The 51,861-nt window shown below is 35.2% G+C and carries 47 protein-coding genes and 1 tRNA gene (1 of these 48 cut by a window edge); 37 read left to right on the forward strand and 11 right to left on the reverse strand.

Annotation, left to right across the window (positions count from 1 at the left end; genetic code table 11):
- The 9 genes from secD to RCH13_RS10650 all read left to right on the forward strand — a co-directional run.
- Window positions 1–2,758 carry the 3' portion of a protein translocase subunit SecD gene (secD, locus tag RCH13_RS10610; protein ID WP_326987214.1) on the forward strand. 161 nt of this gene lie to the left of the window's left edge, so 2,758 of the gene's 2,919 nt are visible here — the last part of the coding sequence; the start codon falls outside the window, past its left edge; its stop codon occupies window positions 2,756–2,758.
- Between the two features lie 402 nt (window positions 2,759–3,160).
- Window positions 3,161–4,384 (forward strand): TCR/Tet family MFS transporter, encoded by a 1,224-nt coding sequence (locus RCH13_RS10615; RefSeq protein WP_326987215.1) that lies wholly within the window; start codon window positions 3,161–3,163, stop codon window positions 4,382–4,384.
- 177 nt (window positions 4,385–4,561) lie between these two features.
- On the forward strand, window positions 4,562–4,885 hold the full coding sequence (locus RCH13_RS10620) for a Sec-independent protein translocase subunit TatA/TatB (RefSeq protein ID WP_326987216.1): 324 nt from the start codon (window positions 4,562–4,564) through the stop codon (window positions 4,883–4,885).
- Window position 4,886: 1 nt separating this feature from the next.
- Window positions 4,887–5,471: a phosphatase PAP2 family protein gene (locus RCH13_RS10625; protein ID WP_326987217.1), complete on the forward strand. Its 585-nt coding sequence runs from the start codon at window positions 4,887–4,889 to the stop codon at window positions 5,469–5,471.
- 116 nt (window positions 5,472–5,587) lie between these two features.
- Window positions 5,588–8,416: a DNA polymerase I gene (gene polA, locus RCH13_RS10630; protein ID WP_326987218.1), complete on the forward strand. Its 2,829-nt coding sequence runs from the start codon at window positions 5,588–5,590 to the stop codon at window positions 8,414–8,416.
- A gap of 8 nt (window positions 8,417–8,424) precedes the next feature.
- Window positions 8,425–9,762, forward strand: coding sequence for an AbiH family protein (locus tag RCH13_RS10635; protein WP_326987219.1), 1,338 nt, complete (start codon window positions 8,425–8,427; stop codon window positions 9,760–9,762).
- Window positions 9,759–10,655 (forward strand): glycosyltransferase family 2 protein, encoded by an 897-nt coding sequence (locus RCH13_RS10640; protein ID WP_326987220.1) that lies wholly within the window; start codon window positions 9,759–9,761, stop codon window positions 10,653–10,655. The genes RCH13_RS10635 and RCH13_RS10640 overlap by 4 nt, the downstream gene beginning before the upstream one ends.
- Window positions 10,656–10,664: 9 nt before the next feature.
- Window positions 10,665–12,359 carry an amidohydrolase gene (locus tag RCH13_RS10645; RefSeq protein ID WP_326987221.1) on the forward strand — a complete coding sequence of 565 codons (1,695 nt, stop codon included), beginning with the start codon at window positions 10,665–10,667 and terminating at the stop codon, window positions 12,357–12,359.
- A 10-nt stretch (window positions 12,360–12,369) separates the two neighbouring features.
- A complete protein-coding gene (locus RCH13_RS10650) occupies window positions 12,370–13,425 on the forward strand; it encodes a hypothetical protein (RefSeq protein ID WP_326987222.1) in 1,056 nt (351 codons plus the stop codon).
- 3 nt (window positions 13,426–13,428) lie between these two features.
- On the opposite strand, the gene RCH13_RS10655 is transcribed toward RCH13_RS10650, so the two are convergent.
- The gene (locus RCH13_RS10655) at window positions 13,429–14,907 is read right to left on the reverse strand and encodes a lipopolysaccharide biosynthesis protein (RefSeq protein ID WP_326987223.1); all 1,479 of its coding nucleotides are present in this window, start codon (window positions 14,905–14,907) and stop codon (window positions 13,429–13,431) included.
- Window positions 14,904–15,716 carry an FkbM family methyltransferase gene (locus RCH13_RS10660; RefSeq protein WP_326987224.1) on the reverse strand — a complete coding sequence of 271 codons (813 nt, stop codon included), beginning with the start codon at window positions 15,714–15,716 and terminating at the stop codon, window positions 14,904–14,906. Before RCH13_RS10660 ends, RCH13_RS10655 begins: the two co-directional genes overlap by 4 nt.
- Before the next feature lie 126 nt (window positions 15,717–15,842).
- Here RCH13_RS10660 and RCH13_RS10665 point away from each other — a divergent pair, with 126 nt between their 5' ends.
- Window positions 15,843–17,468, forward strand: coding sequence for an alpha-amylase family glycosyl hydrolase (locus RCH13_RS10665; protein ID WP_326987225.1), 1,626 nt, complete (start codon window positions 15,843–15,845; stop codon window positions 17,466–17,468).
- 1 nt (window position 17,469) lies between these two features.
- Entirely contained in the window at window positions 17,470–17,994 is a 525-nt protein-coding gene (locus RCH13_RS10670; RefSeq protein WP_326987226.1) for a TlpA family protein disulfide reductase, read from the forward strand.
- On the opposite strand, the gene RCH13_RS10675 is transcribed toward RCH13_RS10670, so the two are convergent.
- Complete coding sequence (locus RCH13_RS10675; RefSeq protein WP_326987227.1) at window positions 17,991–18,665, reverse strand: DUF2461 domain-containing protein; 675 nt, start codon at window positions 18,663–18,665, stop codon at window positions 17,991–17,993. The two genes, RCH13_RS10670 and RCH13_RS10675, sit on opposite strands and share 4 nt — an antisense overlap.
- 158 nt (window positions 18,666–18,823) lie before the next feature.
- On the opposite strand from RCH13_RS10675, the gene RCH13_RS10680 reads away from it, so the two are divergent.
- The 6 genes from RCH13_RS10680 to RCH13_RS10705 all read left to right on the forward strand — a co-directional run bounded on the left by RCH13_RS10680 (window position 18,824) and on the right by RCH13_RS10705 (window position 25,659).
- Window positions 18,824–20,605, forward strand: a complete 1,782-nt coding sequence (locus RCH13_RS10680; protein ID WP_326987228.1) for a DEAD/DEAH box helicase — start codon at window positions 18,824–18,826, stop codon at window positions 20,603–20,605.
- A 159-nt stretch (window positions 20,606–20,764) separates the two neighbouring features.
- The gene (locus RCH13_RS10685) at window positions 20,765–21,403 is read left to right on the forward strand and encodes a DUF47 domain-containing protein (RefSeq protein ID WP_326987229.1); all 639 of its coding nucleotides are present in this window, start codon (window positions 20,765–20,767) and stop codon (window positions 21,401–21,403) included.
- Window positions 21,404–21,431: 28 nt separating this feature from the next.
- On the forward strand, window positions 21,432–22,574 hold the full coding sequence (locus tag RCH13_RS10690) for an inorganic phosphate transporter (RefSeq protein ID WP_326987230.1): 1,143 nt from the start codon (window positions 21,432–21,434) through the stop codon (window positions 22,572–22,574).
- A gap of 109 nt (window positions 22,575–22,683) precedes the next feature.
- Window positions 22,684–23,655, forward strand: a complete 972-nt coding sequence (locus tag RCH13_RS10695; protein WP_326987231.1) for a polyprenyl synthetase family protein — start codon at window positions 22,684–22,686, stop codon at window positions 23,653–23,655.
- Window positions 23,656–23,695: 40 nt separating this feature from the next.
- The gene (locus tag RCH13_RS10700) at window positions 23,696–24,646 is read left to right on the forward strand and encodes a GSCFA domain-containing protein (protein ID WP_326987232.1); all 951 of its coding nucleotides are present in this window, start codon (window positions 23,696–23,698) and stop codon (window positions 24,644–24,646) included.
- A gap of 248 nt (window positions 24,647–24,894) precedes the next feature.
- A complete protein-coding gene (locus tag RCH13_RS10705) occupies window positions 24,895–25,659 on the forward strand; it encodes a TatD family hydrolase (protein ID WP_326987233.1) in 765 nt (254 codons plus the stop codon).
- 80 nt (window positions 25,660–25,739) lie between these two features.
- Here the strand turns inward: RCH13_RS10705 and RCH13_RS10710 are convergent, their stop codons facing one another.
- Window positions 25,740–26,990, reverse strand: coding sequence for a DEAD/DEAH box helicase (locus RCH13_RS10710; protein ID WP_326987234.1), 1,251 nt, complete (start codon window positions 26,988–26,990; stop codon window positions 25,740–25,742).
- A 27-nt stretch (window positions 26,991–27,017) separates the two neighbouring features.
- On the opposite strand from RCH13_RS10710, the gene RCH13_RS10715 reads away from it, so the two are divergent.
- The gene (locus RCH13_RS10715) at window positions 27,018–27,206 is read left to right on the forward strand and encodes a hypothetical protein (protein ID WP_326987235.1); all 189 of its coding nucleotides are present in this window, start codon (window positions 27,018–27,020) and stop codon (window positions 27,204–27,206) included.
- A gap of 14 nt (window positions 27,207–27,220) precedes the next feature.
- Here the strand turns inward: RCH13_RS10715 and RCH13_RS10720 are convergent, their stop codons facing one another.
- From RCH13_RS10720 to hpt, 5 genes are all read right to left on the reverse strand, one after another.
- The gene (locus RCH13_RS10720; RefSeq protein WP_326987236.1) at window positions 27,221–28,501 is read right to left on the reverse strand and encodes a DUF389 domain-containing protein; all 1,281 of its coding nucleotides are present in this window, start codon (window positions 28,499–28,501) and stop codon (window positions 27,221–27,223) included.
- 121 nt (window positions 28,502–28,622) lie between these two features.
- Window positions 28,623–29,471 (reverse strand): mechanosensitive ion channel family protein, encoded by an 849-nt coding sequence (locus tag RCH13_RS10725; RefSeq protein ID WP_326987237.1) that lies wholly within the window; start codon window positions 29,469–29,471, stop codon window positions 28,623–28,625.
- Between the two features lie 249 nt (window positions 29,472–29,720).
- The gene (gene obgE / locus RCH13_RS10730; RefSeq protein ID WP_326987238.1) at window positions 29,721–30,704 is read right to left on the reverse strand and encodes a GTPase ObgE; all 984 of its coding nucleotides are present in this window, start codon (window positions 30,702–30,704) and stop codon (window positions 29,721–29,723) included.
- 85 nt (window positions 30,705–30,789) lie between these two features.
- Entirely contained in the window at window positions 30,790–31,368 is a 579-nt protein-coding gene (locus RCH13_RS10735; RefSeq protein WP_326987239.1) for an adenylate kinase, read from the reverse strand.
- Window positions 31,369–31,441: 73 nt separating this feature from the next.
- Window positions 31,442–32,002, reverse strand: coding sequence for a hypoxanthine phosphoribosyltransferase (gene hpt, locus RCH13_RS10740; protein WP_326987240.1), 561 nt, complete (start codon window positions 32,000–32,002; stop codon window positions 31,442–31,444).
- A 173-nt stretch (window positions 32,003–32,175) separates the two neighbouring features.
- Here hpt and RCH13_RS10745 point away from each other — a divergent pair, with 173 nt between their 5' ends.
- Entirely contained in the window at window positions 32,176–33,462 is a 1,287-nt protein-coding gene (locus RCH13_RS10745) for an adenylosuccinate synthase (protein WP_326987241.1), read from the forward strand.
- Between the two features lie 72 nt (window positions 33,463–33,534).
- Here RCH13_RS10745 and RCH13_RS10750 read toward each other — a convergent pair whose 3' ends face one another.
- Window positions 33,535–34,176, reverse strand: a complete 642-nt coding sequence (locus RCH13_RS10750) for a hypothetical protein (protein WP_326987242.1) — start codon at window positions 34,174–34,176, stop codon at window positions 33,535–33,537.
- A 171-nt stretch (window positions 34,177–34,347) separates the two neighbouring features.
- A complete protein-coding gene (locus RCH13_RS10755; RefSeq protein WP_326987243.1) occupies window positions 34,348–34,632 on the reverse strand; it encodes a hypothetical protein in 285 nt (94 codons plus the stop codon).
- 461 nt (window positions 34,633–35,093) lie between these two features.
- Here RCH13_RS10755 and RCH13_RS10760 point away from each other — a divergent pair, with 461 nt between their 5' ends.
- From RCH13_RS10760 to RCH13_RS10845, 18 genes are all read left to right on the forward strand, one after another.
- Window positions 35,094–35,909 carry an energy transducer TonB gene (locus RCH13_RS10760; RefSeq protein WP_326987244.1) on the forward strand — a complete coding sequence of 272 codons (816 nt, stop codon included), beginning with the start codon at window positions 35,094–35,096 and terminating at the stop codon, window positions 35,907–35,909.
- 167 nt (window positions 35,910–36,076) lie between these two features.
- Complete coding sequence (locus RCH13_RS10765; RefSeq protein WP_326987245.1) at window positions 36,077–36,850, forward strand: ParA family protein; 774 nt, start codon at window positions 36,077–36,079, stop codon at window positions 36,848–36,850.
- Between the two features lie 42 nt (window positions 36,851–36,892).
- Entirely contained in the window at window positions 36,893–37,780 is an 888-nt protein-coding gene (locus tag RCH13_RS10770; protein WP_326987246.1) for a ParB/RepB/Spo0J family partition protein, read from the forward strand.
- Window positions 37,781–38,410 (forward strand): DUF5683 domain-containing protein, encoded by a 630-nt coding sequence (locus RCH13_RS10775; RefSeq protein ID WP_326987247.1) that lies wholly within the window; start codon window positions 37,781–37,783, stop codon window positions 38,408–38,410. It begins immediately after the preceding gene.
- A 28-nt stretch (window positions 38,411–38,438) separates the two neighbouring features.
- Window positions 38,439–39,140, forward strand: coding sequence for a 4-hydroxy-tetrahydrodipicolinate reductase (gene dapB / locus RCH13_RS10780; protein WP_326987248.1), 702 nt, complete (start codon window positions 38,439–38,441; stop codon window positions 39,138–39,140).
- A gap of 71 nt (window positions 39,141–39,211) precedes the next feature.
- Window positions 39,212–40,861 (forward strand): signal peptidase I, encoded by a 1,650-nt coding sequence (gene lepB, locus RCH13_RS10785; protein ID WP_326987249.1) that lies wholly within the window; start codon window positions 39,212–39,214, stop codon window positions 40,859–40,861.
- A gap of 200 nt (window positions 40,862–41,061) precedes the next feature.
- Window positions 41,062–41,673 (forward strand): WbqC family protein, encoded by a 612-nt coding sequence (locus tag RCH13_RS10790; RefSeq protein ID WP_326987250.1) that lies wholly within the window; start codon window positions 41,062–41,064, stop codon window positions 41,671–41,673.
- An 8-nt stretch (window positions 41,674–41,681) separates the two neighbouring features.
- Window positions 41,682–43,412: a S8 family serine peptidase gene (locus RCH13_RS10795; protein WP_326987251.1), complete on the forward strand. Its 1,731-nt coding sequence runs from the start codon at window positions 41,682–41,684 to the stop codon at window positions 43,410–43,412.
- Window positions 43,413–43,517: 105 nt separating this feature from the next.
- Window positions 43,518–44,006 (forward strand): hypothetical protein, encoded by a 489-nt coding sequence (locus RCH13_RS10800; RefSeq protein WP_326987252.1) that lies wholly within the window; start codon window positions 43,518–43,520, stop codon window positions 44,004–44,006.
- Window positions 44,007–44,033: 27 nt separating this feature from the next.
- On the forward strand, window positions 44,034–44,726 hold the full coding sequence (locus RCH13_RS10805; RefSeq protein WP_326987253.1) for an OmpA family protein: 693 nt from the start codon (window positions 44,034–44,036) through the stop codon (window positions 44,724–44,726).
- A gap of 88 nt (window positions 44,727–44,814) precedes the next feature.
- Window positions 44,815–45,699 (forward strand): decaprenyl-phosphate phosphoribosyltransferase, encoded by an 885-nt coding sequence (locus RCH13_RS10810; RefSeq protein WP_326987254.1) that lies wholly within the window; start codon window positions 44,815–44,817, stop codon window positions 45,697–45,699.
- Window positions 45,699–47,015: an FAD-binding oxidoreductase gene (locus RCH13_RS10815; RefSeq protein WP_326987255.1), complete on the forward strand. Its 1,317-nt coding sequence runs from the start codon at window positions 45,699–45,701 to the stop codon at window positions 47,013–47,015. The genes RCH13_RS10810 and RCH13_RS10815 overlap by 1 nt, the downstream gene beginning before the upstream one ends.
- 50 nt (window positions 47,016–47,065) lie before the next feature.
- Window positions 47,066–47,791 (forward strand): SDR family NAD(P)-dependent oxidoreductase, encoded by a 726-nt coding sequence (locus tag RCH13_RS10820; RefSeq protein WP_326987256.1) that lies wholly within the window; start codon window positions 47,066–47,068, stop codon window positions 47,789–47,791.
- A 24-nt stretch (window positions 47,792–47,815) separates the two neighbouring features.
- The gene (locus tag RCH13_RS10825; RefSeq protein ID WP_326987257.1) at window positions 47,816–48,403 is read left to right on the forward strand and encodes an HAD-IB family hydrolase; all 588 of its coding nucleotides are present in this window, start codon (window positions 47,816–47,818) and stop codon (window positions 48,401–48,403) included.
- A gap of 39 nt (window positions 48,404–48,442) precedes the next feature.
- Complete coding sequence (locus RCH13_RS10830; RefSeq protein ID WP_326987258.1) at window positions 48,443–49,618, forward strand: cysteine desulfurase family protein; 1,176 nt, start codon at window positions 48,443–48,445, stop codon at window positions 49,616–49,618.
- 67 nt (window positions 49,619–49,685) lie between these two features.
- Window positions 49,686–50,003 (forward strand): thioredoxin, encoded by a 318-nt coding sequence (trxA, locus tag RCH13_RS10835; protein WP_326987259.1) that lies wholly within the window; start codon window positions 49,686–49,688, stop codon window positions 50,001–50,003.
- Window positions 50,004–50,128: 125 nt separating this feature from the next.
- A tRNA-Asp gene (locus RCH13_RS10840) sits at window positions 50,129–50,202 on the forward strand.
- Between the two features lie 247 nt (window positions 50,203–50,449).
- Window positions 50,450–51,700 (forward strand): site-specific integrase, encoded by a 1,251-nt coding sequence (locus RCH13_RS10845; RefSeq protein ID WP_326987260.1) that lies wholly within the window; start codon window positions 50,450–50,452, stop codon window positions 51,698–51,700.
- Window positions 51,701–51,861 lie beyond the last annotated feature (161 nt).

Consider the following 51,861-nt stretch of genomic DNA (forward strand, 5'->3'; position numbering starts at 1 on the left):
TGAAGACACCCTGAATTTGGGTTTTACTAAGCTTTATTATTCCAGAGCCAAAGAACGAGAAATGAAACTTGGTCTGGATTTAAGAGGTGGTATCAATGTTCTTTTGGAAATTAACCACAGAGATTTGGTGAATGATTTAACGAATTATTCGGTAAACCCAATTCTTTTGGAGACTTTAGACAAAACGGATGCTGCACAAAAAAATTCTACCGGCGCTTACATCGAGAATTTCTTTAGAATATTCGAAGAAGTAAATAGTGAAAAACAAGGCAACTTAAAATTGGCTGATCCAGAAATTTTTGGAAACACCAACTTAAGTGAAATTAAATATAATTCTACAGATGATGAAGTAAAAAACATCATCCGTGCGAAAATATCTGCCGCAGAAGGAACTGCTTATGAAGTAATCCGAACGCGTATTGACAAAATGGGAGTTACCCAACCAAACGTGCAGCGTGTGCCGGGAACAGGTAGAATTTCTGTGGAAATGCCCGGATCTACCAATAAAGATCGTGTTGTAAAAATGCTTCAAACTTCCGCGAAACTTCAGTTTTGGGAAGTGCAGCAAGTTCAAGAAATATTTCCTTATTTCGAGCAGCTTAATGCAGTGATTGCCGCCAAAGGTGATTCTATGGGTGTAGCTAAAAACACCAACTTCACCAATTTAATGCAGTTGACTTCTTTAAAATCTAATGGAATTGGAAACATTAAACTTTCCGATACTGCCATTGTAAATAAGGTTTTAAACTCCGATTTAGCGAAAAAACTTCGTCCAGCAAATATTAAGTACACTCAATTTATGTGGGGTTACAAACCAGAAGCTGGGGACGAAAATAATTTAGTTTTATATGCTGTTAGAAGTAACATCAATAAAAAAGCTCCCGTAGACGGTGCTGTAGAATCTGCACGGGTAAATTATGATGAACTCGGTAGAGTAGTTGTAGACATGCAAATGGATTCTAAAGGTTCTAAGGACTGGAAAGCAATGACGGGAAAAAACGTGAACAAGCCAGTTGCCGTGACTTTGGATGATGTGGTTTATACCGCGCCAAACGTAGTAAACGAAATTCCAAATGGTAGAACTCAAATTTCTGGAAACTTCTCTCAGCAAGAAGCCCAAGATTTAGTAGATGTTTTAGGTGCAGGTAAACTTCCGGCAAGTGCGAAAGTTGTTCAGGCAGATGTAGTAGGACCTTCTCTGGGTGCAGAATCAATTGATGCTGGAGTTTTATCCTTTATCATTGCCTTTTTGGTAATTATTGCCTATATCATTTTCTATTATGGTGGTGCAGGGGTTTTTGCGGTAATTGCAATGATCATCAACCTGTTCTATATTTTTGGAATTATGGATTCTGTGGATGCAACCTTGACACTTCCTGGTATCGCAGGTATTGTACTTTCCATGGCAATGGCGGTAGATACGAACGTAATTATTTATGAGCGAACAAAAGAAGAACTCTTCGCTGGGAAAAATATTTTAGAAGCCTACAAAGATGGTTTCAAGCATGCACTCTCTGCGATTATTGACGGTCACTCTACCACAATTCTTACGGCGGTAGTATTATACGTTTTCGGAACGGGTCCAATTAAAGGATTTGCAGTAACCTTAATTATCGGTATTCTAATGACTTTCTTTACGTCTGTATTATTATCCAGAGTAATGATTTTCGCGCGATTGAATAAAGGAAAAGGACTTTCTGTTTGGACGCCTTTAACTAAAAATCTTTTCAGAAATGTTTGGATAGATTTCATCGGAAAAAGAAAATACGCTTATATCGTTTCTGCAGTATTAACGGTTTTAAGTTTAATTTCCATTTTTACCAATGGCTTTAAATATGGAATTGATTTCACGGGTGGACGTAATTATGTGGTTCGTTTTGAAAATAACGTAGATGCAAGCAAAGTGGAAGCTGATTTAGTTGCCCTCTTTAAAACTGCAGATAATAAAAACTCTTCCGTTGAAGCCAAAACTTTTGGTAGAGACAATCAATTAAAAATCTCTACAGATTATTTAATTGATGATGAGTCACTAAAAGCTGATCAAACCATTGAGAAAAAACTCTATGATGGTTTAAAGAAGAACTTGCCTGCAAACATGACATTGCAGCAGTTTAAATCAGCAGAAAAAGCAAATGCAGGTATTGTTTCCTCCACGAAAGTTGGTCCTACCGTTGCAGATGACATTAAAACGGGGGGAACATTTGCAGTAATCTTAGCATTGGCAGGGATCTTCTTGTATATCTTGGTAAGATTTAGAAAATGGCAATTCTCCTTAGGAGCGGTTATCGGATTGGCTCACGATGCAATTATTATTTTGGGAGCTTACTCCTTATTGCATAAATATATGCCATTTAACATGGAGATCAACCAGGATTTTATTGCGGCAATTTTGACCGTTCTTGGATATTCCATTAATGATACGGTAATTGTATTTGATAGAATTCGAGAGTATCTGCGCGAGAAAAAATCCATCACCTTGGCGGGATTATTTGATGACTCTATTTCTAGTACGTTGGGTAGAACTTTTAATACCTCATTAACTACGATCTTGGTTATTTTAGCCATTTTCATTTTCGGTGGAGATAATCTAAGAGGATTTATGTTCGCCTTATTGCTCGGTATTGCCTTTGGAACATATTCTTCCATCTTTATTTCCTCAGCAATCGCTTATGATTTCTTGAAGGGTAGAGGTAAAGAAGAGGAAGTTACAGGCAGAAGTTCTACTGACAAAGAAGTACCGGTGAAAAGAGAAATCTAATCAATCCGTATAATTATATAATGTCCTTCGAAAGAGGGACATTTTTCGTGTAAGATTGTATAGTAAAGAATTGATTTTTTTTGGGCAACTTAATCCGTCTTCCATTCCCGCTATTTTTTGCCTTCGCTTTAACCAACGCAAAAAAATGAGCTTCATTCAAGCCGGGTTGCAGATTTGTTTCTAGATTGTAATTATGAATTTGTAAGCAGACCAGTTTTTCTTTTGAAACCTGTTCAAATGATTAAGTGACGGTAAATATTCTAGTTGAAAAAAATATAAATGATTAGAAATAAAGAAGTCAGATGTTTCTTAATGTTCTTGAATAAATTAACTACAAATATGCTTTTCAACTTTACGCAGCGGTAATTTTGGAGAAGGAAAATCATTACATTTACATCCGCAATGAAAAAAAATAAAAAATCGGCCGCAGTCGGGTTTATCTTTATCACTCTTCTCATCGATATTACGGGATGGGGAATTGTTATTCCAGTCGTTCCCAAATTGATTCAAGAACTCATCGGAAGTACCGATCTCAGTGTTGCTGCTCAATATGGTGGTTGGCTCAGTTTTGCTTACGCAGGAATGCAGTTTATTTTCGCCTCCGTTTTGGGAGGATTAAGTGACCGTTTTGGCCGAAGACCTATTATTCTTTTTTCCTTGCTGGGTTTCTCCATTAACTTTTTTATTCAAGCCATCGCACCTACTATTTTTTGGCTTTTTGTCGGGCGATTGTTTTCAGGAGTTACCGGAGCCAGCATCACTACAGCCAGTGCCTACATTGCAGATGTTTCCACCGATGAAGATCGCGCAAAAAATTTCGGGATGATTGGCGCTGCTTTTGGAGTCGGCTTTATTATTGGACCTGTTATTGGCGGAATTTTGGGTCAGTATGGCGCACGAGTTCCTTTCTTTGCTGCATCTGCTTTATGTTTGGTTAACTTTCTCTATGGCTTTTTTGTCTTGCCAGAAAGCTTAAGCAAAGAAAGCCGCAGACCATTTAATTGGCGCCGCGCAAATCCGGTGGGTTCCTTAATGCAGTTGCGAAAATATCCAGAGATATTAGGATTAATTGCGGCTTTGGTATTTGTTTATATTGCAGGACATGCCGTACAAACCAACTGGACTTTTTTCACCATGTACCAATTTAACTGGACAGAAAAAATTGTGGGAATTTCCTTAGGGGTTTCTGGATTTATGGCAGCTTTGGTTCAGGGTTATTTGATCAGATTTATTCAGCCCAAATTAGGAAATCAAAAAAGTATTTTTTATGGCTTAATTTTATACGCCACCGGAATGGTTTTATTTGCCTTCGCCAGTGAAAGTTGGATGATGTTTGCCTTCCTAATTCCCTATGGATTGGGGGGAATTGCAGGTCCCGCTTTACAATCTGTGATATCTGCTCAAGTTCCAAAGAATGAACAGGGAGAAATGCAGGGAGCTTTGGCAAGTTTAGTGAGCCTAACTGCGATTATCGGACCACCCATGATGACCAATGTTTTTTATTATTTCACCCATGATTCTGCGCCTTTTATTTTTCCAGGTGCTCCCTTTTTCCTTGGATTTGTTTTAATGTCCATCAGTGCGGTAATTGTATATTTTGTCTTTAAAAAAAGATCGCATCTATAAAATTTAGATAGAATAATTTTTAACTTTTAAATAATAATTCTGGTTGCAAACTTTTAAACCTTGGCAGTCGTATATTTTTAAAAATAAATAATTTCGTCATTTTTAATCTCGATTAGGATGTTGCAATTATTAATAATAATTTCCTTTCAAATTAATAATCTTTTGTAATTTTACGCCATGGAATTAAGTATAGGAGAAATGCTTTTAGTTGCCGTTTCAATCGTAGTATTGTTCGGTCCCGATAAATTGCCAAAAATCGCACGTGATTTAGGTCAAGGTGTTCGCAAAATGAAAGGCGCGATGGAAGACGTAAAGTCAGAAATTTTAAAAGAAACAGATAATCCCGTTTCCGAAATTAAAAAAGAAATTGAGCGCGTAAAACAAGCGGCTCAAGAGTATAACCCAGTTGGTGATTTAGAAAGAAAATCTTTGGAAGAAAGAGCGTTACCAAAACCAGATCTAGCTTCTAGTGAGGAGCATGAAGGTCCCGTAAGTCGTTAAGATGACCGAAATTATTCAGGGAGACAAAGAGGTTTTTCTCTACCTCAATAATTTAGGGAGTTCAAGTTTTGACCAGTTTTGGATTTTATTATCAGAAACTTGGATTTGGGTTCCTTTATACATGATTTTTCTCTATTTGCTTTTCCGCAGCTTTCCTCTTCGAAGCCTTATTTTTATTCTTATTTTCATTGCTTTAGGCGTTACCGTTTCCGATCAATTAGCAGGAATTTTTAAAACAGGAATCGCTAGATTTCGACCGTGTCACGATCCTACATTAGATGGACTCATGCGCGAAGTAAAATGTGGTGGGCAATTCGGTTTTTATTCCAGCCATGCCTCCAATACATTCTTTATCGCGACTTTCATGAGTTTACTCTTGAAAAATAAATTCAAAATTTTACCATACTTTCTTATGTTTTGGGCAGCAATAGTGTCCTATAGCCGTATTTATTTAGGTGTACATTTCCCGATGGACCTTATTATGGGTAGTTTGATGGGCTTTTTGCTCGGAGGATTATTTGCAACAATTACTCAAAATGTATTGAATAAACAGCGCAAAAGCAATCCATTTCCTTCTTCCAGATAATCTAAAATATTTGGAAGAATTGACGCTCGCTTCGCTCGCGCCCCTTCTCTAAAAACCCCGCAAAACTTCCAGCTCTTAAAACCACATTCCAAGGCAAAAATATTATCTTTGCTTTTATGACACCAGACAAAGACAAACGCCTTTATCTCATCGATGCTTACGCGATGATTTTCCGTGGTTACTATGCATTAATCAGAAGTCCGAGATTGACCAGCAGTGGAAAAGATACTTCCGCCATTTTCGGATTTACAAACTCTTTGATTGAATTAATTCGTCGGGAAAAACCTTCTCATTTAGCGGTCGTTTTTGACGTGGGTCAGGCAAGTGTGAGAACCAATGATTACGCAGATTACAAAGCGAACAGAAGTGAAACCCCTGAAGCCATAAAGATTGCCATTCCTTATATTCACAAAATTTTGGAAGCAATGCATGTTCCATGTTTGGGATTAGAAGGATATGAAGCAGATGACGTTATCGGAACCATCGCGTGCAAAGCAGAAAAGGAAGGATATATAACTTTCATGGTGACACCGGATAAAGATTTTGCGCAGTTGGTGACGGATAAAATTAAAATTTTAAAACCCGGTCTGAAGGGTGCTGAATTTGAAATTTTGGGTGTAGAAGAAGTTAACGCAAAATATGAAATCAAAGATCCAAAACAGGTGATTGATTTTCTTGCAATGATGGGTGATGCGGTGGATAATATTCCTGGATTAGAAGGAGTAGGAGAAAAAACGGCAAAAAAATTCCTGAAAGAATACGGAAGCATTGAAAAATTGCTTGAAAATACTGCAGATCTAAAAGGAAAACTCAAGGAAAAAGTAGAGAATTCTGCCGAGAGAGGAATTTTATCTAAGAAATTAGCCACCATTATTTGTGATGCACCAATCGAATTTCATCAGGAGCAATATGATCTGGAGGTGCCTGACTTCGAGAAAGTAAAAGAAGTTTTCGATGAATTAGAATTCCGCAGATTGTATGAAAATTTGTACCGTGCTTTCGCACCACCTTCGGAAAATGGAACAACTAATGGAAATTTCACTGCTGCAAAAGAGCAGGCTGGAAAAGACACTAATCAATCCATGCAATTGGATTTATTTGCGAATTTCGAAGAGTTGGAGCAGGCAACTACCACCAAAGAATCCGCTTTGGACAATGATCATCTTTACCAATTTATAGATTCGCCGAAAGCACAATATATTTTAGTCAAAAATTTAATGAGTCAAAATGCGTTTAGTTTTGAAACCCATATCTCTTCTGCAAATGAAATGGAAGCAGATCTCATTGGACTGAGCTTTTCCAGCAAGAAAGGTTTAGCCTATTATATTCCACTTTCGTCAATAAAGGAAGAAGCGCAAAAAACGTTAGAAATTTTTCGTCCACTCTTTGAGAAAAAGGAAATTGTAAAGATTTCTCACAGTTTAAAAGCTGACTATAAAATTCTAAAATTAGACGGAATTGAAATTGAAGGAGCAATTTTCGATACCATGATTGCACACTATCTTTTAAATCCAGACGGCAGACACGCTATGGAGTATCTGGCGGAAATGTACCTTAATTATAAACCCATTTCATTAGAAAGCTTAATTGGTAAAGGAAAAAATCAGGCAAAATTTGCTTCACTTTCCATAGAAGAGCAAACAAAATTTGCAGCGGAAGCGGCAGATCTCAGTTTCCAGTTGTATCAATTATTTGCACCGCAATTAAAGAAAGAAAATCTTGAAGATTTATTTTTTAAGGTAGAAATGCCTTTGATGAAAGTTTTGGCGAAAATGGAATTGACAGGAATTGCATTGGATAAAGCGTGGTTGGAACAGGAGAGCAAAGATTTGGAAAATGATTTGCGTACTCTGGAAAAAACCATTTTTGAGATTTCTGGCGAAGAATTTAATATGAATTCTCCAAAACAGTTGGGTGAAGTTTTATTCGAAAAAATGCAGCTGGATCCAAAAGCAAAAAAAACGAAATCTGGTCAATATGCGACGGGAGAAGATATTTTGCAAAAATTATCAAGCAAGCATGAAATTATTCAGCATATTTTAGAATACAGAACCTATCAGAAATTAAAATCGACTTACGTGGATGCTTTGCCCTTACAGATCGACAAAGATGATCAGCGTGTTCATACCAATTTTTCTCAAACTACAGCCGCAACAGGCAGACTTTCCAGTTTAAATCCTAATCTTCAAAATATTCCGATCAGAACCTTGCGGGGTCAACAAATTCGGGGCGCGTTTGTGGCTAATCCCGGACACAAAATTATTGCAGCGGATTATTCTCAAATTGAATTGCGTTTAATTGCAGCCATTTCAGAAGAAGAAAATATGATTCAGGCCTTTAAAAATGGAGAAGATATTCACGCTTCTACAGCTTCCAAATTATTTAATATTCCTTTAGAAGAAGTTACCAAAACCCAACGTTCACAAGCGAAAACGGTGAATTTTGGAATTTTATACGGACAAGGTGCTTTTGGTTTAGCAGAGCAAACGGGACTTTCAAGAAAAGAAGCCAAGGAAATGATTGAGTCTTATTTTGAAACCTATCCAAAGTTAAAAAAATACATGGCGGATCAAGTGATCAAAGCCCAGGAAATGGGATATGTGGAAACAATTTTACATCGTAAAAGGCATTTGAAAGATATTAATTCTGCTAATTTTGTGGTAAAAGCGCATGCAGAAAGAAACGCTGTGAATGCACCAATACAAGGAAGTGCCGCAGATGTTATCAAATTGGCGATGATTAAAATTGATGCGCAACTCACCGAACAAAATCTGAAAACGAAAATGCTTTTGCAGGTTCATGATGAATTAGTATTTGAAGCACCAGAAGAAGAGATCGAAGCAGTTTCTGCCTTAATCAAAAAAGAAATGGAATCTGCTTATGAAACCACAGTTCCTTTGTTGGTAGAAGTTGGAACAGGAAATAATTGGTTAGAGGCGCATTAAATATAATTATGGAAAAAATTGTAATTATTGGAAATGGCTTTGATTTAAGACATTATCTACCTACAAAATATAATCATCTTATTACAATTTTAAGAGAAATAGAAAATCTAAATTTTTCAAGTTTTGATGAAATTAAATTCGGTGATTTATTTGGAAATTTATTTAAAGAAAAAGATATATGGTTTCATAATAATATCTGTGAATACTATAATACAAATAATATATTATTTGATAAAACTTCTTTAGAAAGTATTCAAGTAAGAATAAAAAATAACAATTGGTTTAAATACTTAAAAACTGTAGAAGATTCAAAAATAGAAACTTGGATAGATTTTGAAACTGAAATTGAGAGAGTTTTAATTATTATTTTGGATTTTTTCACTCGGTATAATCTTGGAGAATTACAAAATGGATTAAAGAGAGATGGTAAAAAAGGTAATGTTGTCTTCTATGTTCATGGTCAAGAATATCAAAAAGTTTTTAAAAATAAGTTACAGAGTAATATTTTATTAAACTTTAATCTTTTTAAAATCGAAAATAATTTTAATGCAATAGCAGATAACACATTTTTACTTATAGTTGAAGATGAATTACAATATTTTAAAGAAAAAAAATTTTTCGATTCAGTTTATTATTCATTGGAAGAATTTATTGGAGTTTTCAATGATTATATAATTAATATAGTCAATGCTTTTTATTCTCAATTTAATGAAAATCTAAAAGAAAACTATGTGCATCGTGATGATAAATTTTTATTTGATGTAGTAAGTCAAGTTTTTTCCTTCAATTATACAAGTACTATTGGCCAACTTTATAAGCACAATGATCAGAACAAAAATGCTATTCGCATAATGCATAATTCGCTGGCTTCAAAAAAAACATCTGTAGATTATTTACACGGCGAAGCAATTAGTAATTTGGAAAAACTTGATGAATTGAAAATTGTTCTTGGTGTTGATGATATCAATAATAATCTGAAAAATCATAAACTATTTCAGTTTACAAAATATTTTCAAAAATTACATAAGAATACAGATTACTTATTTTTAGATCAAATCATTAGAGATTTAGATCAGGATTATAAAGGAAAGGAGGATAAGACATTTTATTTTTGGGGACATTCACTTGATATTTCCGATTCAGAATATATTAGAGATGTTTTTAAAGTTGTTCGGAAAAGTGACTGTCAAATTATAATTTTTTACCATTCGATTTCAGGAAAAGCTGATCAATTAAAAAATTTACTCAGTATTATCGATAAAAATATAATTGAAGATCTAATGAAAAATCAGAAATTAACTTTTATTGAATCCACTTTTGACAATTTATTTGAACAGTTATCATGAAATTCCTAATCATTATTCCCACGCACAACGAAGAGAAAAACATTCTTTTCACTTTGAAATCTTTGGTGCAGCAAACGTTTCAGAATTTTTTGTGTGTGGTAGTGAATGACGGTTCTACGGATAAAACCCAGGAAATTGTTGAAAATTATATTTCTAATTTTACGTTGAGCTCTGTCGAAACGTCAAAATTCAAAATTCAAAATTTAGCATTATCAGAACATGAACCGGGCGCAAAAGTAGTTCGAACTTTCAATAAAGGATTAGAAACAGTAGATTTAAAAGATTTTGATGTTATTTGTAAATTTGATGCAGACATTATTTTCCCAAAGAATTATTTGCAGAAAATAAAAACGGAATATGAAAGCAATCCAAAATCGGGAATGGTTTCTGGAATTGTGAAAATCAAAAAATCTGTTTTTGAGTATCATTTAGCTTTCGATTTTATTGATCAAAAAAAGCAGTGGAAATTCGAAAATATTTCCTCTCAAAATCATGTACGCGGCCCCATCAAATCTTATCGAAAAGAATGTTTTCAGGATATGAATGGTTTGCGACCTGTTTTAGGTTGGGACAATATTGATGTAATGTTAGCGCAGAAAAACGGATGGGAAGTGAAGACCATCAAAGATTTGTGGGTGAAACATTTGCGCCCAACAGCTTACCAATATAAAAGTCAGAAAGCAAAAAAGCTTGGCGAGTACTTTTATAATATTGGATTAAGCTTACCTTTAGCCGCAATCTCTTCAGCTAAATCATCCTTTAAAAACCGGTCGATTAGCGAGTTTTTTACCACATTAACAACATTTTTAAAACAGAAGGAAGAACGAAGATTATCCTCAGAAGAAATTAAATATATTAGAAATTTAAGGTGGGGCAAAATGCTGCGCAGATAATAGAAAACTATGAAAAAATTAATTGTCCTATTCACCCTTTGCAGTTCAGTTGCAATCATGGCACAGAAAACTGCCGAAATGATTATTACCAATGCAAAAATTTACACCGTAAATCAAAAATTTGACCTTGCAGAATCGATGGCAGTTTCTCAAGGAAAAATATTAGCGGTAGGTAAAACTTCGGAAATCCTTAAAAATTATACTTCAAAAAATATTCAAGATTTAAACGGAAAAACGGTCTATCCCGGATTAATCGATGCCCATTGTCACTTCACCCGATTCGCAACGGATCGCTGGAAATGTAATCTTTGGGGCACGAAATCTTGGGAAGAAATCGTAGCAAGAATGTCGGAATATGCCAAAAACGCACCGAAAGAATGGTTATATGGCAGAAGTTGGGATCAAAATGATTGGGCAATCAAAGAGTTTCCGAATAAAGAAAAGTTGGATCAATTGTTTCCTAATCGTCCGGTTTATTTAAAAAGAATCGACGGTCATGCCGCAGTTGCCAATCAAAAAGCTTTAGACATTGCGGGAATTACAAAAGATTCTAAAATATTGGGTGGAGAAATTGAAGTCAAAAATGGTAAGCTCACTGGGATTTTAATCGACAATGCCATGGAATTGGTAGAGAAACACATTCCAGAAATCGATGACAAAACTGCAATTGAATATTTTTCTGCTTTGCAAAAAGAGTGCTTTGCTGAAGGGCTAACTTCTCTGCATGATTGTGGAATTTCTGAGCATTTATTAGGTCTGTTGGAGAAATCTCAAGCGCAAAATTTATTGCAGATGAAGATATTTGTCCTTTTAGAAGACAATCCTAATTCGTATGATAAATGGTTAAAGAAGGGGAGAACCGTTAATAAAAATATTACAGTTGGTGGTTATAAAGTCTATGGTGATGGTGCTTTAGGTTCACGTGGTGCTTCTTTAATAAAAGAGTATTCTGATAAAAAAGGGTGGAAAGGTTTTCTTTTAAGTGAAAGAAGTCACTTTGAAGACTTGGCGCAAAAGTTAGTGAAAACCAATTTGCAAATGTGTACGCACGCAATTGGAGATTCAGCGAACAGAACAATTCTTCAGATTTATGGCGATGTTTTAGGAGTGAAAAATGATAGAAGGTGGAGAATTGAACACGCACAAATCGTTGATAAAAATGACTTTGATTTATTTGGTAAGTATTCGATTATTCCTTCTGTTCAGCCTACACACGCCACTTCTGACATGTATTGGGCAGAAGATCGTCTTGGCAAAGAACGTTTGAAATATTCTTACGCCTTCGAAGATTTATTAAAGCAAAACGGCTGGCTTCCTTTGGGTACAGACTTTCCGGTGGAAGAGATTAGCCCGTTAAAAACTTTTTATTCTGCTGTAGCTAGAAAAGATTCTAAACATTATCCAACCAACGGTTTCCAGATCGAAAATGCGCTCACTAGAGAACAGGCTTTGCGAGGAATGACAATTTGGGCAGCAAAAGCAGCTTTCCAGGAAAATGAAATTGGAAGTTTAGAAGTGGGGAAATCTGCAGATTTTATTATCGTTGATCAAGACATTATGACGGTTCCAGAGGTTAAAATTTTGGATACCAAAGTTTTGGAAACGTACTCCAGTGGTAAACAAGTTTTCTCTAATAAAGCGTACTATGATGATTTAGCAAAGAAATTATCTGGTCGTAGCTTTGGAAGTCTAAAGGCAAATTAACAGGCACAATTTGAAAAAAAACTTGAAGAAAATCGCCTACATAGAATTAGATACGCACGCTGAAATTGCACAAAATTTCAGGGATTTGATGCAAGATTCTAATCAATTCGATGTAGATTACTATTTTTCTGAAAAGATTTTCAAACTCGTCGGAGAAAAAGAATCGAATATTTATCTGAGTAACAGCACAACACTCTTAGATCAGTTGAATGCGCAAAATTATGATTTAATTATTCTCGGGACGGTTCATCGAAATTTCAACTTGTATCAATCAATTTCAAAGAACTTTAATGCAGCGATGATTGTACATAATGTAAACTTCACAAAAATAAAGAAGCTTCAGCTTTTTAAAAATATCTTTAAAAAAAATTTGATTTACAGGTTTAAATTGTGGTTGAAAGAAAATTTGCTTGCAGCTCCAGACCTCTTTAAAAGCGTAAAAAATAAACTTGTTTTGGATGAAAGTTTGGTCAATAATCAATTTAAATTTATGCCGATTTTCTTTTCTAAAAATGATGTTCAAAGCGTTCACTCTACCATAAATATTGTAATTCCAGGTTCTGTGGAGCAATCTAGAAGGGATTATAAAATGATCATCGAGAAAATAAAAGCGTTCAGAAGTACGACTCATTTGAAATTTATTTTTCTTGGCAAAGCAAAAGGTAAAGAGCTAATGTGGTTGCAGGGTTTAGAAGGGGAGAAACCTGAAACTATTGATATCCAATACTTCACAGAAAAAGTTCCGCAAGCTGAATTTGAGGTCATTATGGAAAATGCAGTCGTGCTTTGGTGCCCAATTCAGAGACAAACTGAATTCTTTAGTAATAAAGAATATTACGGAAAAACCAAAATGAGCGGCAACGTTGGTGACGCCATTAAATATAGAAAACCGGCTATATTTCCGAAGAATTATTCCTCAAAACATCCATTTCTAATTCCGCAAGAAGAAGATGTAGAAATGCAATTTTTAAATGGTCATAAAAATTTTGAATACGATTTTCAGAAAAGTTTTAACAAAGAAAAAATGCGGACGGAATTGGAAGGTGTTTTATTATCTTTAATTTAGATATTAGAATTTAAAAATGCTTTTGAGGAACTTGCTGTTCAGATAATCACCGATTGGAAATATTTTCATAAAATAATTGGCTCCAAAAATAATCGCTAAAACAAAAGCCGGCTTGTAAAAGAGATTGACGAAATTATTTGACGTTTCTGGAAGCATAATGGCTAAAGTTATTGCCAAGGTGCAGACGATCAAAACATACATCATTCCTATACTGAGCGGGAAAACATTAAATTTGACATAGTTGAAATAAATTTTAATAAGATTAAAAAGCGTTAATGAAATAGCGGTGGCAATGGCAATTCCAATTATTCCTAATTCCGTTTTCGTCAGAAATAAATAATTCAATACGATTGTAGCAACTGCTAAAAATAGCATCACCACAATATTAAATCGATAGTGTTTAGAGAGGGAAATAATATGACCATTAAATCCTGTTGCCAAGTCGAAAATCATGGCGACTCCCAAAATCCAAACTACAGGTTCTGCCTGTCTTAGCTGATCTCCGTTTTTAATAAAATTACTCAAATAAGGAAATCCCACCAAAATACAGGAGAAAAGAACGGCTCCTAAGAAGAACAAAGTGAGCGATGTTTTTTTATGAAAACGATCCAATTCTTCAAATTTTCCCGCAGCAATTGTTTTGTTGATGATTGGCGCGGAGATATTGAATAATCCCATCTGCGGAATTAAGATAAAAGATAGAATGGACAAAATAATACTGTACACTCCATTTTCTTCGAAATTTAAAAACTCCCCAATCATGAAATTATCAACGCGAAAAGCAATGTAATTACCAATGTTTCCTAGGAAACCATAAAAACTGTAATTTAAGATCTCTTTCCAAAGATTGTCTTTTTTTACATAATCGGTGCTAAAATCAGTTTTGATTTTTTCCAGTGAATTGGTGTAGAAGAGATAACCTAAAAAGGAGATGATAAACATTCCAAAGAAAAATCCATATGCTCCTTTTTCCGTAACTCCCAAAAAGAAAAACAAGGTAAAAGCACCCACATTTGCAATTTTTGGAATTAAATTTTCGAAGATATTGGGAACTACAATTCTTTTGAAATTAGAAATGTATTTGTTAAAAATAGCAGAAAGTGCCAAGATTAAAACGAGGGGTAAAATCAGACGTTTCATCTTCCAAAGTTCTAAACTTTTGAACTGTGGAAAAAAGTGAAAGAAGACGAAAAATAGGAGCAGAAAAGCTGTAAAATTAAAGAGAACGCCTATGAGTGAAAGGGAGAGTAAGTTTTGATTTTTGCCATCTTTCTGTGTTTGATGAAAGAATTTAACATTAGAAAAAGACAATCCGAAAACGACAATAGGTAAGATCATTTCCGCGGTGGGCATGATGTAGCGCAGCTTTCCGTAAAATTCCATGTCATACGGAAAAATAAAAATCGCAGAAAATGTTCCGAGTAAAAATCCAAAATATCCAATTAAAGAATACTTAAAACTCTGCCTTGCAACTACACTCATATATTTGCAGGTTTAGGGGAGTTCGGGACAAAAATTATATTGTTGATGTACACTTCTTTGTTCAGCAACCGGTTATGAATTTGTTCATTGATTAATTCTTTCGTCAACTTTTCGAGGTCAAAAGATTTTCGATTCAGATAAAAAGCGGTGTAATTCCAGTATTCAATTAATTTGATGAGATCTGAAAGCGTTTCGGAATGGTGCCGCTGTTCCATTTCTACCATTAAAGTAGGTTGATGCTTCTTAATAAGTTGTTCGCCACCGAATAACGTGCGCATCTCATTTCCTTCTACATCAATTTTAATGAAGTCTATTTTGTGAAGTGTTTTTCCAATTTCCCAATCGTCTAATTTAATGATTTGCACCTTTTGGATAGTGTGATTTTCTTCATCTTCTTCTCTGTAATCCAATTGCAATGTACCGCGGGAATCATAACTTTTTCCATTGACCACAGGTATTTTAAACTCTGCAGTGCCGTTTGCATCGGATAAAGCAAATGGATAAATGTTGACTCTTGGAAAGATTCTTTTTAAGCGGGAAAATAGTTTTTTGTTGGGTTCAAACGCGTGTAAATTTTCGGGAAAAAGTTTTTGTTCCAATTGAAAGAGAAAACTTCCATTATTAGCGCCAATGTCTAACATAACGGAATCTTCCGATAAAATATCTTTAATCCAAATTAACTCTGGTTCAATGTTTTTTTTGCTATAATTATCTTTGGAAACGTGCTTTAAATTTTTGAAATACCGTTCTTTATAAAAGCGTGGCGTTACAAACTGTAATTGATTGGCAATTCTTTGATAAAGTGACATGGTTTTCCTTTTGAGAAAAACAAAGATATAAAAATATGTTAAATAAATGTTAAAATTCATTTGCGTAATCATTTAAACTTCGGTTAAAGAACGTTTTGCTTTACCTTTATCCCTAGAAATTTTACTATGAAAAAAATCTTCTTTTTCCTCTCAGTAGCGCTTTTAAGTTCCTGCTCAACTTTGCAAAATTCTAAGAAAGAACCGTTTACTTGGGAAGGCGCCAATATGTATTTCCTTTTGACGGACCGATTTAATAATGGCAATCAAGCGAATGATGTCAATTTTGGCAGAACGGAAAAAGCTGCAACTTTACGTGGTTTTGAAGGCGGTGATTTACGCGGAATTATTCAAAAAATTGATGATAACTATTTTTCAGATTTGGGAATTAACGCCATTTGGATGACGCCATTAGTTGAACAAATTCATGCGGCTACCAATGAAGGAACGGGAAATACGTATGCATATCACGGCTATTGGGCGAAAGATTGGACCGCTCTTGATCCTAATTTCGGTACCAAAGCAGATTTAAACGAATTGGTAGAAAAAGCACACGCCAAAGGAATTCGTGTTGTTTTAGATGCTGTAATTAATCACACTGGTCCAGTGACAAATATGGACCCTGCTTATCCGAATTCATGGGTAAGAACATCGCCCCAATGTAAATACGATAGTTATGAAAATACAACCGCATGTACTTTAGTCGCAAATCTTCCAGACATTTTAACAGAGTCTGAACAGCCCGTGGAACTTCCTGCAATGTTGGTAGATAAATGGAAAAAAGAAGGCAGATATGAAGCAGAAATGCAATCTTTGAATGCGTTTTTTGCAAGAACGGGCTATCCAAAAGCACCGAAATATTACATCATGAAATGGCTGGCTGATTATGTTCAAGATTATGGGATCGATGGTTACCGGATTGATACAGTGAAACATACGGAAGAAGAAGTTTGGAAAGATTTCCAGAAAGTTTGCCAGCAAAGTTTTGATATTTATAAGCTCAATAATCCCGACAAAGTTTTAGACAAGAACCTTTTCTTCATGGTTGGTGAAGTTTATGGGTACGGAATTTCTCAGAAACAGATTTACAATTTCTCTGATAAAAAAGTGAATTACTATCAGAATGGTTTTAAATCATTGATTAATTTTGATTTTAAAGGAGATGCCAACAAATCTTATGAGGAAATTTTCTCCAATTATTCCAAAACCTTACAGTCAGATTTGAATGGAAAAACAGTGATGAATTATTTGACTTCTCATGATGACGGATCGCCTTTCGATAAGGATCGAAGAAGAACTTATGAGTCAGCCACAAAATTATTATTAACCCCTGGAATTTCTCAAATTTACTATGGTGATGAAAGTGCCAGAAGTTTAACGATTTCAGGCGCAGAAGGTGATGCAACCTTGAGAAGCAATATGAATTGGAGTGACGTTAAGTATAATGCAGGAACGCAAAAATTATTACAACATTATCAAAAACTCGGAAAATTCAGAGCGAATCATCCGTCGGTAGGAGCAGGAGTTCATCAGATGATTTCTTCTTCACCATACTGGTTTAGTAGAAAATACGGCACAGATCATGTGGTTATTGGATTAGATTTGAAAGAAGGATTGAAAGAAGTTTCCGTCTCTGGAATATTTGAAAATGATACTAAAATTAGAGATGCATACTCTGGTAAAACGAGTATTGTAAAAGAGGGGAAAGCTTTAGTTGATTCCGAATTCTCAATTGTCTTATTGGAAAAAATTTAAAATGAAGAACCTCTTATATATTTTATTAGTCACCTTTTCTGCAACAATTTACGCGCAAAAAGTTCCCACCACTTCCAAAACAGTCTTTTCTAAAGAGGCGCTCAGTCAAAAAATTACTTCACTGCAAGGAAAAAAATCTTCTATTGAAGGCGTCATTAATGATCATAAAGGGAGAATTTTGATTATTGACTTTTGGGCAAGTTGGTGTCAAGATTGTATCAAAGCTTTGCCTGCAACCAAAGAATTGAAAGATAAAAATCCGGAATTGGATTTCGTGTACTTTTCTTTGGATCGTTCTTATGACCAGTGGAAGAGAGGGTTGGACAAATACAATTTATCCGAACAAGAAAATTATTGGTTTGATGAAGGCTGGAAAAATGATTTCAATAATTATATTGATCTTAATTGGGTGCCAAGATTCATGGTCATCGATCAGCGTGGTGGAATTGCAAAATATTATGCGATAAGTCCGACTGATGCAGATGTGCAAAATACCATCGATGAATTAAAGAATAAAATGCTTTAGAGAAAAGGTCTTTCAAAAAAATCATTGAGCGGTTTAATGGTCTGAAAAATTTTGCTCATATATTGAACGGAATTTTTGGCCAAAATCTGATCATCAGAAATCGGATGCGTCACCACAAAGTTTTTCAACTTTAAATATTCTCCCATTGGATGTTCCTTGTCGAAACCAGTGGGAACTCTTTTCAATTTACTTTCTGTACTCAGTCCGCGGAAATTATTTCTAAAGTTTTCATCTTCGATAATGCTGGCAAATTCTTCTGATTGAACAGAAATTTCATGGCGTATCTCCTTTAAAATTCCAGGTTCAGGTTGGAAAACACCGCCCGCTAGAAATGATTTTCCCGGCTCGATGTGAATGTAATAGCCCGATATTTTTTTAATTTTAGACATGCCTAAACCAATTCCGAAATGAGTTTTATACGGCGTTTTATCTTTTGAAAATCGGGTATCCCTATAAATTCGGAAAAGTGCTTTCTTCGGATCAATCTTCAAAATTTCTTCGTCAAATTTCGCTATTTCTTCAATTAATGCTTCCACCAAAAGTAAGATTTCCTCTTTTGCCAGCAGATAAATTTCCTTGTTTTCATTAAACCAATCGCGGTTGTTGTTTCTGCTTAAAGTATTTAAAAATTGAAGTGTAGAAGGATTCATCAAGGTGGAATTATTGATCAAAGGTAAAACTTTTCATTATACAACGGTCTCCAAAAAGTCCTGCAAAAAGAAGATTGTGAACCGCTTTATTCATTATTAACATTAATTTAGTAAAAGGGCTTATTTTTTATCAAAAACAAAATCGTATCTTTGCACCCAATTTATAGACGATCTTTTACATGAATTTATTTACGGAGACCGATTTAAGCCCTGCAATACTGAAGGCAATCGGCGAACTGGGCTTTGAAAGTCCAACAGAAATCCAAAAACAGACTATTCCTTTTATCTCTACAGATATACGCGATCTCATCGCACTTGCGCAGACAGGAACAGGCAAAACAGCGGCTTTTTCGCTACCGATTTTGGATATGATTGACGACGGGAGTCGCAAAATCCAATTTTTGGTGCTTTGTCCTACTAGAGAACTTTGTTTGCAAATTACCAAAGACATTAAAAATTATTCGAAATACATGCCCAACATCAAGACTACAGCAGTTTATGGTGGAAGCAGTATTACGGACCAAATCCGCTCTCTACGAGACAAACCACAGATTGTGGTGGGAACTCCGGGACGTGTGATCGACCTTATTAACAGAAAAGCTTTAGATTTTTCTGAAATTAATTGGCTCGTTTTAGACGAGGCTGATGAAATGCTATCTATGGGTTTCAAAGATGATTTGGAAACAATTCTTCGTGAAACACCAGATACGAAACACAATTATTTATTCTCTGCAACGATGAATAAGGAAGTGGAGCGTATTTCTAAAAACTATTTGACAAGTCCACACCGAATTGTAGTTGGATCTCTCAATGAAGTGAAGAAAAACATCAAACACGAATTTTACGTTGTTGGGTACCGTTTCAAAAAAGAAGCTTTGAAAAGACTGATCGATGCAAATCCAAGTCAATATTCAATTCTTTTCTGTAGAACGCGTATGGAAACTCAGGAAGTTGCAGATTTCTTGATGCAAAATGGTTACGCAGCAGATGCACTCCACGGTGATTTGTCACAAGCGCAACGTGATACCGTAATGAAGAAATTCAGATTGAAAAATATCGATATTCTAGTTGCGACAGATGTTGCGGCGCGTGGATTAGATGTTGATTCATTAACACATGTTATTCATTACTCTTTACCAGATGATCCTGAAGTTTTCGTTCACAGAAGCGGAAGAACAGGTCGTGCAGGAAAAGATGGAATCTCAATGTCTTTGATCAAACCTGAAGAATCAAGAAAATTAAAACAGATCAAACAATCTACGAAGATTGAGATCGTTGAGAAGAAAATCCCTACCGGAAAAGAAGTTATTGAAGCTCAGGTTGGCGGTGTTTTCACTAAATTACTGACAGAGCATGAAAACTTATTTGAGTTCGATGCATCATTAATTCCAGACTTATCTGCATTTACCAAAGAAGAATTGGTTCACCAAATGTTGCAATTGCAATTGCGTGATATGGCGCTTTATTATTTAGATAAAAATGATTTAGCAGATCAAAAATTCAACGCTGATGATGGAAGAGGAGATCGTGGTAGAGACCGTGATGGTAGAGGAAGAGACCGTGATAGAGGTGACAGAAGAGATGGCGGCAATCGTTTCGGTGGAAACAGAGATGGTGGACGTGATTATGGAAGAGATAGAGACGGCGGTAATAGAGATTCCCGAGACAGAGACGGCGGAAACCGTGAGTTCAAGGAAAGAAAGCCGAGAAAAAACAGTGGCGATATGGTAAGGTTCTTCTTTAATCTAGGAAAAAGAGACCAATTGAAAAAAATCGATATGTTGGAGATTATCAACAAATCTACGGCGAATTCGAAAAAACGTCCAGATATCGGAGAGATAGAAATCTTAGAGAAATTCTCCTTCTTTGAAGTAGAAAAATCTTATAAAGACGAAGTCTTAAAAGGATTACAAACTCAAAAATTCAAAGGAAAAGACATGCGTGCAGAAGAAGCGCAATAAAGTCTTACTTATTATAGTACAAATCAGTCCCGTTAATTTAGCGGGACTGATTTATTTTAGATGGAAAACTAATTTTCAATGTTAATAAAACTTAATATAAAAAGACCAAACTTAAAAGAGTTTTTCGGAAATTTGCGCCACTAATTAAAAACGTAAAAAATGGGAATCAGTAATATTTTCAAGGTCTTTCAACCAAAGGATAAAGTATTTTTTGTTTTATTCGAAAAAGTAGCTGAAGAGTTGGTTGCAATGTCTAAAGAATTTCATGAAAGTTTGCTGGACTTTGATATCAATGACGAGTCTATGTTGCAGAACATGAGCGATTACGAGCACCGTATGGATGACTTGACCCATGAAATATTTGTGCAGTTAGGAGAAAATTTCATTACGCCATTTGACCGCGAAGACATCAGTCATTTGGCAAGTGGTTTAGATGATATTGCAGATTTCATGTACGCTTCTGCGAAATACATTTACCTCTACAAAGCACCACTGGACCCAGCTTACACTGAATTTACGCTTCTCATTCACAAATCTTGTGTGGAAATTCAAATTGCCCTAAAAAATCTTAATGGATTTAAAGACTCAAAAGCAGTAAAGGAATCGTGTATCAAGATTAACTCTTTTGAGAATATTGCAGATGACGTTTTAAGTCAGGCGATTGTTAAATTGTTTGAAAACAATGACGCGATTACGATCATCAAAGTAAAATCTGTTTTAGAATATTTAGAAATTGTAACTGATAAAGCAGAAGATGTAGCCAATACCATTGACAGCATTTTGATCAAGTACGCCTAATCTATCCTTAATTTAGAATAAAAAAAGAATGGATTTACCGATTCTACTTATTATCATCATTGTTTTAGCTTTAATTTTTGACTATATCAATGGATTTCACGATGCGGCAAATTCTATTGCAACCATCGTTTCTACTAAAGTATTAACACCATTTCAAGCAGTTCTTTGGGCTGCAGTTTGGAATTTCGCAGCATTTTTTCTTGCTGCATACGTCATCGGAGAATTTAAAGTTGGGAATACCATTGCCAAATCTGTGAATATTGATTTCATTAATCTGGAAGTGATTTTTTCTGGCCTTATTGCCGCCATCGCCTGGAATTTATTGACGTGGTGGTTCGGTATTCCTTCCTCCTCTTCGCACACTTTAATAGGTGGATTTTTAGGCGCTGCTTTAATGTTCGCTTTTGTTTTAGATTACCACACTGCGGCTTTGGCTCATCCAGAATTTACAACATTCGAAAGAATTGGCGAGGCGTTTACCCAACTTCTTACGCAAAATGTAGTACGATATGAAAAAGTGATTCCTATTTTTCTCTTTATATTTTTGGCGCCTTTAATCGGATCTTTAATTTCCATTGTTATTACCCTTTTCATTGTGAATGTTTCCAAAAGAACCAATCCGAGAAAAGCAGATAATGTATTTAAAAAATTACAGTTGGTATCAGCGGCATTTTTTAGTTTAGGTCATGGTTTGAATGACGCACAAAAGGTGATGGGAATCATTGGTGCAGCGGTTATTTACCATCATGCCATAACTTTACAAGATCCTGCATATCTTTTGTTAGACAGTTCTGACCAGTTTAATTATTTTGTAGATCATTATTTTTGGGTACCATTCGTTTCCTTTTTGATGATTTCTTTGGGAACCATGAGTGGCGGTTGGAAAATTGTAAAAACCATGGGAACGCGCATCACGAAAGTGACACCCTTAGAAGGTGTTGCCGCGGAAACTTCTGGTGCTATTACCCTTTTCATTTCTGAGCATTTTGGAATTCCAGTTTCCACCACGCATACCATTACTGGTGCCATCATCGGAGTGGGCGTTACAAAGAGAGTTTCTGCCGTAAGATGGGGAATCACCATTAGCCTTTTGTGGGCTTGGATTTTAACCATTCCAATTTCCGCTTTAGTAGCAGGGTTGACTTACTTGGCGGTGGTTTTTATTAGGTAGTAAAATATTTAAATATATAGAAAGCCATCTCGGGAGAGATGGCTTTTTTACCTCACATTTATCCTAAAAAAAGTTTTTAAAATTGTAATTTTGCGCAAACAAGAAATTTATGCAATTTTTAGACGAATATCAAGACATTGTAGCCAGAGCTGTAGACAAATATCTCTTTAAGAATAAACCTGTCGAGCTGTATGACCCGATGAATTATATTATTTCGCATGGCGGAAAAAGACTTCGCCCTATTATGGTTTTGATGGCGAATGATATGTTTGATGGTGATATGAAAAAAGCCATTAAACCTGCCTTAGCAATTGAGTTTTTCCACAATTTTACGTTGATTCATGATGATATTATGGATGAAGCACCCTTGCGCCGAAATAAACCAACTATTCACACCTTGCATGGACTTAATGTTGGGATCCTTTCCGGAGATGCTTTGATGATTAAAGCTTATAAATTTTTCGAAGATTTAGAACCGGAACTTTTCAAAGCTTGTGTCCGAGTTTTCACACATACTGGACTTCTTCTTTGCGAGGGTCAACAGTATGATATCAATTTCGAAACTATGGATGATGTTACTTTCAATGACTACATCCGAATGATAACCTACAAAACTGGAGTTTTAAGCGCGTCTTCTTTTGAAATCGGCGCTTTAATCGCAGGTGCAGATTTTAAAGATGCTAAAGCCATTTTTAACTTTGGTAAAAATTTAGGAATCGCTTTCCAGATTATGGATGATTACTTAGATGTTTTCGGAAATCAGGAACAATTCGGGAAAAAACATGCCGGAGATATTTATGAAAATAAAAAAACGGTTCTGTATTTATTGGCTAGAGAACACGGAACTGAAGAAGAAGTAAAAGAACTTGATTTTTGGTATTCGAAAAAAACCGATAATGTGGACAAAATCTACAGCGTAGAAAAAATATTCCGACGTGCAAAAGTGGATGAAAAAACATTACACCTGATTCAGAAATACAATGATCTAGCGCAGGGTTACCTCAATAAAATTGATGTTCCAGATGAAAAGAAGAAACCATTTATCGAATTGGCAAACTATCTATTGAGCAGAGAATCTTAAGAATTTTCTCGCACGCTGATTATTTAAGCAGACTCATTTTATGAAATTTCGCACCGAAGTAACACTTTCCGACTCACCTATTAAAATAGGGCTAAATGATCACTTATTCTCTATGGGCTCCTGTTTTTCTACGGAAATGTCTGATTTGTTAAAAGCTGGGCAGTTAAAAACTTTCAATAATCCCTTCGGCACTTTATTTAATCCCTTTTCAATTAGTAATGCAGTAAAAAAACTTCATGACTCGAAAAATTATGCGGAAGAAGACCTGGTTTTTTATAATGACACCTTCCTTTCTTTAGACCATCACACCAGTTTTAATGCGAGGTTTGCGCATCAAACTTTGGATAAAATTAATACCAATATTCAACTCGGGAATCAATTCCTGAGAAATACAAATTGGGTAATTATCACTTACGGAACGTCTTATATATATGAGTTTTTACCCAAGAAAAATTATGCCGCCAATTGTCATAAAATTCCCGCGAAATACTTTGAAAAAAAATTTTTGAGCCACTTAGAATTAACAGATTCAATTTATGAGACCGTCATTAATTTGAAGGATATTTGCCAGGAAAATGTGCAAATTCTCTTTACTGTTTCCCCTGTTCGCCATACCAGAGATGGAATGGTAGAAAATAATCTAAGTAAATCGAAGCTCATCACGGCGATTCACGAGATTTTGCCCCAGTTTGACAATTGCCATTATCTTCCTTCCTATGAAATTTTGATGGATGATTTACGCGATTACCGTTTTTACAAAGAAGATCTGATTCATCCTAATAATCAAGCGGTACAATATATCTGGGAGAAATTTGGGGATGCCTACTTTTCCGAAGAAACCAAGACTTTCATTACCGAAAATTTTAAGATTGCAAAGGCTTTAGAGCATAGAGTCTCCGATAAAAAAGATCCAAAATATGTGGAATTTTTAGATAAAATAAAGGAGAAAATCCAGGCGCAACAATCTAAGGTGAAGCATCCAATTTTTTAAAATATTTTGTGCAGCTTTTCTCATCTGAGTTTATCCAGAGCTTGTCGAAGGGTTTGCTCTCGATTTTATATCGGGATCTACTTAAGCTGGGCTGCAATTTGAAATGAGGTATAAAAGGTAGTTATGCAGTAAAGGTTTAGAACCAAGGACAAAAAATAGACAAAGACGAAGTAAAAAAAATGGATAATTTAAAGTTTCTCTTTCAGCAACTAACTAGAGACAATTGACAAAATTTAACTGAACCAAAAATGATCGATACGCACACGCACTTATATTCTGAAGAATTCGATACAGACCGAAAAGAAATGATCGAAAGAGCAATTCAAAAAGGGGTCACCAAATTTTATCTTCCAGCCATCGATTCTGAAACACATGAGAAAATGTTAAATCTGGAAGCGGAATATCCTTCTCAAATATTTTCCATGATAGGACTTCATCCGTGTTATGTGAAACCAGAATCTTGGGAAAAGGAGTTAGAAATTGTTAAAAATTATCTGGATCAAAAAGAATTTCCCGCCCTTGGAGAAATCGGGATTGATTTATATTGGGACCAATCAACTTTGAATATCCAAGTGAAAGTTTTCGAACAACAAATCGATTGGGCGATTGAAAAAGACTTGCCGATTGTGATTCATACAAGATCCAGTTTCGATGAAGTTTTTGAAGTATTGGATCGAAAAAAGCATCCCAAACTTCGCGGCATTTTTCACTGTTTTTCTGGAGATTTGGACCAGGCAAAAAGAGCGATTGAACTTGGATTTATTTTGGGAATAGGTGGAGTAGTGACCTTCAAAAATGGAAAAATTGATCAATTTCTCTCAGAAATCCCTTTGGATAAAATCGTTCTTGAAACAGATTCACCATATTTAGCACCCGTTCCACATCGTGGCAAAAGGAATGAAAGTTCTTATTTAGATTTGGTGGTCGGCAAGCTGGTAAACATTTATGGCAAAGATTTTCAAGAAATTGAGAAGTTCACGACGGCGAATGCGTTAAAAATGTTTAAGTTTTAAAATCGTAGTATTTTATTTCCTTTAAAATTCGGATAAAAAAACCGCGAAAAATATTTCGCGGTTTTGATCTAAATCTTACGTTATCTATTTCTGGTAAAATTGCTCTTATTATTTGGCTTTTTACTATGGCTAGATGCTTGACTTGTTTGTGGTCTCGGGCGGAAAGGCTTATTGTTAGAATCTCTTTTTTCCGCGATTAAACTGTCTGTATGAAAAGGGTGGTCTCTATCAATAGGGATTTTCTTTCCAATTAATTTTTCTGTGTTTTTAAGATTTAATAAATCCAAACCATCTACGAAAGAGATGGAACTGCCTTCGGCACCAGCTCTTCCAGTTCTTCCAATTCTGTGTACGTACGTTTCAGAAACGTCCGAAAGTTCAAAATTTACTACATATTTCAACTCATCAATATCAATTCCTCTCGCTGCAATATCTGTTGCCACCAAAATTCTGGTTTTCCCCGATTTAAAATTGGTCAGAGCATTTTGCCTTTGATTCTGAGATTTATTTCCATGAATTGCTTCTGCAGAAATCTTATGTTTTTGGAGCTTTTTCGCGATTTTATCTGCACCATGTTTAGTTCTAGAGAATACAAGAACAGATTCTTTGATGTCATTTTCTAAAATGTGGGTGAGCAAATCTAACTTGTCATCTTTCTCTACGAAATATACTTTTTGCTGAATCGTATCTGCCGTTGCAGAAACTGGCGCAACTTCCACTTTCACAGGATTGTGAAGCATAGAACTCGCCAACTTGTTAATTTCATCGGGGAACGTAGCTGAGAAAAATAGCGTTTGTCTCTGCTGAGGAAGCATCTTTACAATTCTTTTCACGTCATGTACAAATCCCATATCTAACATTCGATCTGCTTCATCAAGCACGAAAATTTCTAGATTTTTTAAAGAGATAATGCCCTGGGAAATAAAATCAAGCAGTCTTCCGGGCGTTGCAACTAAAATATCAACACCTCTTCTTAAGGCATTTTCTTGCCCACTTTGTTTAACTCCTCCGAAGACCACAAGATTTCTCATCTTTAAATGTCTTCCGTACGCATTAAAACTTTCTTCGATTTGGATGGCTAATTCTCTGGTTGGCGTTAAAACTAAAGCTTTAATCTGATTGTTTCTCACGTTTTTCTCCGTTAAATTTTGGAGAATTGGGATTGCGAAAGCAGCAGTTTTACCTGTTCCCGTCTGCGCAGTTCCGAGCAAATCTCTACCTGCTAGAATATTAGGAATTGCTTTTTCTTGAATCGGAGTTGGTTGCGTGTAACCCTCTTCTTTAAGCGCATCAAGGATGGGCTTAATTAAATTTAAGTCTGTAAATAACAAATTTTGAATAATTAAAAATGATTGCGGATGAAGTGTTTTACTTCTACATTTTTAGCGGGAAAACAGCCTCTTTTTTTAAAAGCCACTGTTTTCGATTGGGTAATTAATACCGAACTGGCTTTAGAATGCCGCAGATTATGGCGCAAAGATAGTGTATTTCAAAGGAAATATAGAATTTCTATTTTTAAGGCACAATTTGAAAAGATTTCGGAATAGAAAAGAGGGCTAATTTATCTTTGATAGACTTCTAAAGTATCAATTTTCAATTTAACTTTCAGCCAATTTCTTAAAGTAGCTTCTTCTCCGTCGGTTAGTCCAGTTTCACTTTGGTAAAAGGCTACAGGAATAATTCGGGTAGAGTCCGAAGCGTCAAAAATTTCTTGTTTAGCAACTGAAAGAGATGTTAATTCAGGGAATATTGAACGTGCTTCGGGAAAAATATTATCTGTTTTAAAACTGTACTTACTAATTTGATTATTTAGTGCTGCAATAGCTTTGGCAGAGTTGTCTGTTATTTCATTCATCTCTGCATTTTTTTTGTTTGCGTTGGCTAAAAACGCGCTATCCTGACGGATAATAATTAAGGTATTTTCAATATTATATTTCTTCAGCTTTGAATTCATTTCTTTGATTTGTTCCGCCGAAATTCTTCGATTTAAAAGTGCAAGTTCAATTTTTTTAGGATTCGAAGAGTAGGTTGTTTTCTTGTAGATAATGGTATTACCATTATTTTCAAATTCAGCGGCTAAGAAATTGTCTACTTTCGCTTTATAGTTTTGCTCAGAAATAAATCGATAAGCAAAGAAAATACTTGGAATCACCATCAATGCTACAATGATAGAGATCCAGTTTCTAATTTGGTTGGATTTCTTTTTATCTACAAATTCTACGGCAGGATATTTAAGAAACTTCACAATTCCATAGGTCGCTATGCAGATAAATACGCAATTGATGGTGTAAAGAAACATAGCGCCACCGAAATAAGCAAATTTCCCTGTCGCTAAACCGTAACCAGCTGTACATAAAGGCGGCATCAAAGCCGTTGCGATGGCCACACCGGGAATTGGATTTCCTTTCTCCACTCTGGTAACCGCAATTACACCTACTAATCCCCCAAAGAAAGCGATCAATACATCGTAAATATTTGGAGAAGTTCTGGAGATTATCTCAGATTGTGCTTCTTTATAAGGACTTAAAGAAAAATAGATAAATGAGACAAGTAAACCGATAATGGTAGAGAGCAAGAGATTTTTCAGAGACTTTCTGAGCAAAACAAAGTCGAACATGCCTAAAGCAAATCCAGCACCTACAATAGGGCCCATTAATGGAGAAATTAGCATCGCACCAATGACCACGGCTGTAGAATTTACATTTAATCCTACGGATGCAACTAAAATTGCGCAGGCTAAAATCCACAGATTTGGTCCACTGAAGGATAAATTATTTTTTACGGTTGCTAAAACTTTGTCCTTATCTTCTTCTCCGTTATGAAGGTTAAATATATTTATCATTTATTGCTGCAAGCTTCAAATGTAGGGAAAAACTTAGGATTTTAAAACAGGCAATTACAGTAAACTCCTTATTTCTGCAGTCTTCAGCTTTAAATTTTGATTTACTTTCAAAAAAAATAAATTATTCTTCCTTATACCATTTTAATTCCTGAATATTTGCAGGCAAAGAAATGTTGTTTTTCAGCAAAGATTGCTTAACGTCAGATATGATCATGCTCTTAATGAGCAATGCGTCTTTCCGGTAATCAATTGAATTGATCCAAAAATAAACGCGGATATCAACCGAATTCACACCCAATTGTTCAATTGCTGCAAATGCTTCTTTTCCTTCTTCTGAAAGAATATTCGGATTTCTGTGAACGGCTTCTAAAATAATTCGCTGCGCATCTTCTGCATTATTTTCATAAGCGATTCCAACTACAAAATCCAGTCGGAAGTATCCATCTTCTGTAAAATTAAAGACAGGCTTTTTAATAACATCACTGTTTGGAATATAGACATCTTTGCCATCGAAGGTTTTTAACTTGGTATATCTAAATTCCATGGTCTTTACTTTCCCAAAAATATCACCAATGCTCACGGTGTCGTTCACATCAAAAGGGCGGTTAAATGAAAGTATTATTCCCGAGATAAAATTTTCTCCAATATCTTTAAAAGCAAATCCTAAAATTAAGGCAGACGCGCCGGCTGCAGTAAATAGGGCAGAAGCAATTCCCTCTAAACCAGCAGCTTTAAGAGCAATCATGATTACGATTCCGATGAGTATTAATTGAATGGTTTTCCCCAAAAAATTGCTCATCAGCGGATCCTCTGTTTTCTTTTTGATCACTCTCTTACTAAAAGAAGAAATTTTGGAAGCGGCAATAAACCCAATAGCTACGATAAAAATGGCTAACGCAATACCTGGTATTTTTGTAAGAAATAGATTCCAGTCATTTTGTAGAGCTGTAAATATTTTATTATAATCCATAATACTTTTTAATTTTGATCAGAATTAAACTTGCTTTAAGCAAAAATATCTCGCCAATAAGATTGATTTTATTTTCAAATATAATGTATTGAAGGAGGCTTTCAAAAATTATTGTCTGATAATTTAGCCAAGGAAAATATTTTGCGCTTCAATTTTGATATCTATATGCATCAATTATTTTATTTGACTCCTGAAATGCAAAAAAGAGAGCTGAATTAAATCCAGCTCTCTTTTTAATTGTACATTAATCTATCCATGAAGTTTTTTCCAAATGTCATCTTTCAATTCCATCAACCCTTCTTGGGTAACTGCAGAAAAGAAAATCGGTTGTCTATTTTCGGGGAACTCTTTGGCAATTTCATCTCTTAATTCTTGATCCAGCAAATCTGCTTTGGAAATAGAAATTAAATAATCTTTGTCCAAAAGTTCTGGATTGTATTCTTTCAATTCATTTTCCAGAATTTTATATTCCTGAAAATGACTTTCAGAATCAGCTGGAATTAAAAACAGCAAAATAGAATTCCTTTCAATATGACGTAAGAAACGGTGACCCAAACCTTTACCTTCCGCTGCACCTTCAATAATCCCTGGGATATCTGCCATTACAAAAGATTTGTAATTTCTGTAATCTACAATTCCGAGATTAGGAGTAAGTGTGGTAAAAGCGTAATTGGCAATTTTCGGTTTAGCAGCAGATACCGCTGCTAATAAAGTAGATTTTCCTGCATTTGGAAACCCGACAAGTCCAACATCTGCCAAAAGTTTAAGCTCAAAAGTTACGTAACCTTCTTCTCCTGGAAGTCCAGGTTGTGCAAAACGCGGAGTTTGATTCGTCGCGGATTTGAAGAATTCATTTCCTTTTCCACCTCTCCCGCCATTTTTTATGATGATTTCTTGCTTATCAGCGACGATTTCAGCGATGATTTCTCCTTCTTCATTTTTGGCGATGGTTCCTAAAGGTACGTCTATATAAATGTCTTCACCGTATGCACCAGTTAATTGATTTTTTGCGCCATTTTTACCACGATCAGCTTTAATGTGTCTTGTGTAACGAAGCGGTAAAAGCGTCCATTCATGGGAGTCACCACGTAAAATGATGTGACCACCTCTTCCGCCATCCCCACCATCTGGTCCGCCTTTTGGGATATATTTTTCCCGACGAAGATGGGCAGAACCTGCACCACCATGACCGGATTTACAATGAATTTTTACGTAATCTACGAAATTGGACATATAGTTTTGTTCTTGCTAGTCAAGTGTTTGCTCCTGGTTTTTTCCTTTACTAATTGAGAAAAAACCAACAACATTCAGTCAACTTCTATTTTATTTTTTCTACTTCTGCAAAAAGTTGCGCAGCTATTTCTGAAATTTCTCCCACACCATTAACCTCTACATATTTTCCCTGCTTTTTGTAAAGCTCTGCAACTTCGGCAGTTTTCGCGTAATATTCTTTAATTCTATTTCTAATGATTTCTTCATTGGAATCATCAGTTCTACCGCTTGTTTTTCCTCTGTGTAAAAGTCTGTTCACTAAGATTTCATCATCTACAACCAGCGAAAGACATACAGAAATTTCAGCATTTAAAACATCTTTAACTATGTTTTCTAAAGCATTAGTTTGATTGGCTGTTCTTGGGTAACCGTCGAAAATAAATCCATTGGTATCCGTTGGTTTTTTAACCTCGTCAATAAGCATGTCAGTAGTTACTTCATCTGGAACTAGGGATCCTTGGTCAATAAATGATTTTGCCAACTTACCAAGTTCTGTATCATTTTTCATATTGAAGCGAAACAGATCGCCAGTTGAAACTTGCTTCAAATTAAATTTCTCAATTAAATTCTCTGCTTGGGTACCTTTGCCACTTCCCGGAGGACCGAATAGAACGATGTTTATCATAATTTACAATCGGTAGTTCATTTTATTTAAAAAGTCGAACACCTTTTTTTATTAATATAGTAATAGTCTTTATCTAAATCTTTTCGTTAATTCTGCCTTCTTCCAACTGATATAAATCCCGCAGATTTCTTCCTAATTCATCATAGTCCAAACCGTAACCTAACACAAATTTATTTGGAATTTCTAAACCGATATAATCCAGTTTGAAATCCTTTTTGTAAACGTCTGGTTTCAACAAAAAAGACGCTAACCGCACCGATTTTGGACGCTGTGTTTCTTTGAAATATTGAAATAAACTTTCTACTGTATTACCAGTATCTACAATATCTTCTACCAATATAATGTGACGGTCTTTAATATCCTTTGTTAATTCCATTTTCTGGTAAACTATTCCTGTAGATTGTGTACCTGCATAGGAACTCATTTGAATAAATGCAATTTCACATTTGCCGGGATAATGTTTTAAAAGATCAGAAAAGAACATAATCACGCCATTTAAAACCCCTATAAATACGGGAGTTTCATCTTTGTAATCTTCGTAAATTTTAAGGGCTGTGGCTTTTACGATTTCTTGAATTTCTGCATCTTTCAGATACGGAATAAAACTTTTGTCGTGAATTTGAATCGATTCCATAATTTATTTAGAAAGTGCAAATTTAGGGTTTTTTCAGGAAATTTACCTTAGATAAGAATTTTAATGCAACCTAGATTCCTAATTAAAGGTTAAAAAACTTTTTTGTTATCCAAACTTTTGTCTAAAACTTTTAATAAAACTATTTTTGTAGAAATCTAAAAATAAAGTAAAATATGGCAACTTATGTAGTGGTCGGTCTTCAATATGGGGACGAAGGTAAAGGTAAGATAACAGATGTTTTGTCTGCAAAATCAGACTATGTAGTACGGTTCCAGGGAGGGGATAATGCAGGACATACCGTTTATGCAGGAGAAGAAAAGTTTGTGTTGCACCTTCTACCTTCTGGTGTTTTACAATGTCCTGGTAAATGTATTATTGCCAATGGCGTTGTAGTAAATCCTAAAGCTTTTTTAAAGGAAATTGGGCAGATCCAGGAAAAAAATATGCGCACTGATCATGTTTTTATCAGCAGAAGAGCACACGTAATTATGCCTTATCATATTTTGCTGGACACTTACAGAGAAGAAGAAACAGGTGGAACACATATTGGAACAACCAAAAAAGGCATTGGACCGTGTTACGAAGATAAGATTGCCCGCGTTGGTATTAGAATGGTTGACCTTTTAAATCCAGAAGTCCTCGCTGAAAAAATTAGAAAAAATTTAAAGAGTAAAAATTCACTTTTTGAAAAATATTTTGAGAAACCAACTTTAGAATTTGAGGAGATTTACAATGAATTTTTAGAATTAGGAGAAAAACTAAAAGATAGAATCGTTGATACAGAAGTAGAATTAAATCAAGCCATTCAAGACGGAAAAAATATTTTGTTCGAAGGCGCTCAAGCTGCCATGTTAGATATTGATTTCGGAACTTATCCGTATGTAACTTCATCTTCACCAACTACAGGCGGAGTTTGTTCTGGTGCAGGAGTACCACCCACGAGTTTGCAAAATTTAATTGGGGTAGCAAAAGCTTATACTACTAGAGTAGGAGAAGGACCGTTCCCGACAGAACTTGATAATGAATTGGGTGAAAAAATCCGAAAAATTGGAGCAGAATTTGGAGCAACTACCGGTAGACCCAGAAGAACAGGTTGGTTAGATTTGGTTTCTTTAAAGCATGCGACCATGATTAATGGGATTAATAATTTAGTGATTACAAAATTAGATGTGCTGTCTGGAATTTCACCATTAAAAATTGCGACGAAGTATGAAACAGAAGATGGTAAAATCATTGATTACTTTACCTCTTCTACCACAAAACTTTATCACTACAAGCCAATTTATGAAGAATTGGAAGGGTGGGAAGAAGACATCACCCACGCTAGAACATATGAAGAATTACCTGCAAACGCTAAAAAATATATCGAGTTTATCGAGAAATATTTAGGAATTAATGTTTATCTAGTTTCCGTAGGTCCAGAAAGAAGTCAAAATATTATTAGAAAAGAATTGTTTTAAATAAAAGTCATTCAAATAAAAAAGCTGTCCTTGACAGCTTTTTTTGTAACAAATACTTCTCGTAAGCCTTTTTCAGTTTTTCATCATATTTATTGGTTCGGTATCTCGTGTTTTTACTTGGGTAAGTACAGGTACGGAAGTGAGGATTATTTTCATCTTCATTCTATCCATTCTTACAGTTTGTAAAGCAGATTTTACTGGATCGCCAAAATCCCTTTCTAGAATTTGTAGTCTTCGTCCAGGTATTTTTATATTTAAGTGTTGTACTGTGGCTTTCACAATTGGATCTAAAATAATCTTGAGATTCTTAATGAGCATTAATGTTTTCGTAATCGCTCGAAGTTTAAATGCCTCAGAAATAGTTTGACCATCGGAAATTGGTTTGGTTTGCTTCCATTCAAAATATGGTGTAACCATAAAACTTTTATTTAACCAGTTTCTTTTAAGATGAACAAAACTATATTCTACTTCTATCGCCTCGATTCCGCTTTCATCGTAATCGATATAAAGTATTTCTGTGGGCAGATTTTCATTGGAATTGTTTGCTCTCAAATAAAGTTCTTCTAATTCTGGTTTGGTCAATTTTAACCTATTCCATCCAGATTCATTATCCACAAAATCAAAAGGAATAAAATTGATGTCATGCACTGCTATATAGGAAATCAGATCCGTCTTTTCAATATTTGAAATGTTTCCTGTAAATTTAATTTTCACATTTTTCACCCTGATTAGTTCCGTAATCATAGAAAGGATAAGTCCTTTGCCGTTGCCATCACTGATGATTTCTTGGTTGATTTTTTGTGGTGAATTAGAAGCTAACCTCCAGTATTTAGATACTATAAAATTTTGATTAATCCAACGTCGAGCGACGGAAACTTTTCCAATTTAAAAGCTGAACGTAACGCGATCACTAGAAAAATTAGAATTCAATTCGTCGCGAGAAAATTTGGATCCTGTATTGCCTTGTACAAATAATTCATTAAAACCTTCCTTCACAGATGCGGAATGGGCACTTTTATCAAAATGACTAGTGGCGGCGTACGATTTGGAATCAAAAATGGTCCATCCATAAGATAATTTAATCGCTTCTGCTGGTATAAGGGAGGAAACTGAATAATTAGTATACTCTAGAATTTTAGTTCTTAAATTATTTCTGTCCTCTTTTTCCAATCTTTTTTCAGCGTTACAATGCTTTTCGCTTCTACTTCACCAATGTAATTCTGAATTTTCTCTACCGCTTCTCTATCCCATGGCATTCCAAGCTAAAAGTTTTATGCCTTTACATTTATGCGGATTTCACCTTTTATATCTTTTAAATAAAAATCAGTAAAGTGTTATGGTGCAAATATTAATAATTTTTGTAAATAGTAATTTTCTGAATTTTTTTAGGAATTATTTTAACCTTTATTCAAAATAAAAGTGAATAAATTAACAAATGGCTAATTAATAAAGAATATCGTTATGATTAACAATAACAATGCAAATTATTTAGTTCGTATGCCTTGAATATATTTGAATAATAATATTTAATAAAGTGGACTTATAATTGATAAGTATTTAATAGAAATCCAAATATGTTGGACAAAATGCATTATTAAAATTTTATATTATTAATTTTTAATCTTTTACCTATGAAAAATTTACAACAAACTGAAAAAGAATTTCTTTTGAATGAAGTTATCTTTCAAAATAGAAACAAGAATTACGGTGCTTATGTGCTTAGAAATGAGGAAGGAAATGTGCTGTTGAAGTCCATGTTTTTTGGAATTGCTTTAATTGGTGCAGTTTCACTTGCTCCTTTGCTTCTAAATGCTTTTCAGTCAGAGGTAATTGTTAAAGATGAACCAGGTGGCCACATTTTGGTAGAAATTCCTCAAGCTCAAGAAAAAACTCCAGATGTCGTTAAGCCCATTATTCAAACTCCACCAAAAGTAAATACCGTAAAATATGACATACCAACTCCTACAAAAAATTCAACGAAGCAGACTCCTGCTCCAACCATTCAGCAAATTGAAAAGGCAAATATTGGTACGGAGAATATTATTGGCGTCCCGCCCACAATTTCGGTTAGTCCTCCGATAACTGTTAGTCCTCCGATTACAGTGGAAACAAAAGTGCCCAAACCAATAGACAATACTCCTAAAAGTGTGGTTGATGTTGAAGCTGCTTTCAATGGTGGTATCAATGCTTTTCGAAGTAAAGTGGTACAAAATTTTGATACAGCTGGTTTTGATGGAACAGGTGAATTGATGAAAACCACCGTAACCTTCATTGTAGAAAAAGATGGCTCCATTAGTGGAATTAAAGCGAATGGGAATAATGCAGAATTCAGTAGAGAAGCAGAAAATACCATTAAAAGCATTAAGGGAAAATGGGCTCCAGCTCAACTAAATGGCCAAAATGTAAGAAGTTTTTTTAAGTTTCCTATTTCCATGCAGTTTGAATAAAAAAAACATCTGTTAACTAAATAATACTTATCCACAAAAGAAATGCTTTTGTGGATAATTTATTATGAGGTTAAAGTCTTGTAAAATAGGATTTTACATTATTTTCAAAGACAGTGCAAGAGTAGAAAGTGAGAAAAAAGTGTATTTTTGGAACTTAAAATTAAATAATGGGTAAAATTATTGGCATTGCTAACCAAAAAGGAGGCGTAGGAAAAACAACTACCGCCGTAAATTTGGCTGCAGCTTTGGGCGTTTTGGAGAAAAAAATTCTACTTATAGATGCTGATCCTCAAGCGAATGCTACATCTGGTTTAGGGATTGAAGACGCAAACCTTTCTACCTATAATTTACTAGAGCATAGTGGTAATGCGGCTGAGTGCATTCAGCAGACCTCTTCACCAAATCTTGATATTATTCCTTCTCACATTGATTTAGTAGCAGCAGAGATTGAGTTGGTTGATCGGGAGAGAAGAGAATATATGCTGAAGGAAGCCTTAAAATCAATCCGCGATGATTATGACTATATTATTATTGACTGCGCACCAAGTTTAGGTTTAATTACCATCAATGCCTTAACTGCCGCAGATTCTGTAATTATTCCTATTCAATGTGAGTATTTTGCCTTAGAAGGTTTAGGGAAATTACTCAATACCATTAAAAATGTTCAGAAAATTCATAATAAAAATTTAGACATTGAAGGACTGCTTTTAACCATGTTTGATTCACGATTAAGACTTTCTAATCAAGTGGTAGAAGAAGTTAATTCTCATTTCCCAGAGATGGTTTTTGAAACAATTATAAGCAGAAATGTTCGTTTAAGTGAGGCTCCAAGTTTTGGTGAAAGTATCTTAAACTATGATGCTGAGAGCAAAGGAGCTATTCAATATTTACAATTGGCCGAAGAGGTTTTGCTAAAAAATGAAAATTTAGTGAAACTATAGAATCGTTATAGTTGATCCAACTGGTAATTTATTAAAGTTAAAATGAAAGAGAAAAAAAGAGCTATGGGACGTGGTTTAGGAGCAATTTTAAGTGCAGAGTCCAAAGCATCCATCAATTCCGCTACTGATGAAGGAGCGAGTAAATTTGTAGGCAGCATTGTTCAAGTTTCATTAGAAGATATCGAGCCAAATCCAACGCAACCAAGAACTTATTTTGATGAAAAAGCATTAAATGAGTTGGCGCAGTCCATTAAAAATTTGGGGGTCATTCAGCCTGTAACTTTAAGAAAGGATGGAAGTAAATTTGTAATTATTTCTGGGGAGCGTCGTTTTCGTGCGAGTAAAATTGCTGGATTAGAGACCATTCCATCTTATATTCGATTGGTTAATGACCAGGAATTATTAGAAATGGCCTTGGTAGAAAATATTCAGCGAGAAGATTTAGATGCCATAGAAATTGCTTTAACGTATCAAAGGTTATTAGAGGAAATCGGTATGACCCAAGAAAATTTAAGCCAAAGAGTGGGGAAAGAGCGCAGCACAATCACCAATTATATTCGTTTGCTGAGATTAAATCCTGATGTACAGAACGCCATTCGAAGCGGCGAAATTTCAGCGGGTCATGGTAGAGCTATTATCAGTCTGGAAGATTCTGAAAATCAAGATGTTCTTTTCCAAAAAATTCTGCAACAGAAACTAAGCGTTCGTCAAGCTGAGCAAGAATCGAATCTCCTGAAAAACCCTAAATCTACTGAACAAAAGGGTGTAAAAAATCTTCCTAATTTCTACAAAAAAGCAGAAAAAAATCTGTCTGATATTTTAGAAACGAAAGTTGAAATAAAATCGACTGCAAATGGTAAGAAAGGGAAAATCGTCCTTGATTTTAAAAATGAAGAAGAGCTGGAAACCATTCTCGCCTATTTTAAATAAATGAAGAAACTAACCCTCCTTTTTATCTTTCTATTTTCCCTGAAAGCTTTTTCTCAGGTGAACCCCAATGATACCATTCGGGTAGAAAATTATCCCACAGATTCGGTTTCCGTAAAATCTTCTTCCTCCGATGTTGAGGTTTTTGCAGATATCCAAGAATCAAATGCGCCGGCTCAAACCATGCAGTTTAATCCCACGAAAGCAGGATTATATTCTGCAATTTTACCTGGCCTTGGTCAGTATTACAACAAAAAATATTGGAAAATTCCCATTGTTTTAGGTGCAATCGGTATTGGAGTTGGAGTTACATTGTACAACCAAAACCAATACAATCGGTATAGAAATGCTTTTGTGGCGGAACTTAATGGTCAAGAACATGAGTTTTCTGATCTTCCAGGAATTACAGTGGAAGCATTAGGCAGAACTCAGGATCGTGCGAAAAGACAGCGAGATTACGCCATTGCAATTACCGCTTTGGTTTATCTACTCAATATTGTAGATGCTGTAGTGGATGCGCATCTTTATGAAGGAAGAAAAGATCCGGATTTAGCACTGCAGCCGACCATTATTTATGATGATTTTGGTAAGCGAAATTCAAAAGCTGGATTAAGTTTAAGTTATAATTTTTAAAAGCCTTTCCGGGCAAAAAAAAAATAGGATGAAAATAGCATTAGTTGGATACGGAAAAATGGGTAAAATTATCGCAGAACTTGCGGAAAAGAGAGGCCATAAAATTGTGGCGAAACTTAATGAAACACCCACCATCCTAAATTTAAACAATCCAGATGTGGTGATCGAGTTTTCTAATCCCGAGAGTGCTTTTAATAACATTAAGACTTGCCTTGATTTAAAAATTCCTGTGATTTGCGGCACAACTGGTTGGCTTGATCAGAAAGTAGAAATTGAAAAAATTAATCTGGAGAATGAAAGTGCTTTTCTCTACGGTTCAAATTTTTCCCTCGGCGTAAATTTGTTTTTTGCTTTGAATGAAAAATTAGCGGAACTCATGAGTAATTTTGGGGAGTTTAAAGTTCAGTTAGAAGAAATTCACCACACCCACAAAAAAGATGCGCCAAGCGGAACAGCAATCACTTTGGCAGAAGGAATTATTAAAAATGACCCCCGTTTTGATGCCTGGAAACTGGAAGAAACCAAAGACAATCACCTGGGGATTTTTGCCCTTAGAGAAGATGAGGTTCCGGGGACTCACACTGTTTCATACAGAAGTGAAGTAGACGAAATAGAAATTAAGCACACTGCTTTTAATAGAAATGGATTTGCAATGGGAGCCATTATTGCAGCCGAGTGGATTCTAGGTAAACAGGGCAATTTTACCATGAAAGATTTACTTTTCTCCTAATAAAAAGGCAACTGTAACAAAATTTGCTAAACCTTAACTAATTAAGCGATCAAAAAATTACGTTTTTTCTTATGAATTATTTTTTAACCTATAGCCTTTACGTTTTAATTCTCTCTATATTGATGGGGATTTCTACTTGGAAACTCTTTAAAAAAATGGGCTTAAATCCCATTTTTGCATTTATTCCTTTTTATAATTATTATTTGATTTTAAAAGAGACCAAACATTCCACTTGGTGGACGGTGATGGCTTATCTACCAATTGTGGGCCCGATTTTAATGACCGTATTTCATTTGTTTTTAATGAAACATTTTGGTAAATCAAGTCTAATACAGAAATTGCTTACTGTTTTTCTCCCTTTCATTTATATGGCTTTTGTTAATTATTCCAAAGATTCTGATCTTCTGGTGGAAGATGAATTGTACATGACGGAAGAGGAAAAGGAAGAGAAGAAAAAAGATTCATTTTTAGGCTCTATTACGTTTGCAGTTGTTTTTGCAACCCTGGTGCATGCCTTCGTGGCGCAACCATTTGGAATTCCTACAGGTTCCATGGAGAGAACACTTCTGGTGGGAGATTTCCTTTTCGTGAATAAATGGAGTTACGGTTTTAGAATGCCAATGAGACCGCTTGCTGTTCCTTTTTTACAAGGAACTTTAATGGACACTGGCCAAAAAGGAAATCCAAAAGACGATCCGAAATCTTATGTAGATGCAGTGAAACTACCGTATGCTAGAATTTTTCAATTTAGCAAGCCGCAAAAAAATGATATTGTAGTTTTTAATTATCCACGGGATTCTGTGCATAATGCCATCGATAGAAAAGACCCTTATGTTAAACGATGTGTTGCCGTTGCCGGAGATGTTATTGAAATGAGAGCCGGCCGATTGTTCGTTAACGATAAACCAGAAACAATTCTAGGTGACCAAAAAGTACAGCATAAATTCATCGCCACTACAGAAAGTCAATTAGATGTTCCTGCATTATACAAAAAGTATGGATTTCTGCCAGTTCAGGAGGTGCAAACACAAACCGGATATCTTTATGATTTCCAAGGGTTAACAAACGAAATAGCAAACGAAATTGAAGCACTTCCGCAAATAGTGGATATGAAAGAACATATTTGGGACAAAGATTCTGCAGCAGTTTCTAACAAATTAAATGCAATGCAAGATGGCTACACGAAAAGTGTAGATACTACGCAATCCATTTTCCCCATCAATAAAAATTGGAATACAGATTGGTATGGACCCCTAAGAATTCCGAAAAAGGGTGATGTAGTTACCGTGACCCCGGAAACTTTGCCAGAATACCAATGGATCATTAGACATTACGAACATAACAAGCTCGAAAATAAAGGTGGAAAAATCTTCATTAATGGTAAACAAACGAACCAATACACCATTAAGCAAGATTACTACATGATGATTGGGGATAATCGTGATGCTTCTTTGGATGCGCGGTTTTTTGGATTTGTGCCAGAAGAAAATATTGTAGGATCGCCTATGTTCACTTGGATGAGTGTAGAAGGATTATTTAAAGATGCTGGTTCAAGTTATCAAGCAGATACAAAAGTGCGTTGGGACAGAATGTTCAAAGCGACCAATACTGGTGACGCAAATAAAACTTCCTATTGGTGGGTTGCCGCCATTATTTTAGTACTGTTTTTCGGGTGGGATTTCTTCGCGAAAATGTTTAAAAAGAAGGAACAGGAAGATTAATTTTTTTGGAGCTATTTCCCGCTTTCCGCTCTATCTTTTACTGCGCAGCTGCTCCGTAAAAGGATGCCGCTGCAATCGGGGCTATTAAATCACGCAAATATTTGAGTTTAAGAAAAATCAGATTCTGGATTTATATAATGTAGTTTGTGTAATTCTCACATCCCACATCCCACATCCATTATCAACTAATCCATTACACCATGTCAACTTTACTTCCCGTTTTTTATCTTCCGCCCATCTCTTGGTTTTCCGTTTTTTTGCAGGGAGATTCCGAGATTATTTTTGAGCAATTCGAAAGTTTCCCAAAACAAACTTACCGAAACCGAACCGTGATTTATGGTGCCAATGGTGCCCTGTCATTGATTATTCCTATCAATCATAATGGAACAAGAACCTATAAAGATGTCGAAATTTCTTACCGAGATAAATGGTCACACCTTCATTGGAAATCCATTAAAACAGCCTACCAAACTTCAGCCTATTTCGAATATTACGAAGATACCTTAGCGGAAATTTTTACTACCAAGAAAAAAAACCTTTTCGATTTTAATCTTCACGCTTTAGAAATTATACAGAAACTTTTGAAGACTGAGCAGAGATTTTCTTTCAGCTCAGAATATTTTAAAGAACCTTCGGCACTGGATTTGCGTACTGGCTTCTCAGCAAAGGATAAAGAATCAAAAGAGATGGAAGTTTATTTCCAGAATTTCAGCGACAAGTATGGGTTTCAAGAAAATCTTTCCATCATTGATTTGCTTTGTAACAAAGGTCCAGAATCCCTGACCTATATTAAAAGTATTCAAATAAAATAAAAAAAAGTATGAAAAAAATACTGATTGCAGGTTTGTTCATGAGTGGTTTTGCCGCTTTCGCACAAGAAAAAGTTAAACCATTAGATTCGCCAGTTGATACTGATTTAATGACTTGGTATCACAAAGATTTCTCCGCCTCTAATATCTATGGAGTAAATACTCAAAACGCTTATAAATTTTTAGAATCCAAAGGTTTGAAACCAAAACCTGTCATAGTTGCTGTTTTAGATAGTGGCGTAGAGGTTACCCATCCAGGATTGATTAAAAATATGTGGAAAAATGAAAATGAGATTCCAAATAATGGCAAAGATGATGACGGAAACGGTTACGTTGATGACATACATGGCTGGAATTTTATTGGCGGTAAAAAAGGAGACATCACCGTGGATAATATGGAAGTTACGCGCGTTGTAAAAAAATACCAAAACGTTTTTGAAGGTCCAAATTCAACCACCAACAAAGCCAATCAGCAGAAAATGGCGGAAGAATTCGATATGTATATGAAAGCCAAAGCTATTTTCACGAAAAAAAGTGTAGAAGCTAAGCAGAATTATGAAGTATACTCCAGAATTCAAAGAAATATTCCACAGACCATCGCCTTATTGAAAGGGCAAAATCTGACTCAAGAAGTTCTATCATCCATAAAACCCACCACTGCAGAGGAAGCGATGGGATTACAAATGTTGTCACAAATAAGCGGAGATCCATCCATTGCTGGTAAATCTCCCGCAGAGGTGCAGAAGTTCCTGGAAAAAGAAATGAAGTCTGCATTAGACTATTTTTCTCCACAGGCAACCAAAGCATATAATCTAGATTACGATCCTCGTGCATCCATTGTTGGCGATAATTACGATAATATTAATGAGAAATATTATGGTAACAATCATTATGCAGATCCTGATGGAGAACATGGAACCCACGTCTCCGGAATCATTGCAGGTTTACCAAATGGAAAAGAAATACAATATGGTGTGGGTTATAAAACCGCCAAAATTATGGCCATTCGCGCCGTTCCTGATGGTGATGAACGAGATAAAGATGTTGCAAATGCCATCAGATATGCTGTAGATAACGGTGCGAAAATTCTCAATATGAGTTTTGGTAAGCCAGTTTCGCCTGGTAAATCTACAGTTTGGGATGCATTTCAATATGCACAAGATAAAGGTGTTTTATTGGTAAAAGCAGCAGGAAACGAGAATGAAGATATTTCAGAAAATGTGTATTATCCTACCAATTTTAAAAATATTACAGATCCTGCACCCTTTGTCAATAATATGATTGTTGTGGGCGCATCTACCAATGAGAATGAATTTTTACGCGCAGATTTCTCCAACTATAACCAGAGAATGGTTACTTTATTTGCCCCCGGGGAAAAGATTTACTCCACTGTAAAAGATGGAAAGTATGAATATCTGCAGGGAACATCTATGGCTTCGCCAGTTGTTGCAGGTGCAGCCTCAGTTCTTCTTGCTTATATGCCAAATCTTACGCCGAAGCAAATTATTGAATCGTTTGTAAAGACAGTCAATAAGTCTACCGTGAATGCCATGATTAAATCCAATACCAACAACAGATTTGATTTAATTTCTGAGGCAGGTGGTGTTATCGATTTAAGGAAAGCTGCGGAGTATGCATTTACTAATTTTTATAAGAATAACTCAACAATAAACACCAAAGAGATTCCAGCGAAAAAGAAGGTGGTAAGAAAACCCGGAAAACGCGCTGCAGTTCGCAAATAAAAATTACAGATACTATTAAAAAGTTCGATTTATTCGAACTTTTTTTTGTTAATAAACTAGAGTGGCACGGTTTTTTGTAGTTTAATTGCAAATAATTTTATTACTATGAAAAATTTAATCATCGCCGGATTTGTGGGGGCTATGCTCACCGTTTCTTGCTCAGGCGTAAAAAATGCAGCGACCTCTCAAAATAATAGAGCCGAGTTTTTAAAAATGAAAGGAGACTTTGAAATAACAAGTGTTGATTATGACAAAAGCTTTAAAGTAAAACCATTCGATGAAGGTGCAGACGCACAATGTTTCGTTGGTAGTCACTGGAGATTAATTCCCAATAACTACAGTGGTTCTTATACCTTAAAAGGTGGCGGAGATTGTCCAAGCGTGATTCAGCCGATTAAATTTGAAGTGGTTAATGGAAATCAATTTCAATTTAAAAAAATGTTAGAAGGTTCGAAAGCGAAATCAGTAACTGAAGGTTATGTTTTAACTTTAGTAAACCAAACAACAGATGCTTTTAGCTTAGAACAAAATATTCCTTCAAATGGTGAAAATGTAAGAATTGTTTACAACTTCGCTAGAACAGGAATGAAATAATAAAACACACACATATAAAATTATATTATGAAAATTTTTAATAAAACAAATATTGCCGCTCTTTTTATATCAACAGCAATGGTAACTACAAGTTGCGAAGCCGTAAAAAATTCAAATAATCAACAAAGAGGTACTGTTATCGGAACTACTGCAGGGGCAGTCTTAGGAGGCGTTCTTGGGAATAACATTGGAAAAGGTGGAAATGCTCCTTTAGGTGCAGTTCTTGGTGGAATCGTTGGTGGAGTTGCAGGTAATGTGATCGGTAACAGAATGGACAAACAAGCTAAAGAAATTAAAGAAACTTTACCAGGTGCAGAAGTAGAAAGAGTAGGAGAAGGAATTAAAATTACAATGAAAGAAAATATTGTAAATTTTGGTTTTGACTCTTCTGATCTTACAGCAGTTGGTAAAATGAATTTAGATAAACTAGCTACAGTTTTGATCAACAATCCAGATACTAACATAAATATCTACGGTCACACAGACAGCAGAGGAACAGATGCTTACAATAATTCATTATCAGACAGAAGAGCCGCTTCAGTTAAAGCTTATCTTTCTTCTAAGGGAGTAGGTACGGCTAGAATGATGACCATGGGAGTTGGGGAAAAAGATCCTATCGCTTCTAATGATACCGAAGCTGGTAGAGCAGATAATAGAAGAGTAGAATTTGCCATTACCGCAAATGAGGAAATGATTAATGACGCAAATACTGGTCAATAAAATCAATTTCTAGTTTCAAATATAAATCCGCCTCGTGCGGATTTTTTTTGTTTTAAAATCACTATTTTCGCAGTTGATTTTAACACGTATGATGAAGTATTTAAAACTGCTCCGCGTAGAACAGTGGGTCAAGAATTTATTTGTTTTTGCACCCTTGTTTTTTTCGGGAAATGTTACCAATTATGATTTACTCGCCGAGAGTATTTTTGCATTCGTCATTTTCTCCCTTATTGCGAGTTCAGTTTATATCATCAATGATTATTCTGATGTTGAATCAGATAGAAAGCATCCAGAAAAAAAAGATCGTCCTTTAGCCAGCGGCGCCATTTCAAAATCAACAGCAATTATAATATTGCTCATTTTGTTGATATTATGTGTTGGGGGAATATTTTTTGGACAGCCGTATTTCAGCCAGAATATGTGGAAATTCGCTACCATCATTGCGTTTTACTTCCTTATGAATTTGGCGTATACCTTTAAACTAAAACACGTCGCAATTATAGATGTTACCATCATCGCCTCTGGATTTGTACTCCGAGTTTTAGCAGGAGGATATGCAACAGGAATTTATATTTCTCAATGGGCAATATTGCTCACCTTTATTTTAGCTCTGGTTTTAGCCATCGGGAAAAGACGTGGAGAATTAATTAATGCACAGATTTCTGGTAAAACAAGACGGGCATTAGACGGCTACAATGTGCAGTTTGCAGATATCGCTTTGTCAATAAGTTGTACGTTAGCTATTGTATGCTACTTGATGTTTACACTTTCGCCAGAAGTTCAAAAACGATTTCACCCACGTGTTTTCTATACCGTGATTTTTGTTGTTTTTGCCTTTTTAAGGTATCTTCAGCAAACTTTAGTGTACAATAGAACCGAATCTCCCACCAAAGTAATTTATAAAGATCGCTACATTCAGGTGACAATGGTCCTTTGGATTGTTGCTTTTTTACTCCAAATTTATTTCAAATAATGAAACCAAATTTTAAACAGACCGTTACAAATTGGGGTAATTTTCCCGTGGTGGTGAAAGAAATGAAATCCGAAGACTCTTTAGATAAAATCAAAAAGTTTGTAAAAAATAGAAATGAAGTAATCGCGCGTGGAAATGGCAGATGTTACGGCGACGCTTCCCTTTCAGAAAATATTTTTTCCACCAAAAGACTTAATAAATTCATAAGTTTTGATCGTTTAAACGGCATTTTAGAATGTGAATCCGGTGTCCTTCTTTCCGAAATTTTAAAAGTGATTGTGCAGCAAGGATATTTTCTGTATGTGACGCCCGGAACCAAGTTTATCTCCGTTGGTGGAGCTATAGCTTCAGATATTCATGGAAAAAATCATCATGCAGAAGGTTGTTTTTCAGAATATATCATAGAATTTACTTTGCTCAATGAGCATGGAGAAGTTTTAAAATGCTCACGATCAGAGAATGCTGATAAATTTTGGTCAACCATTGGTGGCATGGGACTTACAGGCATTATACTTTCTGCAAAATTCAAATTAAAAAATATTGAAACGGCTTATATTCGGCAAGAAAGTATTAAGGCAGAGAATTTAGATGAAATTTTCACCCTGTTTGAAGAGAGCGAAAACTGGACGTATAATGTTGCATGGATTGATTGTTTGCAAAAAGGCGATCAAATCGGGAGAAGTATTTTAATGCGCGGGGAACACGCATTTTTGCATCAGATTCCAGCTAAACTGAATGATAAACCGCTGCGATTAAAAGCCAAATCTATTCCTACCATTCCTTTCTATTTTCCAAATTTCATACTGAATAATTTGACCGTAAAACTTTTTAACTTTTTTTACTATAAAAAGCAGACCCAGAAAGTGGTGAAAAATTTTGTGGATTATGAAAGCTTTTTTTATCCGTTGGATATTGTTAATGATTGGAATAAAATTTACGGTAAAAGTGGTTTTATCCAATATCAAATGGTCATTCCAAAGTCGCGAGGCAAAGAAGGCATGAGAAAAATTTTAGAAACCATAGCCTTAAGTGGTAATGGATCTTTTTTAGCCGTGCTTAAATTGTTTGGTAAAAATAATGCAGAAGCTTATAATTCTTTCCCGATAGAAGGCTATACTTTGGCTTTGGACTTTAAAGTGAATTCACAATTAAAAAGCTTGGTAGAAAAATTAGATCAGATTGTAGAAGAATTTGGCGGTAGAATTTACCTTACAAAAGACAGTATGAGTAAATCTTCACTCACTAATTATCTTCAAAATGTTCAAAATCCGAAGTTCGTTTCTTTGCAGCACAAAAGAATTATCAGCAACCAATAAAACGGTCTGAGTTTTATTAATTAAAATTTTAAAAGTTAAATTATCCCTCAATGATCGTACTTGGAAGCAATTCAGAAATAGCGCAATCCTTTGTAGAAAAGGCTTTGGAGGCGGGTGAAAAGTACGCCACCATTTTCCTCTGCACCAGCAACAGAGAAACTACGGAGAAATTTGCAAAGCATATTGACGTTAAATTTCTGCAGCAATCTGAAATAATTGATCTTAATTTAGAAGATGAGGTAGATTACACTGAATTGGCGGAGTTATCTTCAGATTTAATATTCTGCGCAACTGGTTACCTAGGTTTGGGAAGTGAAGAAGGGCTGTACGATAGAAAAAACACAGAAAAAATAATTGATATTAACTTTGGGAAGCTCGTTCCCGTTCTCAATTTTTTTGCAGAGAAATTAGAGCGGCAACGTTTCGGGACTTTAATCGTTTTATCTTCCGTTGCGGGTGATCGCGGCAGACAAAGCAACTTTATCTATGGCAGCGCAAAAGCAGGTTTAACTGCTTATTTAAGTGGCCTAAGAAATTATTTGTTTGAAAAGAAAGTCCACGTTTTGACTATAAAACCCGGATTTATGGATACCAAAATGACGGAAGGTTTACCGCTTAATCCAAAACTAACAGCGACTCCAAGACAGGCTGCAGATGCAATTTATTCCGCTTACAAAAGGCGAAAAAATGTAGCCTACGTTTTACCAATTTGGTATTTTATTATGCTGATCATTAGAAATATACCAGAATTTATTTTCAAAAAATTAAAATTATAACCAATTATCTCCTCGAAAGACATTATGAAAAAGTTGTATTTTTTTGATTTTGATGGAACACTTACTTACAAAGACACCATGTTCTTATTTTTGAATTTTTACGATTCTAAAAAATTTAGGCTTCAGTTTATAAAATTTATTCCTCTGTTCGTGCTCTTAAAGTTAAACCTTACCAATGCGGAGAAGGTGAAAAAAAGTTTTGTGTCTTCTATTTTAAAAGGACAGTCAAAAAGCCGCATAGAAAAACGCGCCCAAGATTTTTTCAATTCTTTTTATCCTGATGGTATTCGTCAAAACGCTTTGGATTTTATGAAGAATATGGACCGAACTAAAACAGAAAGTTATTTAGTAACGGCATCTTTGGATATTTGGGTGAAACCTTTTGCAGAGAAATTTCAAATGCAATTAATCGCGACCCAAGCTGAATTTAAAAACGGCGTTTTTACAGGAAACTTCATCGGCAGTAATTGCAATGGTTCAGAAAAAGTAAATCGTATAAAAGCAGTCATTGCAGATAAAAAGTATGATAAAACACTTGGCTTCGGAGATACTTCTGGTGATCAAGAAATGTTAGCTTGGGTTAATGAAAGCCATTTTAAATTTTTTCACTAATTTTGACCTTCAAAATTCTCTTTAAAGTAAGTTTCAATAATGAATAGAATATATCTGGATAATGCGGCTACTACGCCCATTTCAGCGGAAGTAATCGATGCGATGGTTGATGTTTTAAAAATAAATTACGGCAATCCATCCTCTACTCATAGTTTTGGTCAGGAGGCGAAAATTTTAATAGAGAATGTAAGGAGGCAGATTGCAGATTATCTTCATGTAAGTCCTGCAGAAATTACATTTACGTCTTGCGGGACAGAATCTAATAACATGATCATCAAATCATGTGTCAATCATTTAGGAATCCAAAGAATCATAACCTCGCCGATGGAACACAAATGTGTGGCGGAAACGGTGATGGATATGAAAAAACGCCACGGAGTGGAAGTGGTTTATTTGCGTCCAGATCACAACGGAGATCTCGATTGGCAAAAATTAGAAGAAGTTCTACAAAGCTCCGATAAGAAAACACTCGTCACTTTAATGCATGCCAATAATGAAATTGGAAATTTAATCGATTTGAAAAAAGTGGGTCAAATTTGCCATGATCACAAAGCGTTATTCCATTCGGATACGGTTCAGTCAATGGCGCATATGAATTTAGATTTATCTGAAATCCCGATCGATTTTGCTTCGTGTAGTGCTCATAAATTTCATGGCCCGAAAGGAAGTGGATTTGCATTTATTAGAAAAGCTTCGGGCTTAAAAGGAATTATTACAGGTGGACCACAGGAAAGAACCTTGCGTGCAGGTACAGAAAATGTCGCAGGAATTGTAGGTCTTGGAAAAGCATTGGAGATTTCTCTAAAAAATATGGAGGCTTATTCTAAACACATGCAAGAAATTAAAGAGTACACTAAAAATCAGCTTCTTGAAAAGATTGAAGGTGTAAAATTTAATGGTAGAAGTGCTGAAGCAGATCAAAGTTTGTACACCGTGCTTAGTGTTTTGCTGCCTTTTAAAGATCCTTTGATTGGTTTAAAATTAGATATGAAGGGTATCGCAATTTCGCAGGGAAGTGCCTGTTCGTCAGGTGCTACTAAACCTTCTATGGTGATGATGGTGCTGTTAGAAGAAGAGGAGATGAATACTACCACACCGCTGCGTGTATCTTTCAGCCATCTCACTACAAAAGAAGAAATTGATGTCTTAATTTCTGCACTGTCAGAAGTTGCAGCACAATTCAGCATAGAAAAAACAAATATTGAGCATAGATAACCGATTGAGGTTATTGTTCATAAAATCGTAAATTTGTACTTTAAATTATAATATAAAACTAGATAAAATGGCATTAGAAATTACAGATCAATCATTTAAGGAAATGGTTTTGAATTCAGATAAGCCCGTATTGGTAGATTTTTGGGCAGTATGGTGTGGACCTTGCAGAATGTTGGGGCCAATTGTAGAAGAAATTGCAACCGATTTTGATGGTAGAGCAGTAGTTGGTAAAGTTGATGTAGATAACAACCAACAGGTTTCTGTAGATTATGGAATCAGAAATATTCCTACTATTTTAATTTTCAAAGGTGGTGAAGTAGTGGATAAAATCGTGGGTGTAGCTTCAAAAGAGGTTATTGCTGAAAAATTATCTGCACACTTGTAAAAATATTCAGTTGAAAATGAGTGCTTTCGGTATCCGAGAGCATTTTTTTTTGAAATATATTTTGATAATTGCATTAAAGTTGTATTTTTGCACTCACCAAAAAGAAAGAAATTTTTTTTTATTCTGATCCGGTAGTTCAGCTGGTTAGAATGCCGCCCTGTCACGGCGGAGGTCGCGGGTTCGAATCCCGTCCGGATCGCAACTACAATATCAAAGTAGTACAAAAAGCTTTAAAACATATGTTTTAAAGCTTTTTTCGTTTTATGTGTGTTCAAAAAGAGTTAAAAAAGCACAATCTGAAAGTGACCTATTCAGTGACCTGTAGAAACAGGTTAAAATAGGTCACTGGAAATTCAGATAAACCGTGTTCAGGAGCTAGTTCAGCAACTGAACATCTTGTGCTGAGGTTTTGCTAAGGTTAATTTTAAATCTTAAAACAACACAAAATGAACAAGACCTTTAATTTACTTTTCTATGTAAAAAAAGCCAAAGTCAATTCTGCAGGAGAAGCTCCTATTTATTTGCGAATTACCATTGACGGTAAAATATCTGAGATCAGTACAAAACGTACGATAAAACCTTTAAAATGGAATTCTGCGATGCAAAAGATCAGTGGTTCTTCAGAAGAGAGTAAATCGCTTAATTTTTATCTAAAAACATTTGAGCAGAAAGTTTACAATACTTATCACGAAATGATGAGAGATAAAGTAACGGTGACTTGTGAAGCGCTTAAAAATAAGCTATTGGGTAGAGGTGAACTTTCAAGAACACTTATTCCTGTTTTTCAGGATCATAATGATCGAATGGAAAAGCTTGTAGGGAAGGAGTTCGCTCCTGGAACATTAATCCGCTATAAGACGACTCTAAAACATACCAAAGAGTTTTTGAAATGGAAGTACAATATTTCCGACATTGATTTTAAGAAAATAGATTACGCTTTTCTGAATGATTTTGAATTGTTCTTAAGAACCGAAAAATCCTGTAACAATAATTCGGCAGTAAAGTATATCAAAAATTTAGGAAAGATAATTCGTATTTGTCTTGCAAATGGATGGATGGAAAGAGATCCTTTTATGAATTATCAGTCCAAGTTTAATGAAGTTACAAGAATGTTTCTTAATGAAAAGGAAATAGAAGAGCTTTTTGCCAAAGATTTTAAAAATGAAAGATTGTCTTTGGTAAGAGATATTTTCCTGTTCAGTTGTTTCACTGGATTGGCATATATTGATACTAAAGAACTCACCTATCAAAATATTAATTTGGGGCTAGATGGATCTCAATGGATTTATACCAGACGTCAAAAAACTAAAACGACCTCTAATATTCCTTTGCTTTCTCAAACAGAACAAATTATTGAAAAATATAAAAATCACCCAGTGTGTGTGAATAGGGGAAAATTGTTGCCTATTCTTAGTAACCAAAAAATGAATGCTTATTTGAAAGAGATTGCAGATTTGTGTGGTATTAATAAAGAATTAACCTATCATATTGCACGTCATACTTTTGCAACGACTATCACTTTGTCTAACGGAGTTTCTATTGAAAGTGTAAGTAAAATGCTTGGTCACAAAAGTATTAAGACCACCCAACATTATGCGAAAATTCTAGACAAAAAAGTAAGCGAAGACATGATGTTATTGAAACAAAAATTTGTTGATAAAAAGAATGTGGCAGCAAACTTGCAAAGTTCGGTGTAATTGACCACCTAGATTCGGTTTAAAGTGACCATGTAAATTCGGTTTAAATTGACCACCTCTTTTTTGTGGTAAAACGACTGTTTTTCATGCGCTAATTTGTATTCAAATATAATTAATTTTCGGCTTTATTTATTCCTCTTTTTTTACGCATCGATTCGCCT

The organism is Chryseobacterium sp. MP_3.2 (genome assembly GCF_035984805.1).
In the GTDB taxonomy this organism is placed as follows: Bacteria; Bacteroidota; Bacteroidia; order Flavobacteriales; family Weeksellaceae; genus Kaistella.

Bases quoted from the DNA above. Each gene is read 5' to 3' on its own strand.
- RCH13_RS10615 (WP_326987215.1), top strand. From the start codon at position 3,161: ATGAAAAAAAATAAAAAATCGGCCGCAGTCGGGTTTATCTTTATCACT.
- RCH13_RS10620 (WP_326987216.1), top strand. From the start codon at position 4,562: ATGGAATTAAGTATAGGAGAAATGCTTTTAGTTGCCGTTTCAATCGTA.
- RCH13_RS10625 (WP_326987217.1), top strand. From the start codon at position 4,887: ATGACCGAAATTATTCAGGGAGACAAAGAGGTTTTTCTCTACCTCAAT.
- polA (WP_326987218.1), top strand. From the start codon at position 5,588: ATGACACCAGACAAAGACAAACGCCTTTATCTCATCGATGCTTACGCG.
- RCH13_RS10635 (WP_326987219.1), top strand. From the start codon at position 8,425: ATGGAAAAAATTGTAATTATTGGAAATGGCTTTGATTTAAGACATTAT.
- RCH13_RS10640 (WP_326987220.1), top strand. From the start codon at position 9,759: ATGAAATTCCTAATCATTATTCCCACGCACAACGAAGAGAAAAACATT.
- RCH13_RS10645 (WP_326987221.1), top strand. From the start codon at position 10,665: ATGAAAAAATTAATTGTCCTATTCACCCTTTGCAGTTCAGTTGCAATC.
- RCH13_RS10655 (WP_326987223.1), bottom strand. From the start codon at position 14,907: ATGAGTGTAGTTGCAAGGCAGAGTTTTAAGTATTCTTTAATTGGATAT.
- RCH13_RS10660 (WP_326987224.1), bottom strand. From the start codon at position 15,716: ATGTCACTTTATCAAAGAATTGCCAATCAATTACAGTTTGTAACGCCA.
- RCH13_RS10665 (WP_326987225.1), top strand. From the start codon at position 15,843: ATGAAAAAAATCTTCTTTTTCCTCTCAGTAGCGCTTTTAAGTTCCTGC.
- RCH13_RS10670 (WP_326987226.1), top strand. From the start codon at position 17,470: ATGAAGAACCTCTTATATATTTTATTAGTCACCTTTTCTGCAACAATT.
- RCH13_RS10680 (WP_326987228.1), top strand. From the start codon at position 18,824: ATGAATTTATTTACGGAGACCGATTTAAGCCCTGCAATACTGAAGGCA.
- RCH13_RS10685 (WP_326987229.1), top strand. From the start codon at position 20,765: ATGGGAATCAGTAATATTTTCAAGGTCTTTCAACCAAAGGATAAAGTA.
- RCH13_RS10690 (WP_326987230.1), top strand. From the start codon at position 21,432: ATGGATTTACCGATTCTACTTATTATCATCATTGTTTTAGCTTTAATT.
- RCH13_RS10695 (WP_326987231.1), top strand. From the start codon at position 22,684: ATGCAATTTTTAGACGAATATCAAGACATTGTAGCCAGAGCTGTAGAC.
- RCH13_RS10700 (WP_326987232.1), top strand. From the start codon at position 23,696: ATGAAATTTCGCACCGAAGTAACACTTTCCGACTCACCTATTAAAATA.
- RCH13_RS10705 (WP_326987233.1), top strand. From the start codon at position 24,895: ATGATCGATACGCACACGCACTTATATTCTGAAGAATTCGATACAGAC.
- RCH13_RS10715 (WP_326987235.1), top strand. From the start codon at position 27,018: ATGAAGTGTTTTACTTCTACATTTTTAGCGGGAAAACAGCCTCTTTTT.
- RCH13_RS10720 (WP_326987236.1), bottom strand. From the start codon at position 28,501: ATGATAAATATATTTAACCTTCATAACGGAGAAGAAGATAAGGACAAA.
- RCH13_RS10725 (WP_326987237.1), bottom strand. From the start codon at position 29,471: ATGGATTATAATAAAATATTTACAGCTCTACAAAATGACTGGAATCTA.
- obgE (WP_326987238.1), bottom strand. From the start codon at position 30,704: ATGTCCAATTTCGTAGATTACGTAAAAATTCATTGTAAATCCGGTCAT.
- RCH13_RS10735 (WP_326987239.1), bottom strand. From the start codon at position 31,368: ATGATAAACATCGTTCTATTCGGTCCTCCGGGAAGTGGCAAAGGTACC.
- hpt (WP_326987240.1), bottom strand. From the start codon at position 32,002: ATGGAATCGATTCAAATTCACGACAAAAGTTTTATTCCGTATCTGAAA.
- RCH13_RS10745 (WP_326987241.1), top strand. From the start codon at position 32,176: ATGGCAACTTATGTAGTGGTCGGTCTTCAATATGGGGACGAAGGTAAA.
- RCH13_RS10760 (WP_326987244.1), top strand. From the start codon at position 35,094: ATGAAAAATTTACAACAAACTGAAAAAGAATTTCTTTTGAATGAAGTT.
- RCH13_RS10765 (WP_326987245.1), top strand. From the start codon at position 36,077: ATGGGTAAAATTATTGGCATTGCTAACCAAAAAGGAGGCGTAGGAAAA.
- RCH13_RS10770 (WP_326987246.1), top strand. From the start codon at position 36,893: ATGAAAGAGAAAAAAAGAGCTATGGGACGTGGTTTAGGAGCAATTTTA.
- RCH13_RS10775 (WP_326987247.1), top strand. From the start codon at position 37,781: ATGAAGAAACTAACCCTCCTTTTTATCTTTCTATTTTCCCTGAAAGCT.
- dapB (WP_326987248.1), top strand. From the start codon at position 38,439: ATGAAAATAGCATTAGTTGGATACGGAAAAATGGGTAAAATTATCGCA.
- lepB (WP_326987249.1), top strand. From the start codon at position 39,212: ATGAATTATTTTTTAACCTATAGCCTTTACGTTTTAATTCTCTCTATA.
- RCH13_RS10790 (WP_326987250.1), top strand. From the start codon at position 41,062: ATGTCAACTTTACTTCCCGTTTTTTATCTTCCGCCCATCTCTTGGTTT.
- RCH13_RS10795 (WP_326987251.1), top strand. From the start codon at position 41,682: ATGAAAAAAATACTGATTGCAGGTTTGTTCATGAGTGGTTTTGCCGCT.
- RCH13_RS10800 (WP_326987252.1), top strand. From the start codon at position 43,518: ATGAAAAATTTAATCATCGCCGGATTTGTGGGGGCTATGCTCACCGTT.
- RCH13_RS10805 (WP_326987253.1), top strand. From the start codon at position 44,034: ATGAAAATTTTTAATAAAACAAATATTGCCGCTCTTTTTATATCAACA.
- RCH13_RS10810 (WP_326987254.1), top strand. From the start codon at position 44,815: ATGATGAAGTATTTAAAACTGCTCCGCGTAGAACAGTGGGTCAAGAAT.
- RCH13_RS10815 (WP_326987255.1), top strand. From the start codon at position 45,699: ATGAAACCAAATTTTAAACAGACCGTTACAAATTGGGGTAATTTTCCC.
- RCH13_RS10820 (WP_326987256.1), top strand. From the start codon at position 47,066: ATGATCGTACTTGGAAGCAATTCAGAAATAGCGCAATCCTTTGTAGAA.
- RCH13_RS10825 (WP_326987257.1), top strand. From the start codon at position 47,816: ATGAAAAAGTTGTATTTTTTTGATTTTGATGGAACACTTACTTACAAA.
- RCH13_RS10830 (WP_326987258.1), top strand. From the start codon at position 48,443: ATGAATAGAATATATCTGGATAATGCGGCTACTACGCCCATTTCAGCG.
- trxA (WP_326987259.1), top strand. From the start codon at position 49,686: ATGGCATTAGAAATTACAGATCAATCATTTAAGGAAATGGTTTTGAAT.
- RCH13_RS10845 (WP_326987260.1), top strand. From the start codon at position 50,450: ATGAACAAGACCTTTAATTTACTTTTCTATGTAAAAAAAGCCAAAGTC.